This is a genomic window from Methanogenium sp. MK-MG, from assembly GCF_009914725.1.
Lineage (GTDB): Archaea > Halobacteriota > Methanomicrobia > Methanomicrobiales > Methanomicrobiaceae > Methanogenium.
In genome coordinates this window covers 1-44,057 of record NZ_JAAAWJ010000012.1, presented here as the reverse complement: position 1 = coordinate 44,057, position 44,057 = coordinate 1, and the positions used below count along the sequence as shown (strand labels likewise).

52 protein-coding genes are annotated in these 44,057 nt (G+C 46.0%); 16 read left to right on the top strand and 36 right to left on the bottom strand.

The window, feature by feature from the left end; translation table 11 throughout:
* From MKMG_RS03420 to MKMG_RS03370, 11 genes are all read right to left on the bottom strand, one after another.
* On the bottom strand, window positions 1–849 hold an 849-nt coding region (locus tag MKMG_RS03420), incomplete at its 3' end, for a chemotaxis protein CheB (RefSeq protein WP_165075605.1).
* A 10-nt stretch (window positions 850–859) separates the two neighbouring features.
* Window positions 860–1,222 carry a response regulator gene (locus MKMG_RS03415; protein WP_165075602.1) on the bottom strand — a complete coding sequence of 121 codons (363 nt, stop codon included), beginning with the start codon at window positions 1,220–1,222 and terminating at the stop codon, window positions 860–862.
* A gap of 111 nt (window positions 1,223–1,333) precedes the next feature.
* The gene (locus MKMG_RS03410; protein WP_165075599.1) at window positions 1,334–2,134 is read right to left on the bottom strand and encodes a CheF family chemotaxis protein; all 801 of its coding nucleotides are present in this window, start codon (window positions 2,132–2,134) and stop codon (window positions 1,334–1,336) included.
* Window positions 2,131–3,444: a hypothetical protein gene (locus MKMG_RS03405; RefSeq protein ID WP_165075596.1), complete on the bottom strand. Its 1,314-nt coding sequence runs from the start codon at window positions 3,442–3,444 to the stop codon at window positions 2,131–2,133. The genes MKMG_RS03410 and MKMG_RS03405 overlap by 4 nt, the downstream gene beginning before the upstream one ends.
* Window positions 3,444–5,042 (bottom strand): archaellar assembly protein FlaJ, encoded by a 1,599-nt coding sequence (flaJ, locus tag MKMG_RS03400; protein ID WP_165075593.1) that lies wholly within the window; start codon window positions 5,040–5,042, stop codon window positions 3,444–3,446. Before flaJ ends, MKMG_RS03405 begins: the two co-directional genes overlap by 1 nt.
* Window positions 5,043–5,045: 3 nt before the next feature.
* A complete protein-coding gene (locus tag MKMG_RS03395; RefSeq protein WP_165075590.1) occupies window positions 5,046–6,920 on the bottom strand; it encodes a type II/IV secretion system ATPase subunit in 1,875 nt (624 codons plus the stop codon).
* Between the two features lie 3 nt (window positions 6,921–6,923).
* Window positions 6,924–7,664, bottom strand: a complete 741-nt coding sequence (locus MKMG_RS03390; RefSeq protein ID WP_165075587.1) for an ATPase domain-containing protein — start codon at window positions 7,662–7,664, stop codon at window positions 6,924–6,926.
* A gap of 28 nt (window positions 7,665–7,692) precedes the next feature.
* Window positions 7,693–8,178, bottom strand: coding sequence for a hypothetical protein (locus MKMG_RS03385; protein ID WP_165075585.1), 486 nt, complete (start codon window positions 8,176–8,178; stop codon window positions 7,693–7,695).
* A gap of 10 nt (window positions 8,179–8,188) precedes the next feature.
* Window positions 8,189–8,695, bottom strand: a complete 507-nt coding sequence (locus MKMG_RS03380) for a flagellin (RefSeq protein WP_165075583.1) — start codon at window positions 8,693–8,695, stop codon at window positions 8,189–8,191.
* Between the two features lie 3 nt (window positions 8,696–8,698).
* Window positions 8,699–9,529, bottom strand: coding sequence for a FlaD/FlaE family flagellar protein (locus tag MKMG_RS03375; protein WP_165075581.1), 831 nt, complete (start codon window positions 9,527–9,529; stop codon window positions 8,699–8,701).
* A 459-nt stretch (window positions 9,530–9,988) separates the two neighbouring features.
* A complete protein-coding gene (locus tag MKMG_RS03370; RefSeq protein WP_254059072.1) occupies window positions 9,989–10,555 on the bottom strand; it encodes an archaellin/type IV pilin N-terminal domain-containing protein in 567 nt (188 codons plus the stop codon).
* A gap of 581 nt (window positions 10,556–11,136) precedes the next feature.
* On the opposite strand from MKMG_RS03370, the gene MKMG_RS03365 reads away from it, so the two are divergent.
* Window positions 11,137–11,799 carry a hypothetical protein gene (locus MKMG_RS03365; protein ID WP_165075577.1) on the top strand — a complete coding sequence of 221 codons (663 nt, stop codon included), beginning with the start codon at window positions 11,137–11,139 and terminating at the stop codon, window positions 11,797–11,799.
* Between the two features lie 33 nt (window positions 11,800–11,832).
* Here MKMG_RS03365 and speB read toward each other — a convergent pair whose 3' ends face one another.
* Window positions 11,833–12,687, bottom strand: coding sequence for an agmatinase (gene speB / locus MKMG_RS03360; RefSeq protein WP_165075575.1), 855 nt, complete (start codon window positions 12,685–12,687; stop codon window positions 11,833–11,835).
* 2 nt (window positions 12,688–12,689) lie between these two features.
* A complete protein-coding gene (locus MKMG_RS03355) occupies window positions 12,690–13,073 on the bottom strand; it encodes a translation initiation factor IF-5A (RefSeq protein WP_165075573.1) in 384 nt (127 codons plus the stop codon).
* A gap of 78 nt (window positions 13,074–13,151) precedes the next feature.
* Between MKMG_RS03355 and MKMG_RS03350 the strand changes: the two genes are divergently transcribed.
* The 3 genes from MKMG_RS03350 to MKMG_RS03340 all read left to right on the top strand — a co-directional run bounded on the left by MKMG_RS03350 (window position 13,152) and on the right by MKMG_RS03340 (window position 15,565).
* Complete coding sequence (locus MKMG_RS03350; protein WP_165075571.1) at window positions 13,152–13,937, top strand: bifunctional fructose-bisphosphatase/inositol-phosphate phosphatase; 786 nt, start codon at window positions 13,152–13,154, stop codon at window positions 13,935–13,937.
* Entirely contained in the window at window positions 13,934–14,749 is an 816-nt protein-coding gene (locus tag MKMG_RS03345) for an NAD(+)/NADH kinase (RefSeq protein WP_165075569.1), read from the top strand. Before MKMG_RS03350 ends, MKMG_RS03345 begins: the two co-directional genes overlap by 4 nt.
* Before the next feature lie 87 nt (window positions 14,750–14,836).
* A complete protein-coding gene (locus tag MKMG_RS03340; protein ID WP_165075567.1) occupies window positions 14,837–15,565 on the top strand; it encodes a DUF169 domain-containing protein in 729 nt (242 codons plus the stop codon).
* A gap of 1 nt (window position 15,566) precedes the next feature.
* Here the strand turns inward: MKMG_RS03340 and MKMG_RS03335 are convergent, their stop codons facing one another.
* Window positions 15,567–16,019: a hydrogenase maturation protease gene (locus tag MKMG_RS03335; protein WP_165075565.1), complete on the bottom strand. Its 453-nt coding sequence runs from the start codon at window positions 16,017–16,019 to the stop codon at window positions 15,567–15,569.
* 126 nt (window positions 16,020–16,145) lie between these two features.
* On the opposite strand from MKMG_RS03335, the gene MKMG_RS03330 reads away from it, so the two are divergent.
* From MKMG_RS03330 to MKMG_RS03310, 5 genes are read left to right on the top strand one after another with little or no spacing between them, the layout of a single operon-like run.
* Window positions 16,146–16,634, top strand: a complete 489-nt coding sequence (locus MKMG_RS03330; protein ID WP_165075562.1) for an amino acid-binding protein — start codon at window positions 16,146–16,148, stop codon at window positions 16,632–16,634.
* Complete coding sequence (locus MKMG_RS03325) at window positions 16,634–17,620, top strand: homoserine dehydrogenase (RefSeq protein WP_165075560.1); 987 nt, start codon at window positions 16,634–16,636, stop codon at window positions 17,618–17,620. The genes MKMG_RS03330 and MKMG_RS03325 overlap by 1 nt, the downstream gene beginning before the upstream one ends.
* Window positions 17,604–18,719, top strand: coding sequence for a sugar-specific transcriptional regulator TrmB (locus tag MKMG_RS03320; protein ID WP_165075557.1), 1,116 nt, complete (start codon window positions 17,604–17,606; stop codon window positions 18,717–18,719). The genes MKMG_RS03325 and MKMG_RS03320 overlap by 17 nt, the downstream gene beginning before the upstream one ends.
* A 31-nt stretch (window positions 18,720–18,750) precedes the next feature.
* Window positions 18,751–19,314 carry a peptidylprolyl isomerase gene (locus MKMG_RS03315; RefSeq protein ID WP_216842868.1) on the top strand — a complete coding sequence of 188 codons (564 nt, stop codon included), beginning with the start codon at window positions 18,751–18,753 and terminating at the stop codon, window positions 19,312–19,314.
* Entirely contained in the window at window positions 19,314–19,784 is a 471-nt protein-coding gene (locus tag MKMG_RS03310; RefSeq protein ID WP_165075555.1) for a peptidylprolyl isomerase, read from the top strand. Before MKMG_RS03315 ends, MKMG_RS03310 begins: the two co-directional genes overlap by 1 nt.
* A 116-nt stretch (window positions 19,785–19,900) precedes the next feature.
* On the opposite strand, the gene MKMG_RS03305 is transcribed toward MKMG_RS03310, so the two are convergent.
* On the bottom strand, window positions 19,901–20,428 hold the full coding sequence (locus MKMG_RS03305) for a hypothetical protein (protein WP_165075553.1): 528 nt from the start codon (window positions 20,426–20,428) through the stop codon (window positions 19,901–19,903).
* Window positions 20,429–20,452: 24 nt separating this feature from the next.
* On the opposite strand from MKMG_RS03305, the gene MKMG_RS03300 reads away from it, so the two are divergent.
* A complete protein-coding gene (locus MKMG_RS03300; protein ID WP_371415194.1) occupies window positions 20,453–21,133 on the top strand; it encodes a DUF5591 domain-containing protein in 681 nt (226 codons plus the stop codon).
* 54 nt (window positions 21,134–21,187) lie between these two features.
* Here MKMG_RS03300 and uvrB read toward each other — a convergent pair whose 3' ends face one another.
* From uvrB to MKMG_RS11655, 4 genes are all read right to left on the bottom strand, one after another.
* Window positions 21,188–23,122, bottom strand: a complete 1,935-nt coding sequence (gene uvrB / locus MKMG_RS03295; protein WP_165075551.1) for an excinuclease ABC subunit UvrB — start codon at window positions 23,120–23,122, stop codon at window positions 21,188–21,190.
* Complete coding sequence (uvrC, locus tag MKMG_RS03290) at window positions 23,109–24,668, bottom strand: excinuclease ABC subunit UvrC (RefSeq protein WP_165075549.1); 1,560 nt, start codon at window positions 24,666–24,668, stop codon at window positions 23,109–23,111. Before uvrC ends, uvrB begins: the two co-directional genes overlap by 14 nt.
* On the bottom strand, window positions 24,665–27,472 hold the full coding sequence (gene uvrA, locus MKMG_RS03285) for an excinuclease ABC subunit UvrA (protein ID WP_165075547.1): 2,808 nt from the start codon (window positions 27,470–27,472) through the stop codon (window positions 24,665–24,667). The genes uvrC and uvrA overlap by 4 nt, the downstream gene beginning before the upstream one ends.
* Window positions 27,473–27,715: 243 nt before the next feature.
* Entirely contained in the window at window positions 27,716–27,850 is a 135-nt protein-coding gene (locus MKMG_RS11655) for a hypothetical protein (protein WP_256366060.1), read from the bottom strand.
* Window positions 27,851–27,909: 59 nt separating this feature from the next.
* On the opposite strand from MKMG_RS11655, the gene MKMG_RS03280 reads away from it, so the two are divergent.
* Complete coding sequence (locus MKMG_RS03280) at window positions 27,910–28,125, top strand: hypothetical protein (protein ID WP_165075545.1); 216 nt, start codon at window positions 27,910–27,912, stop codon at window positions 28,123–28,125.
* 6 nt (window positions 28,126–28,131) lie between these two features.
* Window positions 28,132–28,731: a DNA-deoxyinosine glycosylase gene (locus tag MKMG_RS11750; protein ID WP_165075543.1), complete on the top strand. Its 600-nt coding sequence runs from the start codon at window positions 28,132–28,134 to the stop codon at window positions 28,729–28,731.
* Window positions 28,732–28,816: 85 nt separating this feature from the next.
* Here MKMG_RS11750 and MKMG_RS03270 read toward each other — a convergent pair whose 3' ends face one another.
* From MKMG_RS03270 to MKMG_RS03240, 7 genes are all read right to left on the bottom strand, one after another.
* Window positions 28,817–29,164, bottom strand: coding sequence for a protease inhibitor I42 family protein (locus MKMG_RS03270; protein WP_165075541.1), 348 nt, complete (start codon window positions 29,162–29,164; stop codon window positions 28,817–28,819).
* Window positions 29,165–29,352: 188 nt separating this feature from the next.
* On the bottom strand, window positions 29,353–29,724 hold the full coding sequence (locus tag MKMG_RS03265) for a hypothetical protein (RefSeq protein WP_165075539.1): 372 nt from the start codon (window positions 29,722–29,724) through the stop codon (window positions 29,353–29,355).
* 217 nt (window positions 29,725–29,941) lie between these two features.
* The gene (locus tag MKMG_RS03260; RefSeq protein WP_165075537.1) at window positions 29,942–30,916 is read right to left on the bottom strand and encodes a hypothetical protein; all 975 of its coding nucleotides are present in this window, start codon (window positions 30,914–30,916) and stop codon (window positions 29,942–29,944) included.
* A gap of 41 nt (window positions 30,917–30,957) precedes the next feature.
* Window positions 30,958–31,200 carry a hypothetical protein gene (locus MKMG_RS03255; RefSeq protein ID WP_165075534.1) on the bottom strand — a complete coding sequence of 81 codons (243 nt, stop codon included), beginning with the start codon at window positions 31,198–31,200 and terminating at the stop codon, window positions 30,958–30,960.
* 269 nt (window positions 31,201–31,469) lie between these two features.
* Window positions 31,470–32,369 (bottom strand): UbiA family prenyltransferase, encoded by a 900-nt coding sequence (locus MKMG_RS03250; protein ID WP_256366059.1) that lies wholly within the window; start codon window positions 32,367–32,369, stop codon window positions 31,470–31,472.
* 52 nt (window positions 32,370–32,421) lie between these two features.
* Window positions 32,422–33,321, bottom strand: coding sequence for a winged helix-turn-helix domain-containing protein (locus MKMG_RS03245; RefSeq protein ID WP_165075529.1), 900 nt, complete (start codon window positions 33,319–33,321; stop codon window positions 32,422–32,424).
* A gap of 236 nt (window positions 33,322–33,557) precedes the next feature.
* Complete coding sequence (locus tag MKMG_RS03240; RefSeq protein ID WP_165075526.1) at window positions 33,558–34,436, bottom strand: Mrp/NBP35 family ATP-binding protein; 879 nt, start codon at window positions 34,434–34,436, stop codon at window positions 33,558–33,560.
* A gap of 311 nt (window positions 34,437–34,747) precedes the next feature.
* On the opposite strand from MKMG_RS03240, the gene MKMG_RS03235 reads away from it, so the two are divergent.
* Window positions 34,748–35,146 carry a tetratricopeptide repeat protein gene (locus MKMG_RS03235; RefSeq protein WP_165075523.1) on the top strand — a complete coding sequence of 133 codons (399 nt, stop codon included), beginning with the start codon at window positions 34,748–34,750 and terminating at the stop codon, window positions 35,144–35,146.
* Between the two features lie 208 nt (window positions 35,147–35,354).
* On the opposite strand, the gene MKMG_RS03230 is transcribed toward MKMG_RS03235, so the two are convergent.
* The 5 genes from MKMG_RS03230 to MKMG_RS03210 all read right to left on the bottom strand — a co-directional run bounded on the left by MKMG_RS03230 (window position 35,355) and on the right by MKMG_RS03210 (window position 38,407).
* Complete coding sequence (locus MKMG_RS03230; RefSeq protein ID WP_165075520.1) at window positions 35,355–35,978, bottom strand: hypothetical protein; 624 nt, start codon at window positions 35,976–35,978, stop codon at window positions 35,355–35,357.
* Between the two features lie 660 nt (window positions 35,979–36,638).
* Window positions 36,639–37,079 carry a YkgJ family cysteine cluster protein gene (locus tag MKMG_RS03225; protein WP_254059070.1) on the bottom strand — a complete coding sequence of 147 codons (441 nt, stop codon included), beginning with the start codon at window positions 37,077–37,079 and terminating at the stop codon, window positions 36,639–36,641.
* Window positions 37,080–37,225: 146 nt separating this feature from the next.
* Complete coding sequence (locus MKMG_RS03220; protein ID WP_165075518.1) at window positions 37,226–37,885, bottom strand: class I SAM-dependent methyltransferase; 660 nt, start codon at window positions 37,883–37,885, stop codon at window positions 37,226–37,228.
* Between the two features lie 94 nt (window positions 37,886–37,979).
* Entirely contained in the window at window positions 37,980–38,207 is a 228-nt protein-coding gene (locus MKMG_RS03215) for a type II toxin-antitoxin system HicA family toxin (protein WP_165075515.1), read from the bottom strand.
* Window positions 38,204–38,407, bottom strand: a complete 204-nt coding sequence (locus MKMG_RS03210) for a type II toxin-antitoxin system HicB family antitoxin (protein ID WP_165075512.1) — start codon at window positions 38,405–38,407, stop codon at window positions 38,204–38,206. Before MKMG_RS03210 ends, MKMG_RS03215 begins: the two co-directional genes overlap by 4 nt.
* Window positions 38,408–39,022: 615 nt before the next feature.
* On the opposite strand from MKMG_RS03210, the gene MKMG_RS03205 reads away from it, so the two are divergent.
* Together MKMG_RS03205 and MKMG_RS03200 are read left to right on the top strand one after the other, a co-directional pair.
* Window positions 39,023–39,298 carry a DUF5661 family protein gene (locus tag MKMG_RS03205; RefSeq protein ID WP_165075509.1) on the top strand — a complete coding sequence of 92 codons (276 nt, stop codon included), beginning with the start codon at window positions 39,023–39,025 and terminating at the stop codon, window positions 39,296–39,298.
* A 255-nt stretch (window positions 39,299–39,553) separates the two neighbouring features.
* Window positions 39,554–39,691: a hypothetical protein gene (locus MKMG_RS03200; protein ID WP_165075506.1), complete on the top strand. Its 138-nt coding sequence runs from the start codon at window positions 39,554–39,556 to the stop codon at window positions 39,689–39,691.
* Window positions 39,692–39,985: 294 nt separating this feature from the next.
* Here MKMG_RS03200 and MKMG_RS03195 read toward each other — a convergent pair whose 3' ends face one another.
* From MKMG_RS03195 to MKMG_RS03185, 3 genes are read right to left on the bottom strand one after another with little or no spacing between them, the layout of a single operon-like run.
* A complete protein-coding gene (locus tag MKMG_RS03195; RefSeq protein WP_254059069.1) occupies window positions 39,986–40,297 on the bottom strand; it encodes an ATP-binding protein in 312 nt (103 codons plus the stop codon).
* A 17-nt stretch (window positions 40,298–40,314) separates the two neighbouring features.
* Window positions 40,315–40,563 carry a hypothetical protein gene (locus MKMG_RS11390; RefSeq protein WP_174235642.1) on the bottom strand — a complete coding sequence of 83 codons (249 nt, stop codon included), beginning with the start codon at window positions 40,561–40,563 and terminating at the stop codon, window positions 40,315–40,317.
* Window positions 40,553–41,191, bottom strand: a complete 639-nt coding sequence (locus MKMG_RS03185) for an MBL fold metallo-hydrolase (RefSeq protein WP_165075504.1) — start codon at window positions 41,189–41,191, stop codon at window positions 40,553–40,555. The genes MKMG_RS11390 and MKMG_RS03185 overlap by 11 nt, the downstream gene beginning before the upstream one ends.
* A 540-nt stretch (window positions 41,192–41,731) precedes the next feature.
* Between MKMG_RS03185 and MKMG_RS03180 the strand changes: the two genes are divergently transcribed.
* Window positions 41,732–41,959, top strand: a complete 228-nt coding sequence (locus MKMG_RS03180) for a hypothetical protein (protein WP_216842867.1) — start codon at window positions 41,732–41,734, stop codon at window positions 41,957–41,959.
* 208 nt (window positions 41,960–42,167) lie between these two features.
* Here MKMG_RS03180 and MKMG_RS11650 read toward each other — a convergent pair whose 3' ends face one another.
* Both MKMG_RS11650 and MKMG_RS03175 read right to left on the bottom strand, forming a co-directional pair.
* Window positions 42,168–42,299, bottom strand: a complete 132-nt coding sequence (locus MKMG_RS11650; protein WP_256366058.1) for a hypothetical protein — start codon at window positions 42,297–42,299, stop codon at window positions 42,168–42,170.
* A gap of 599 nt (window positions 42,300–42,898) precedes the next feature.
* Window positions 42,899–43,282 carry a DUF2283 domain-containing protein gene (locus MKMG_RS03175; protein WP_165075501.1) on the bottom strand — a complete coding sequence of 128 codons (384 nt, stop codon included), beginning with the start codon at window positions 43,280–43,282 and terminating at the stop codon, window positions 42,899–42,901.
* Window positions 43,283–44,057 lie beyond the last annotated feature (775 nt).

Here is a 44,057-nt window from a genome sequence, read left to right as displayed (position 1 = left end):
TCCTGCATCATTCCCCATCCCACTGAGAATGACTGAGAGGCAGTTCTTTCCAAATACCTTTGCGGCCGAAGAGAATGTAATGTCAACAGCAGGACGAACGGCATGGACAGGAGCTGATTTTGTCAGTGTTATCTGTCCACCCTGACGGCCCCTTTCATCAACATGCCGGGAGATGACGGTGTGATACCCCCCCTTTGAGAGGTAGACATTGCCATTGTTAAGGATGTCACCACTTTCTGTTTCTTTCACAGGCATTGGACATATCCTGTTCAGCCGCTCTGCAAGGGCTGCAGTGAATCCTTCCGGCATATGCTGGGTAATTACAAACGCAGCATTCTGTTCTCCTTTAAGATTTGAAAAAACCTGGTCCAGCATCGGAGGCCCTCCTGCAGATGAACCAATTAAAATAATGTTTTCTGCAGGAACATCTGTATTGGGCAGACATTTCTTTGGTTCTGATATACTGATAAGCTGTTTCAGTTTCGCCGTTAATTCATTCTCAATACCCCGCATCTTTGATATATTCCGCGGTTTCAGCATGAAATCATTGGCACCCAGACGCAAAGCCTTGTAGGTCAGTTCAGCATCGCGCGAAGCCAGCGTGCTTAATACCAGGATTTTTGGTCTGTATGACAGGTGTCTGATCTGCCGCAGTGTTTCAATCCCGTCCATCCGGGGCATCTGAATATCAAGCGTCATTACATCCGGCTTAAGCTCTGCAATCATCGGAAGGGCTTCGACACCATTGCATGCAGTTCCAATAACTTCAATATCCGGAGCACGATTAAGCAGGTCTGATAAAACAGTCCGTATGAATACTGAGTCATCGACAATTAGAACCCTGAGCATAATGACCTTTTTACGATTTTAATACGTTATTGATCTCTTCTAACACCTTAGGTGCCTGAAATGGCTTTACAATGTATCCTTTGGCACCAGTTTTGATGGCAAGTTTTACCATCTGTTCCTGTCCGACAGCAGTGCACATAACCACTTTTGCTCCCGGATTAATCGTCATAATTTCTTTTAATGCTTCAATTCCATTTTTTTTCGGCATAACAATATCCATCGTCACAAGATCAGGTTGAAGCGATTGATATTTTTGGATTGCATCTTCTCCGTTCTCAGCTTCACCCACAATATCATGATTCCCGGAAAACAGGATATTTTTAAGAAGTGTTCTCATAAAGAGGGTATCATCAACGATCAGAATCCTTCCCATATATAATCCAATAACATTTTGTTACATACATAATAAACATATTTAATCGTGTATTTTGGAATAAGACCTGTCAAAAAATTATATGAAACAAATGTTATTTAAATGGGGGATTTACTGGGGGGTGGGTGGTTTCACAGCTTCCGTCACAAACCTGACACCTTTTGTAGTCAGTTTTACCTCACGGCGTGTCTGGACCACCTCTACCAGTCCAAGTCCCAGCATTCTGTCATACACGGCATCTATTTCACGCTGGGATTTCTCAAGCATTCCTTCAATAGAATGAGTGTCCATTCCGCTGTACACCAGCATGGCCACCTGACCTGAAAGAGGGTCAAGTTCTCCGTCCAGTGAACTTCCTTTTGTGGCATCAGTCAGGTAATTATAGAGCACCTGCAGGGTTGTTGAGGGGCAGAGCACAAAGCTTGTTGAAACATCTCCGCTCTCCACATGATCAATCTTTACCACTTCTTTGTCCGTTCCCTGTATCTCTCTTTTTGTCTGTTCAATTGCTGAAACATCAGCTATCGGTATACATATCTGATGATTCTGGCTAACAAACCATATACCGGTTTTAAGGACGGTCACTGCACCTTTTTCCCATTCTGCATCATTCACCATCACCCCACCCCTGATGGCAGGAGACATAAAAAATGCCATGAGGCGATAGCCCGAACACCCCATAAGAATGACCCGTTTTAGTATGGCCAGTGCTTTGGGTACGGTGGCAATTCTGTAATCTTTTTCTGCAGCAGAGATGATGAGAAGATTCTTCTTTTGCTGCACATTATCAATTGATTTTATCGGAATCTGCGTATTTATCGGTTCAGGCAGATGGATGGTTGTTTCATCGATTCCGATCTTGGCTGATATCCATTTCCCTTCGGCTTCAAATTTAACTGGAATTGTTTTCATTCTTCACTCCTGTCATTCTGATTATTTATTTGCCGGGATTTACCCCCCATTGAATGAAGCACTTTTTCAAGCTCTTCAACCAGATCTTTCGCTTCGACATGAACATCTTTCATATCACGAAGAAGACTTGGCTCAGGTCCCTTTTTGACCTTTTTAATATCTGATTCAAGAACACTGAGGATATCGTCATATTCATTTTTTCTGGAAAATGAGACTGCTTCATCAAGTTCCAGATCACCGAGATTTGTATTCCCAAGATGGGATATTTCATTTCCTGAGATCTTTTTATCCTGCAAAGAGACGTGATCATCAGGAAGAATATCTCCATCATCAACTTCTTCCTCTTCTTCAATGATGATCTCATCTGTTTCAATTGAGAGATCATCTGTCTCCAGTTCATCCAGATCAATTGCGTCAAAATCAGATAATTCATCTGCACCAAAATTATCTTTATCGAATTCAGTGAGATTTTCCAGTTCGTTCAGCGAATCATTCAGATTAGCATGCTGAATATCTGAGACGGCATCCGGGAGATTAATAAATGACCCTTCATCAAGTCCATCCTCAATGGCCTGCAGAGCAAATTCTCCGTCAGCCCCCTCAGGCGTCTCTCCGGCAGCAAGCAGTATGGAATTAATTTCATTATCCATATTGAATTCATCAGAATCATCATTCTGATGGGATGAAGATGTAGCCGGCAGGTCCATATCGGAATCAAAAGACAACTCCTCACCCTCAATTTCAAGAGAGTCAAGGCTTCCAAAATCTTCATCGTCAAAAGAATCGATTCCATCTGAAGGCTCCTTTGCATCAGATGCTGATGTTATCGGTTCATCAATTGCTGTATTCAAAAGGGAATCAAGTTTTTCGGTATGTTTCTTATCACGGGCCTTTGCTATTGTGGTACTGAATGAACCGATGGCAGCAGCCAGACCCGCTGATATCCGGGTACTTTTTGTTTCCGTTGGTTCTTTTCCCGGACTGTTTTTCTTTTTATCTTTCTGATTTTTCGTATTATTTTTCTTAAATCGTGAAAAAATTCCTTTAGAAAAGAAGTTTTTCCGTTCTTTTTTGGGTTGTGGTTTCTCTGTTTTCGCAGTCTGTGCTGAATTTTCGGTTGTAGTGTTTTTTGGGGCAGTAATTTTTTTGAAGTCCTCGATTTTTAATAAACCAAGGCCCATTGTCATAATAATTCCAAAGGCAACTGATGCAGATATGGTAACTATTAGTGATGCATCAGACAAAATCAGAAAAGTCCCGATGGCAATAATACCAACCATCATCAATAACCGACGTACTACTTCGTTCATTATAATCCCTCAAATGTTGGAATCTGAAACAGCATCTCGACGATAAACGGTGTCACAATTAAAAGGATTCCAGTGAGACTGAATAATATACTTCCAAATGCGTAATACAGATAATTTGCTCCGCCCTTAACAATCTTTCCTGCCATTATATTTGCAACAGTTATTATTAACAGAACAATAGCTATATATGTCCCCATTTTATCTTCCGGAAAATTAACGAAGATGTTCACCATACCAGACATGGAACCCCCCATTGATGCTGTTGAACTGCTCATTGCGCTACTGACCTGATCAAATGAAGCCATCACGGCAGTTACCGCATGTGACATCGTAAGTAATATCTGATACAGGAAGACAAAAATTGCAACCATCGCTATATGCATGGGAATAAGCAGCACAATGAATCCTGTCGCAAGCATTTCCCGTTTTTCGCGTAACAGCGTCTGTTCAAGCATGGATGAACTGACAACCCGTGCGACCTCTGAAGGATTACCGCCCAGTTTTATTGAGTCACGGAAAATATTGAGGTACTTTGATATGAGGTTACTTCCGGATTCGTCAATAAACCGTTCCCACACCATATTTTCATCCAGACCCAGATTCAGTTTGGAATAAACAGACTGAATAAATTCAGACAGCACTTTCAGGGTTTTTATATCAATTTCAGCAAGGGCGTAGGTTACAGTGAGACCCTTCCCCCCCATAATCGTCCCCAGACTTCTGATAAATACGGAAAAGTCAGCATCACGTCCAATAATATTTGTGTCATCAATGATTGCAAATATTCCAAGAGGTGCAAGCAGAATTCCAATGACAAGATAAATCAGGCCTGCGCTGAACCCTCCGATGAGGAGCAGAACAGAGGTAATGAGCACCGTAGGAACAATAAACCGTTCCATTTTACGTATCATCCTTTGTTCATAACTACCCTGACCCGGAAGTTCATGGCATTTCTGATCACCAGGGATTGCATGGTACATTGTTCCAATACCAAAGACGGCAATACCAAGGGTCAGGAGATACGAAGTGTTCAGTGTTGAATCCAGATTATCAGGCGCATAAATGGCAATTGAGACCATAATGATGATACTGACAATTGTCGCTGAAAGCATCAGAGCGATGTATGCATCCCCCCATTTCTTCAGCATCTCTATACCCTGTTCGAAATGGTTTCGGTAGACAATTCTTACGGTAGACAGTTCAAGGACGAGAAATTCATTATCCGGAACTCCTGAACCGATTGAGTTACCGTAGCGTGTCAGCATACTGGAGAGGATGGGGTTTTTAGTTCTTTCAGCCACCATTTCGAGAGCCCGTGCATAGTTATAGTTCCAGCGTTTAACGAATGTTTCAACCTTCGCGATGTACTTTGATGTAATGTACTCTTTTCTTGTTGCAGTGAATGCGAAAATTTCCGGTCGCGATATGTCAGCAGTGATAATTGAAGCCATATACGTTACCGTGAAAAGAATGTCTGAACCCATTCGTTTGTTTTCTGACACCTGGGCAAAGAATGCCTTGAGATTCGCCCAGGAATCTTTAAAAGGTAATTTGCCGCCTGATTTTTCACGGATGTCTTCGGTAAATGACTCAAACATGTCTCAGATCTCAATTTTCAGAAGACCCTGCTTCTTGATCTTGGTCATCATATGATACAGATCCCAGAACCCCGTATATCCTGCTTTATGAAGTCTCTCTAACATCCGGGCCCTCTTTGTCACTTCATCATAGATCTCTGCTTTCCGGTCATCGGGCAGCCCGAGAAGGGTACCTATTTTATTCTCCAGAAGAAAACTGCTTCCGTTCCCCGGGAAATCAAACGTATCGGTAATCGGGTTCCAGACAAACATTGAAACAAAGGAAAAACCACCCGTTTCAGGATCATACCCTACCAGTTCATTGACCGAGATCATTCTGCGCACCATGTCCCCGTTTGGTCTCCTTACTGCACTCTGGATGATCACGATATTCAGGTTATCAACATGGCTGACAGGGATATTAATCGGATCGCTGCAGAGACGCTGAATGAGTTTTTCAACCGAAGCTGCGTGGAATGTACTCATAACCGGGTGGCCGGTCTGCATTGCACCAAATGCCACCGCACCCTCGGAACCTCTGATTTCACCAACAAGAATCTGGTTTGGCCGCTGTCGCAGAGCTGCACGCAGCAGATCAAACATGGTAACCGCCCCGCCTTCTCCTTCCCCGCTTCCTTTTCCTTTGGATACCTCACGTGTCCAGTTTTTATGGGGCACAGTCAGTTCAGGAGTATCTTCAATGGTTACAATCTTATTTTCTGGTGCAAGGAAGGTGGTAATGGCGTTCAGGCTGGTGGTTTTTCCTGATGCCGTTTCGCCACTGACAAACAGTGACATGCCAAACTCCAGACAGATCCAGAGATAGGCGGCCGTCATGTAGTCAGTTGTTTTCCATTCAATCAGCTGAAGAATACTGGCTGGTTCTTCGCTGAATTTACGTATGGTAAAGTTTGAACCATGTTTGCTGATTTCCGTGCCATATACGATATTAATCCTTGATCCATCAGGTAAGGTCGCATCAACGATTGGATCACGATAGGTAAGCGGTCGTTTGATACGTTCTGCCATACGGATGACAAAATCATCAATTTCTTTGGAATACTTAAATTCAACGGCAGATTTCATTCCTTTAAAAATTTTATGCTCAATAAAGATCGGACCTACACCATCACAGGTAATATCTTCGATATAGGGATCATTCAGGAATGGTTCGAGAATACCCATCTGGACTTTATCGCGAATAAGCAGGTATTGTATCGAATTAAATTCCATCCGGGTGAGAATGAGTTTTCCTTCCGGGGTGGTGGGGACATCGGGGAGTTTTCCTTTTTTCTGCTCTTTCTTCAGTTCTTTTTTCTCAGAAAAATCAGTATTCAGAAACCCAATGATCTTATCTTTCAGGCCCTGTTCGGTGTCATCCCCTGCTGTGAGTGCCTTGATATCTTCATCAGGCCCGACAACATGTGTGATTTCCTTCAGCACCCGGTGCAGAACTTCAATGCGTTCTTCATCAGTTACCGGGTCTTCTTCAAAACTGTCAATGAAGTCTACGAGTTTTTTTTCAACATGACTCATCAGTTCTGTGACGCTATGAAGGAATGAGGGTTCAATTGGAATATAGAAATTTCTGACATCATTTTCATCCGGAAATATGTGAATAAATGTCATATCGCTCACCGGATAGATGATATTCGGGTTCTCCATTCTTTTCACGTCACGTGTCAGTTCAGAGAAGAACAGAGGAATACCAAATGTATTCACCGGAAAGATATGGAGGTATTCAAGGAGATGCGGTGCCTGTTTTACATATTCCTTGGCGTTAGCAGGAAGCATCCGGTATAATGCACTGGCTTCAATGGACTTTTCATCATAGGATATTGATTCATCCGTCTCTTCTGGTGTGAATGGAAGATTGACTGAAGCACTTAATGTTCCCATTATTTAGACCCGTGCCATTGATATCGGAATAATCTTCATGCCAAAACCAGGATGCACTTCAAATGAGACGATATTTCCGGTTGTCTTTCGTGCTCCACGAATTTTAACAACCTCCATGACCATGATATATTTTTGACCGACAAGTGCCCGTTTCATCATCAGATGGGCATCACAGATGGAACGGATTCTGACGAGGGTATCCTCCTGAAATGCGTATGTGTGGAGGGTGATGAGTATTGTTTTTCCGGTATCAACGAGGGTTTTGCAGTTGGTAAGAAATGCAAGCAGATCTGCTGAGCTTGTGGATTCCGTCAGCAGAGTCAGAGAGTCAATGATGATCACATCAGCATCTGAATTATTCATGTGCATAATAATTCTCTTTAAAATGCCCTGCATCTCTTTTTCGCCCCACTCAAACCCGATGGTATGCATGGGAAAAACCTTGAGATATCCCCATGCAAAGTAATCAGAAATATCAAGGCTCATGGAGTCCATCTGACCCAAAAAACTTTTTGAGGTATTTTCTGAAGTGTAGAGAGCCACATTCATACTGCCTTTTAGTCCGCCCCAGATGATCTGTTGGGTAATGACACTCTTTCCACTGTCATTTTCCCCTTCAATAAGCGTCAGGGATCCCAGAGGCAGACCGTCAGCCAGTTTCTTATCAATATCAGGATATCCCGTTGAAAGAATCTTCCTATCCTCTCCTCCGAGCAGATCCCCTAATCCATTGTCGTTACTCATTGATGTGTCCCTCGTAATTGATTATGAATTATATGTATGCTGAATCATATACCCCGTTTGGAGTGGTGACCTTTATCCAGAACGGGGGAATTCCTGCAGCGTATGTGACTGTCATTGTCACAGATTCACCCGGATCAAGTTCATTTGGATGTATAATGTCAGGTGCTATCTGAGACACATTCCAGGTATTTTCAGTTCCTGGTGTTGTTGTGTATGGGATTAGTATTGGCTGAGCACCTGAGTGAATAATATATATATCCATATACTTAAACTGAGAGATCTGTTCATTCCCGCTATTATTAACAATCATATTGAGGTGATGTGTCTCATTTGAAACAGTAATATCAAAGATATCAATTGATGTGCGCATCCTTGATTCCTGAAAACTAAATCGTTCTGTCTGTGACATTGTCACGACATCTGATGTAGCAAGTATTGCCCCTACAACGACATATGCAGTAATGATCAGGAGCACCAGAGCAATCGCGGTTGTAATCAGGCTTGCGCTTCCCATAACTTACACCTTATGATACGGTATACTGGGTTGAGACAGAGACGCCATTTGGCAATACAAACTGGAAATATGCATAATTCCCGGTTGATAATTGTGAAGAATCTCCGGTAAGTGTTATCTCAAGAGTTTCACCTGAATCCCAGTATTCATTTGGTGTTCCGGCATCTTCACGTATGGTAAATGTCCATTGCCCGGAGAGAGGTGTCTCTTCGGTGGTATAAACCATATATTCAAAATCCGCCGGAATTCCAAAGTATACATCTGAAGAAGAGATTTCAGTGTCGGCAATCCGTATTGAACCGATATTTTTTATCCATATCTTTGAAGCACCGTCTGAAAGAGAGTGCGCATTTACAATTTTGATATCTGTTCGCAGACGTTCATCGGCATTTTGTGATGATTCAGTGAATGTACTGGTTGCAGAATAGATGACCGGGAAAAATGCATTCACCAATATTGCTGCAGCTACAATCGCAGTAATAAGAAATATTGCGGTGGTGAATGTTTCACTTGACATTAATTATATCCTGTCAAGCATGTCAATCCATTCATCTTTTGCCAGTTTATTTCTGGTTTTATCGGATGATTCTTCTGTTGGCTGCTGTCCGGTTCTCATATCCATGAGGACCTCTATCATATCACGATCAAGCGATGAATCGTTGGGCGAGAGTATTCTGTTGAGCACGTAGAGTTCTGAAACAAATTCATCAGAACTGATTTCATGAGATTCTCCAAGTGTTTCAGGCATCAGGCGGGCAATATCATTGACCTGCTGGTATGCATCATCAGTGATATATCCCATGGTCCGATATGATTCAATCATGATCTCAAGTCTGTCAGGTCCATATTTTTTCACCATTTTATTGGTCCATTCAAACAGACGGTGAAGTTTCTGAAGACGCAGTTTTTCTGATGGCACATCTTTGTTATCAGGGGATAATTCTTCCATCTTCTGCTGCATTGAAAGAAGAAGGGCTTTATCCTTTGACATCCGGACAAAATCTGCATATGATTTTCCTTCAAAACCCGGAATGTCGGGATACTGATCAGATGCCTGCATTTGAGGATCACAGGCATCGGAAAGTTCTGGTTTTGTATTTTGTGATGTCTCTTCGGCAGATTCGTCCGGCAACTCATTTGGGGGGGTGGCTGTCTCCTGGGACGCCTGAAGTGCAGTGATGATGAATGGATTTTCCATTTCATTCATGCGTTCCCGGATGTCAATCAGCAGTTTTTTTATGGATTTTTTAATAAAATCAACCTCATCCTGGAGGTTCTGCAGTTTGACCTCTGGTTCGTCAACAGAGGCCGAACTGATTATTTGATCCACCTGCGATTGATTTATTGCCATAACGTTAGTTATTTTAATAGGATAGTATATATGCGTTTATAATATGGACAGACGGAGATAAACCCGATATTCCTTTTTTATGAAGTCTTACCGGCGGATATTCCTTGGTTACACTGGGTTGGGTTTGTAATCACACATATAATACTTTAGATCAGATGTGCATAGCATTAAAGATGATCAATTATTAGCAGAGCAGGCTGACCCGATCAATCTTTGAAGGTGTGCTTCTTTTCAGGCTGAATGCTGCACATGTGGACGGGCAGACTTCAGGATTGGATGGTGCCGTTTTTCAACACTGGTATAAAGAACTTCCGGGGGTTCCTGTGTGGCGAAGAACCTGGCATCAGACACAGCACATGAGAACACTGCTGCAACGACAACAAAAACGATCGGCACAATTGCCTGCTTCAGGGCAGGTGATATCCCCGCAATGGTTCCTTTGCGATAATAAAAAAAAGATTAGTAGAGTAGGTTTACTTTGTTGATCTTTGCAGGAATGGTTCTCTTCAGACCAAATGCTGCACCGACGGACGGGCGGATTTCAAGATTGAATAGCTGGTTTGCAGACAGATTATTTGCTGGCATAGCCACAATGGTGAACATATCATTTCCTTCCAGAAGAACATCGGTATCCGATGCACCTTCAAAGATAGACCAGTTTCCTGCACCTGGATCAGATACACTTACCAGAGTCGGGGATTTATTAAGAATATCAACATGCTCACTGGTAGCAAATACCATCTGGACAGTGCTAAAGTCAACAGGCGATCCACCAGCAGCAAGACCAAGGGTAAAGCGGATGGTATCAAGGCTTGTACCAGCAGTATCATTCAGTCCATACACATCGCCAATAATTTCCATACTGGATGATGCCATGTCAACACTGGTATAGACAACTTCCTGAGATTTCTGTGTGGTGAAGAAACCGGCGCCCAGCACCACGTATGAGAATACCGCGGCGACCACAACAAATGCGATAAGCACAATTGCGGCCTCAAGACCGGTAAATCCTTCCTCTTTATTCATGAATTGTTTCATTTGTATGCCTCTTTATCGTGATCATCCGTTTGATGATAACAATGTACACCTTGCCCAGCCAGCATATAAATATTGTGTATGGTGCCGGGCAATCTGCCGTTCATTCATGGTTATATTTAAATTAACGCAAGATTTGCAAAACTTATTTGCATATCAGTTCGATAATGTCTGCCCAAATTTAACAAACAGCAAATTATGTATGCAGATTTCCGGACTGAACATATCCATCATATGACGTTACAGAATCTATCAGAAACTCTCTGTGTGTTCTTTTGGAGAATACAGAGGAATATACAGAGGAATATACAGAGGAATATACAGAGGAATATACAGGGAGATTCCTGATGCCTTCAGTGCATCCTGAGTCGAATCAAAGAAACGAATCTCTCTATCCATTGACTCCGGGTAATGTGACTCTTTGTCTGATATGCCCATATTGAATCAGGTAGCCCTCGTAGCTTTGATGGTGTGTTTGATGGTGCGGTTGAATCATAATTTTGACTTCAGACAGCTGTTCTCCGCATTCCAAAATACAATATTTTTAATCTACAGATGTCAATACTTTTAACATGGACAGGAAGGATCTCGCATTTTTCGGAGCAGCAATTGTCATTGTCATTGTTGTTGCCCTTATTGGAAAACCGCTAATCATGGGGGAACCAATATCGTTTCTGCCCACATCAGAACCTTCTGTCGACCCAAATGCACCTTTGCCGATTCCTTCCATTCTGCCCACACCATTACCCCGGGCAACAGAGACACCAGTGCCAACGCCCACACCGGTGTGGGACGGGGAGGTAAAGACGGTAAGCTATGTTGATCCATCGACATACAATATTGAAACACCCAAACAGCCCGTCATCGGTGCGCAACCGGTTCCATACCAACAGAACCGTGAAATGGTACCATATGCAGTCATTCAGGGCGAAGCAAGCGGTGTAACAGAAGTTCTCGCAATTCCATCCGGATACTGGGAGATGCATATCACTTTTGATACGTGGACTGACAGCCCAATCCAGTCATTCCTCAAATTTCAGATAAGAAATGCAGAGGACAGGTCTGATTATCAGGTATTCAATTCAGCCAATGAAGCACCCATTACAACCCGGGATTCAGATAAAGATATCTGGGTCATTGAACGATATGATGCAGGCAGCTTTTATTTTGTCATCAAAGAAGAACTGCTGAAATCGTATACGATTAAAATAATGGTTCCAAAAAGTGATTCCTGAAGATTCCCCATTATTTTTTTTGATTAATCGGGATTATTCCTGATTTTTTATCCGGTGTACTGCAATAAATTCCCGGATGAGTTTTGCTGCAACAGCCGCTGTCTGGCCTGCGTCAATGGGACAGACTTCCATGTAATCAAACGCCTCTGCGAGGGGTCCGATTCTTCGGATTACATCCCGTATATCAAAATGAGTAATACCAAAGGGTTCCGGGGTGCCAAGACCGGGGGTAAGACAGCAGTCTATTGCGTCGGCATCGATGGAAAGATACACACTTCGTCCTGCAATCTTTTCAACAATTTCATCAAGAATTGATCTAATTCCCCGTTCTCTGACGCAATCAGCAGAATACAGATTCAGATTTTCTGCGAATGCATACTCCTCTTCTGTCCCGCTGCGTGCACCAATAATGAATATCTCCTTTGCCCCTGCTTCTGAAATTCTGCGCGTGATGCATGCATGGTTATACGGGGTATCGCCAAATTCATCTCTCAGGTCAAGATGAGCATCACAGACCACAAAACATTCAGACGTAAATGGCCGGTAGGAACCAAGGGTTGTACTATGTTCTCCTCCCAGAACAACCGGAATTTTCCCGTCTGCTGCAATCTGAGCAGTTATCTCTTCAACTGCAGCAATGACATCCTCAGGAAGCGACGGGACTTCCAGGTTTCCGAGATCATGAATTCCTGCTTCACTAAGGGTATACTGATATTCAGGGAGATACTGTTCAAAATTATAACTCACTTTACGTATTGCATCAGGGCCGTGGCGCGTACCTGCCACATATGATGTTGTGCCATCATATGGCACCCCAAAGATGACATACCTGGCATCATCATAGGAGGTGTCGGCATCCGCAAAAAGATTGTTATTAAAATATTGCATCCTTATAGGTCAAGTTTGCGCTTTCCAAGTGATGCGATGTACGAAACCTCGGCTCCTGCTTCAATACTTCCCAGCTGAACATCCGTAACATCAAGATCAAACATTTCATAATCCTTAATATCCATGAACTGGACCGTATTGCCTGCAATAGAGATTACCTGCGCGCTTCTCCGTTCAACAATTGGCACATAGGTTTTTGCAGATACAGGCTGAACAATCGAACGCTTAATTCCGTCAAAGATGCCGACGACATCAATTCTGGATTTTGCAGCGCCGTGTTTTCCGGGTTTTGATGTTGAAATTGAAAGAATCTTGCAGGGTTCATCATCAACAACTACATATCTGCCTTCTTTCAGTTTTCCTATTTCCGTCTGTTGTTTACTCATGATGATCAATCTCGCAATACATATCTCGGTAAAATTAAATAAATACAATGGTAATGTGCACGCATTGCAGGTTCAGATATGAGTTTTTTTTCACTATTCGATGAGATCACTTCAGCAGTGTCAGATGCAATCGGAGATATGGCAGGGACACCGGATGCCGGAGTAACTGTTGATATGGGAGCAGACGGTACTCCGACAAAAGCAATTGACAAAAAAGCAGAGGATGTCATTCTTTCATATCTGCGTGACTCTGAGGCATGTGGCGAGGTGATAAGTGAAGAGGCGGGCAGATGCCGCATCTCTGATGCAGATGGTCTCATCATCCTTGACCCGATAGACGGCACGTATAATGCAATTCATGGAATCCCCTATTATGCAATCTCTGCAGCATACATGCAGGACGGAGAGGTAATGGCCGCCTATATCAGTAATCTTGGGCATCATGAAGTCTTTACCGCAAAAAAAGATCACGGTGCCTTTCTGAACGGCAAGCCGATACGGGTGTCTGATGTTGATACACTTGATACGGCAACGCTAAGTCTGTATGGAAAAAGGGATGACACCAGGCAATTTATGCGTATTACGAGTAAGATCAGACGATGGCGCCATCTGGGTGCATCCGCCCTCGAACTTGCATATATCGGATGCGGAAGAATCGATGGTTTTGTCGATATGCGCGGAACTCTCAGATATACGGATGCAGCCGCAGGCATTCTGATATGCGAAGAGGCAGGCGGCAGGGCAACATCTGTTTCGGGAGAACAGATAGAATTCTCTGAAGATGTCAGGGAGGGAAGAGCATTGATTGCAACGAACGGATTATTACAGGACGAAATTATCAGCTGTCTGGAGCACTCTGAATGAAGATTAAAATCATTCCCCGTCCTGATGACACCCGTGCGGTCGATTATGCACGGGAAATAGGGGTGAAATTTCTTGATGACGGGCATACCATCTGGTTTGAAGAGGGAAACCCTCTGAATGAATCGTTTCACATCTCTCCCCTGAATGATTCGGATGCCGATATTGCTGTTGTTATTGGTGGAGATGGGTCTGTTCTTCATGCGGTGCAGTCGATGAAACCCCAGGTAGCTCTTGTCGGCATCAACTTTGGCAGAGTTGGTTTTCTTGCGGACCTTGAATCCGATGAAGCGTATTCATTTATTTCACAGTTGAAACCGGATACCATTGAGACGGAATCACGGATGCGGATCCAGATTTCAGTGGATGGTAAAATATATAATTGTGCACTGAATGAAGCGGTGATTGTCACAGAACGTCCGGCAAAAATGCTTCAGTTCTCCGTCATTGTCGATGGCATTCCGGTAGAGGAATTCCGTTCAGACGGACTTATCATCAGTACACCCACCGGGTCAACTGCGTATGCCATGAGTGCCGGGGGACCGATTGTTGATCCAAAAATAAAAGGAATTCTGCTGGTTCCCCTGGCCCCGTTTATGCTCTCTTCCCGGCCTCATATCATTTCAAGCGAACGCAATCTGTCTGTTCAGCTGGACAGTGACAAACCTGCCAGCCTTGTAATAGACGGCCAGTATGCAGGAGAATTGCATGAAAAATCCCTGATTACGGTTACAGAATCTCCTGAACCGGCGCTCTTTATCGATGTGAACAAAAATTTTTTCACCAAAGTTGACCGGAAACTCAGGACATTATGATAATTTATTCTCTTTTTTTGTCAGTGGCATAATATTTATCTGTCTCCCGGTGTATGTGAGACTGTATCGGAATGCATGGTGAATTTAATGATAGACGAAAACAAAATGGACCTTAATTATAAGGAGATTGCAGATGCGTTTAAAAATGCAGGCATCTCCGGTTCGCCTGTTGCGGTGAAATTTGCAAAAAACGAAAAGGGAATTCCGGATGGCGTTGAGGAAATATCTGATGCCGCCCGTCACTGTAAGATGGTGACGATGGCACGGACTGACGGGGACATCCTATATGCCCGCCCGGATAAACACCAGTGTATGGGCGGTGCATGGGCCCTTGGTCTGATTGAACTGACGCCTTCCCTGAAGTCAGGCGAATTTTACTTTAAACTGGGTAAATTCTCATCATGGGCCGGCTGTATGCGGACAATTGACTCAGTGCCTCACGTGCATCCGCCTGGCAGTGAAGAAGTCAGCACCTATGCGACGGTCTATGCCCCTCTGGAAAAGACACCCTTTGATCCTCATGTAGTCATCATCATGGCACAGCCTCTTGTCATGCTGAAGATTGCTCAGGCAATCCTCTACAAAATGGGCGGTCGCATCAACACAAATATGTCCGGTATACAGTCGGTATGCGCAGACACCTGTGCCTATCCGTACATGTCCGGTGAAGTAAACTTTTCACTCGGGTGTGATGGTTCACGTAAGTTTTCCGGCATTGCAGACGACCTGATGGTAATGGGCTTTCCCGCTGAAATGCTGCAGGATGTGGCAGATGCATTACCGGTGGTTATGGGAGCCGCAGGTTCTAAAAAATAAATTATTCTTTTTTTATCGTGTTCAGAATTAATTCGCACACGTTTTCTACTGCACTCTCCATTTCCTGACTCATCAATTCTGAGAACTCTGCAATTTCCCCCGCTTCTATACCAATAATAGTTATCTGTGGACATATTCCCAGTTCTTCAGCAATATTTACTGCATCAAGCACTCCGATATCAGATAAGGAAAGAGGGAAAAATTCATTGGACGGAGGTTTTGTAAAGACCAGAATCTCCCCGATATGGTTGCCGTATCCCGTTGTTGCATCAACAAGGATGACATGGTCATATCCTTCCATCATGGGAATCAGTCCCAGTCCTCCCACACCACCCTCAATGATATCAATCTCAGGATGTGTTTCATGCAGCGTTTCAATGACACGGACACCCACGGCATCATTTCCCATCAGTGGATTGCCACAGCCAATAACCCGCACACGTTCATTGCTCATCTGCACCTCTCCTGATAATTCCAGTATACCGGAATCTCTGAAGACAAGTCTCCATCCAATAGTATAATGCTTATCCCTTTTGGCGTTCAACAAAAGAGCAGGAGGGAGATATAGTTGCAGGTTTCAATGAAACTGGAAATGAAAGATTCACCCGGACAGCTGGTCTCTGTTATACAGCCAATTTCAGATATTGGTGGCAATATACTCTCAGTTATTCACGAACGTGACCCTGAAACCGGTGGGGATCTGCTTGATTTACAGATTATGTGTGAGATCCCGGAAGGTTCGCTTGACGCCTTGCTTTCAGAATTTCGCAGACGGGAAATCAACGTTCTGCGTGTTGGTGAAGAACGCCTGCTTGTACGCAGATCGATAATTCTTATCGGCCACCTGATTCACACCAATATCAGTGACACCATCGACAGGATTGATTCGACAGGATATGCGGAAGTACATGAACTTTCGATGGTGATGCCTGCAATCAATGAACCTTCATCAACCAGGATGACCATCAAATCCGATTGCCTTAAGGATATCAACCGGGCACTGGCAATTCTTCGTGATGTGGCAAGAGACAAGGGATTTTTAATTATTGAATCGCTGGAGGGAAACTGATGCGAATTGCAATCATTGGATTTGGATCTGTTGGCAGAGGGGTTGCAGAGGTGATCGCTGCAAAGACTACCGGTCTGATTATCACTGCGGTGGCAGATTCCCGGAGTGGTATTATCGATGGTTCCGGGCTTGATATTGCAGCGATTCTCAGGAATAAACAGGCGACCGGCATGTGTGGCACTCCTGATATAACAGTCTCTGATATCATTTCCTCAGATGCGTATGACGTACTTGTCGAGGTTTCTCCCACCAATGCTGAAACGGGTGAACCGGCATTAGGGTATATCAGACAGGCACTTGCAGGCGGCAAACATGTTGTTACGTCAAATAAGGGGCCTGTTGCTCTGAAATTCGAAGAACTCCATGCGCTTGCAGCAGACAATAATGTCAGTCTGCGCTACGAGGCAACGGTATGCGGGGCAATACCTCTCATGCACACCATTAAGCATGGCATTGCAGGAAATGAGATCACCCGCCTTTATGGTGTATTTAACGGAACCTGCAATTATATCCTGACCCGGATGGCAGAAGAAGGTCTTACCTACCAGCAGGCACTTCTTGAAGCACGCGAACTGGGGTATGCTGAAGCAGATCCCACATATGATGTCCAGGGAATTGATGCCGCAATAAAGCTGGTCATTCTTGCAAATGCGGTGTGGGGCATGAAGAAAAGCCTCAGTGATGTGGATATCATCGGCATTGACAGAGTTACAACAGCTGCTATCGCACTTGCTGAAAGAGAAGATCAGACCATCCGGCTGATCGGAGAGATTGATCCGGCCAATGAGATCATCCGTGTCTCCCCCAGTATTATACCAAAATCCCACCCTCTTGTTGTCCGCGATACACTCAATGCGGTAACCATCGAGACACTACTGGCAGGGGAAATAACACTGATTGGAAAGGGTGCGGGTTCATCTGAGACAGCAAGCGCGGTTATCGCAGACCTGCTCTTTATTCGTGATTGTTATGGCAGGCGTGATTGAAAAACGCCGTGAACTTCTTGGCATCATGAGGGAGTATACCCTCGAAAATGGCTTTTTTACCATCAATGATATCGCCGACGCAACAGAGATTGCACGAAGTACGATTCAGGACTGGATAAACCGTCTGGTAACAGAACGCTGTGTTGCAGTTAAAGAAGAAAAAAAAGGGCGTGCACCGGCAAAGTATGTGACAACCAATGTCGTGATGACCAGTTCATGCAGAAGAATTTTTACGACAACAGACGGGAACCAGGTCGCAATCCATCACCAGTGCATGAGTACAGGCTGCGCTGCATTCTGTGAATATCATCATCGCCTTGCGGGGGGTGTTATCCATAATATCAGAAGAGACGGCAGAGTACTGGTCGAATATGCACATCTGGGGACAGCTGTTTCAGATATCGGTCTCTACCCGAAACCGGCGGTCGGCGTTACCGGAGTGAGGAGGGAAGGGGAATTTATCATCCAGACCATCCAATGCGTGGGAGGACCTGCTTATTCCCTGACCGATATGATGGCAATGGCCGTCGGTGTCTGTGAGGTGCGCCTGACTGATAGTGGTATCATCACCGAGGGAGAAGTCGTATCACAGGCACTTACTCACCTGATAATCGGCCTTGATGATACCGATACAACAGAGGGCGGCGCCACATTCGCCCTTGCCCTCGGCCTGCTCCAGTATCTGGGCAAGATGCGTGATGTGATTCCGGTTGGTCATACTGTTGCAATGCTCTACCCCTGCCTGCACGCATGTACAGCCGGAAATTCCTGCAGCTTTATTGAGATTGCGGTGAACCCGGATGCAGTCGATCATGTGATCGAACGTGCGGTGCGGTTTATTGAGGCAGAATCATTATCGAAGGAGTGGGGCATTGCGGTGAAGAAGGGGTTTATTATTTCAGAACCTCTCCGCCGTTTTGGTCTTGCAGCGCGTGCACATGTTGTAACAGCAGATATGGCAGAGACGGTGGCAGATGCAGAGCAGATCTCTCTGTTTGGGGGAAACGGAAGAATCGGTGCGGTTGCAGCAATCGGTCTCTCCCGTGAAGATAATAATATACTGTTAAATCCCGGGGATGTGCCGGATTCAGATACCTGATCCGTTCACACACCCATTTTCAGGCAAAATATTGAACTATCAGTATCGTGACTTCTATTACTATATGAAGAAACTTTTACTGAAACATATGGCAGGGGTGCTCTGTCTTCTTCTGTTATGTATCTTTGCTGCAGGATGTACGCAGTCGCAAACGCCAGCAGTTGCAACTGCCGGCGACACCGTAGAGGTGGATTATACCGGAACGTATGACGATGGAGAGGTCTTTGACTCATCCTATGAACGGGGACAACCACTTGAATTTGTTGTCGGAGCGGGCCAGATGATCCCCGGATTTGATGCCGCAGTTGTGGGAATGGCCGTTGGTGATAAAAAAACAGTGAAATTGTCTCCTGAAGAAGCATATGGAGAATGGAATGAAGACCTCGTTATGACGGTGAACAGAACGATATTTGCTGAAAATACCACCCCGGTAATTGGCGAGACCTATTCCTCATTAACAGACCAGGGATTTATCCGGTTTACGGTCATTGCAGTCAATACATCTGAAGTAACAGTTGATACAAATCATGCCATGGCAGGAAAAACGCTGAATTTTGACATTGAACTTGTTTCAATTAATCCTGCAGATGCCTGATGTCTGAGAATCTGTTGCCGCAAATATCAGTGGGTGACACCGTCACCCTGCATTTTTCCTCTGCTGACGCACAGACCGGTGAGATGCTGGAATATACGTATGATGAAGAGCCAAAGGCGTACACCATTGGTGCGGGAGAGATCAATCCTAAATTTGAGGAGGCACTGCTCGGATGCAGGGCTGATGATGAGATCTCGGTAGATTTAACGGCAAAGGAGGCCTATGGCGCGTATAATAAGAAACTGGTCTTAAAGATCAGTCGGAAAAAGCTGCCGATGAATACGATCCCGGAACCGGGAACAGTCCTTCCCATGAAACTGCCCAGAGGTCGTGAAGCAAATGTGACGATTCTGTCGGTCTCCAGAACAACGGTGGTTGTTGATGCAAACCATCCGTTTGCAGGAAGGGATATCCACTACAAAATCTGGGTATGTTCGGTTACTCCCTTCGGGTCAGCCACCCACGATTAACGTCGCGGGCCTGTTCTTCACATTCTCTTCTTTTCTTTACTTCTCAATTTAGTCCAAGCACCAACTGCTGAACGGTGGTGGATGCATTCAGGCTACTTACCGGATAGGTGATTTCCTCACACTATATTCACCGTGAGGTTAAACCGGCGCGAATACTCAGTGTCGCATACATTGTGGCTAAACACCCCTTCAAACACCGAAGTCCCGGTACTCACCGCCCGGTAACAAAACCGGTATTTTCCGGAAGGAAAAAACGGACTGCCATTAGACCAGTTCGCGTTATTGGGAATTTCAGTTGTAGTGCTGGCATTCATCAGTTCAGGTCCTGATCCGGTGACAGGCATGATCCATCGGTAGGCGAGTCCGGGAGTGGTTGGCAGGGTTATATCAAGAGAATCTCCCTTTTGCAGTGTAATGGTTCTCCCCGAATCAATTTCATTTAAAAAATATCTGATGCCGGACATCGGTTCATTTTCGGTAAGGTTGCTGGCCGGGTTGCCAGTACAGCCAGCCGATGCGAGACACAGACCGATGAGGAGAAACATGGCAACAGCATAATATCCGGATATATTGGATTTCATGAATGACTCAATCCGGTTATCGATGATCCATTCCGGATAATCCTTCAGAACTGAGGTTTGCACATATCAAAATACATTTTGCAGTCCGTGAATAATGATTATGTCGGCTTTACCAAGGTGAGATATATTTCAGGAAACAATGCATCTTCGAAACAACATAATTCCAGACAGCTTCTGGACCCCCCGTTTTACCTCAGGCCTTTTGAGGAAGCATTTCGGTATATCATAGACGATTACCATGTAGCATCACATGACATCGGGGTATTTATTCCCTGTGCGGTCAGAAAACCCTACAGCACGTCACCCAGCCACCGCCTGTTCCATAAAATATTCGATTCCGTGTATACGACCGACACGTCATATCATGTGGTCATCTTCGGCACATGCGGCACTGTACCGGCTGAACTGGAATGCATGTACCCCTACGCCCAGTATCATTATATGCTGGGCAAATGCACGGACCAGCGGGTGAAGGACGATTTCCTCAGAATAGAGACCTATCGCCTGACAGAATTTCTTGAAAAAACCTCCGACACATACCAGCTGCGAATTGCATACTGCATCGGACTTTTCCGGGAGGCAATGGTCCGGGCAGCAGCAAAGACTGATACCGAGGTTCTGATCTATCCCACCGATCCGATGATTCAGCAGATGTATAATGACGACTGCCCGTTTCCGGAAGGCAGCCTTTCCATGCAGGAGTATATCGATGAGTTCACGATGGGTCTTCAGAGGGCGAAGGCGATGGTTGACGAATCTCAGATATAGGGGAATTCAGGATTTTTTGCAATTCTGCATTCACTTTTTTCCAGATGATGGTATTCAGGATTTTTGTAGTTCCGCATTCAGTTTCTTCAGCTTCTCCCGCAGAAAGATGGCACGTTCAAAATCCAGCCGTTCTGCCGCTTCCTGCATATCGGCTTCGACCTGAATAATGAGATTGGGCAGTTCAGAACGGGGAATATGTCTGGTATCCTGAATCTCAACCTCTTTTTCCCGTATGGGTTTATGAATGGTGGCGGGTGTGATGCCATGTTCCCGGTTGTATTCCATCTGTATCGCCCGCCGCCGGTCGGTCTCTTCAACGGCGGTTTTTATGGAATCGGTGATCCTGTCTGCGTACAACACGACATGGGAGTGATCATTTCGTGCCGCCCGCCCGATGGTCTGGATGAGGCTTCTGGCATCCCTGAGAAAGCCTTCTTTATCAGCATCAAGAATACCGATGAAACTCACTTCAGGGATATCAAGGCCTTCCCTCAGGAGATTGATGCCGACAAGCACATCAAACATCCCCAGCCGGAGTTCACGAATAATCTCGGTGCGCTCGATGGTGTTTATCTCTGAATGAAGATAGCGGGTCTTTATCCCCTTCTCTGCAAGGAATTCTGTCAGCTCTTCTGCCAGTTTTTTTGTCAGGGTGGTGATAAGGACACGGTCTCCGGCAGCGATGGTCTTCTGCATCTCTGCGCATACGTCGGTAATCTGGGTCTTCACCGGCCGGATACTGACTTCAGGGTCAATCAGCCCTGTCGGACGGATTATTTGTTCAATGATATCTGAGGAGTGTTCTTTTTCATACGGGCCGGGTGTCGCTGATACGAATATGGCTGTCTTCATGTACTCTTCAAACTCATCAAACTTCAGAGGACGGTTATCAAACGCGGAAGGCAGCCTGAAGCCATACTCAACAAGGGACTTTTTCCGGGAATAGTCCCCCTTATACATGCCCCTAACCTGTGGGAGGGTCTGGTGACTTTCATCAACCACCATCAGAAAATCATCCGGGAAATAATCCAGCAGGCAGAAGGGTTTTTCTCCTGTATTTCGGTGGTCAAAAAACCGGGAATAGTTTTCGATGCCTTTGCAGTAGCCGGTCTCTTCAATCATCTCGATATCATAGAGTGTCCGCTGGCGGAGCCGGTGTGCTTCAATGAGGCCCAAGGTTGGAAGCGTCTCTTCCAGCTCTTTTTTTATATCAATAATTGCCCCGGCCTTCTCCTCTTCCGGTATCACGTAATGGCGGGCGGGATACACAAAATAATATGGAAGAATCTGGATGGGCTGATGGGTGATGTTGTCAATCTCGGTGATCCGCTCGATCTTATTCCCAAAGAATTCAATCCTGATGATGTCCGACCCCGATCCGGGTATGAGGTCGATAGTATCCCCTTTTACCCGGAACCGGCCCGGCTGCAGTTCCATATCATTGCGCTCGTACTGGATATCGATCAGGCGGGAGAGGATGTCATTTCGCTTTATCTGTTCTCCCTGCGCTACTTCAAACCCCAGCCCTTCGAAGTTCTCCGGGTTTCCCAGACCATATATGGCTGATACCGATGCGATAACGATGACATCATCACGGGAGAGAAGAGAGGCGGTGGCTGCAAGACGCATCTGTTCGATTTTTGGGTTGATTGCCGCATCCTTCTCGATATACTGGTCTCTTTTGGGGATGTATGATTCCGGCTGATAGTAATCATAATACGAGACAAAGTATTCGACACGGTTCTCCGGGAAAAAGTCCCTGAATTCATTGTACAACTGTGCTGCAAGGGTTTTGTTATGGGCCAGCACAAGCGTCGGTTTCTCTGTTCTGGCAATCACATTTGCTATCGTAAACGTTTTTCCCGAACCGGTGACGCCCATTAACGTCTGAAACCGGTTCTTGTCACCGATACCCTCTACAAGGGCATGTATGGCATCGGGTTGTGACCCCTGGGGAGAAAAATCGGATATCAGATTAAACCTCGTCATGCCTGATCCTCTTTTTCATGAGGGTGCGGTTATAGGTTACTGCAAACCGGTGTGCCTCGTCACGGATTTCCTGAATGAACAGTGACACTTTTTCATTCTTTTTTATGGGAAGCGGGTGCGGGAAATGAGGCACAAAGATCTCCTCCTCACGTTTTGCAACTGATATCAACGGGATGCTGATATTCAGGTCTTTGAGGGCATCTCCTGCTGCATGAAGCTGCCCCTTTCCGCCGTCAATAATCACCAGATCCGGGAACTCCCCGTTTTCTTTTGCTATTCTTGAATACCTGCGGTGCACGACTTCCCTGATTGCGGCAACATCATCAATCCCTTCAACACTGCGTATTCTAAAACGGCGATAATTTCTCTTGTCAGGCATCCCGTATCTGAACTGGACCAAGGACCCGACCATCGCACTTCCTGCATAGTGGGAGATATCAATGCATTCAATGACCTGCGGAGGTTCCGGCAGCCGCAGGCGTCTCTGGAGGAAATTCACCTTCTCCTCTCCGCCAAAGAACGTGGTCTCAATATTCCGGGACACAATCTCAAGCAGGTCTTTTTTGTCTCCCCGCCGGGGAACGGTTATTCTGACTTTCTTCCCTTTCTGAACGGAGAGATACTCCGGTATGGCATCGTCCGGTGCCTCCGGGAGTATCAGTTCAGAAGGGGGTTCATTCTCTCCGTAGTACTGCACCATAAACTCTTCAATGGCATGTGGATGATACGAAAAAATGAATTCCTGTTTTTCAGCCAGGACTCCCTTATAGACTGAAAAGAGCATCAGATACACCGTCTCTTTCCTGATCTGATAATTGATGATATCTTCATCGGTCTCTTTTAACCGTTCCACGGCCTGTCTCTCGGAGAGTTTCTGAACGGACTCTATCTGATCACGCAGTTCAAGGGCTTTTTCAAAGTTCTGTGCCTGTGATGCGGATGCCATCTCCGCTTTCATGTGCTGTATGAGAGCAGCGGAATTCCCCTTCAGTATCTCACGGACACGGGCAGTCTGTTCTGCATAGTCTGTTTCAGATATATCTCCCGTGCATGGCGCGAGACATGTACCGATATGATACCGCAGGCAGGGACGTTTGGGGAGTTTTTTACAGGACCGGATGCGGAACGTCTTTTTTAGTACGTGAAGAATCAGGTCCCGGTCCTTTGCCGATACAAACGGGCCGAAATATTCCCCGCCATCCGATCTTTCCCGCACATAGTGAATACGTGGGTACGCTTCGTCTGTCAGGTGGATGTAGGCATAGCGTCCGGAGTCTTTGAGGTCAATATTGTATTTGGGCTGAAGACGTTTGATGAGAGAATTTTCAAGGATTAACGCCTCAACCTCTTTTTTTGTGACGATGAAATCGAGGCTGACGGCAGCAGAGACCATTGCCTCTGTCTTTGGATCTTTTAGCGTATGGGAAAAATAACTGCCCACCCGTTTCTTCAGATGCTTTGCCTTTCCCACATAGATTACGGTGCCATTGCCATCCTTAAACAGGTAACAGCCCGGGTCTGAGGGAAGGGAGAGGTGATCGATCATGTCTGCAGCAGGGGACGAAGGTATGCTCCGGTATAACTTCTCTCTTCAGCAGCCACCTCTTCAGGGGTGCCGGATATGATAATTTCACCGCCGTATTCACCGCCGTCCGGGCCGAGGTCAATAAGATGATCGGCTGACTTTATGACATCCAGATTATGTTCAATGACGATGACCGTGTTCCCCTTTGAAACGAGTTCATTCAGGACAGCGATCAGTTTTTTTACATCGTGGAAGTGCAGGCCGGTGGTGGGTTCGTCCAGGAGATATATGGTATTCCCCGTCCCTTTCTTTGAGAGTTCACGGGTGAGTTTGATGCGCTGTGCCTCTCCTCCCGATAGTGTGGTTGAACTCTGGCCCAGTCTGATGTAGCCAAGCCCCACTTTCTGCAGGGTTTTGAGTTTCTGCATAATGTTGGAATGGTTTTCAAAGAGGTTTACCGCTTCATCGATGGTCATCCCCAGGACGTCAGCAATGCTGTGATCTTTGAACTTCACGTCAAGCGTCTCTGCATTGTAGCGCCTGCCTTTGCATTCCTCACATTCCACATACACGTCGGGAAGGAAATTCATCTCGATTTTAATGAGACCGTCCCCGCTGCATGCCTCGCACCGTCCGCCTTTGACATTAAAGGAGAACCGGCCCGGCTTATATCCCCGTATCTTTGCCTCTTTGGTGTTGGCAAAGACCTTCCGGATTTCATCAAACACCTTGGTGTAGGTGGCAGGATTTGACCGCGGTGTTCTCCCGATGGGGCTTTGGTCAATGACAATGACCTTGTCCGGTGGTGCATCAAACGAGAGCGACCGGTATTTCCCGGGTGTGACATTCGATTGGTAGATGGTCTGCATCAGTGCCCGGTAGAGGGTGTCGTATATAAGCGTCGATTTGCCGCTCCCTGACATGCCGGTGACGACGGTGAATATACCCTGTGGAATGTGGGCATCCACATTCTTCAGGTTGTTTTCCGTGCAGCCCAGCAGGTGGATGAATTGTTCTGCACTCCGGCGGGTTTCAGGCACGGGAATTGATTCCGCACCGGAGAGATATCTGCCGGTGAGGGATGCAGCGTTCTGTTCAATCTCAGCAGGTGTGCCTGCCGCAACGACTCTGCCGCCATCGATGCCCGCACCGGGGCCCATATCCACGACATGGTCGGCCTGCCGGATGGTATCTTCATCATGCTCAACCACAATGAGGGTATTGCCCAGATCACGCAGGTGCTGCAGGGTCTCTATGAGGCGGTGGTTGTCTCTCTGGTGCAGGCCGATGGACGGCTCGTCGAGGACGTATAATACGCCCATGAGATTTGATCCGATCTGTGTGGCAAGACGGATGCGCTGTGCTTCCCCGCCGGAGAGGGTGCCCGCCGCACGGGAGAGCGTGATATAGCCAAGGCCGACCTCTTCCAGAAACCCGAGGCGTGAGTGTATCTCTTTTAAGACCTGCCTTGCGATCTCTGCTTCTTTTTCGGTGAGCGTGAGTGCGTTGAAAAACTCTCTGCATTTGCTGATGGAAAGGTCGGTGACATCGATGATGGATTTGCCATCAATATGAATCGCAAGCACCTTCTCTTTGAGCCGCTGTCCGTGGCAGCCGGGGCAAACTGATATACGCATGAATTTTTCCAGTTCCCTGCGGCGGTAATCAGACTTTGTCTGTCCGTAGAGGCGTTCTGCCTGGGGTAAGAGACCCTCCCATTTCCCATTATGGGCCCAGTGCCCCTCACCGTCTTTCATATTCATCCGGAATGCTATCTTCTCATCAGAACCGTACATCAGGGCCCGGTACTGCTCTTCGGTGAGGTCTGCTATTGGCGTGAAGATACTGAATCCATAATGTTTGGCCACGGCTGCGAGGTACTGTATTCTGTAGCCGTCCAGGAAATTCCGATAGAGGGCAACCGCCCCGTCGGAAATGGATTTTTCTTTATCCGGGATGATGAGTGCAGGGTCAAGTTCCATACGGATGCCCAGTCCCTTGCACTCTTCACAGGCACCGAACGGGCTGTTGAATGAGAACATCCGTGGCTGAAGTTCTTCAAATGATATGCCACAGACGGGACATGCCATGCGGGAGGAGTAGATGCGTTCTTTTTCTCCATCCGTTCCTGCAACAATGACGAGGCCATCGGATTTGTGCACCGCATTTTCCACCGCTTCGACCAGCCGGGAGCGTTCATCATTCATGCAGCGGTCAAGAACGATCTCAATATTGTGTTTGACATACCGTTCCAGCTGAATCTCTTCATCGGTCCGGATTATAGTGCCATCCACTCTGGCACGGACATATCCCTCCTGGTTCAGGTCTTTTATCAGTTGCTGATAGGTGCCCTTCTTCTGGCGGATGATGGGGGAGAGAACCGTGACTTCACCGGAGAAATCAGATTCGATTGCATCTGCTATTCGTTCCGGAGATTGTGATTCTATCCTGATGCCATGTTCCGGACAGTAGGCGGTACCGATTCGTGCATACAGTAAACGGAGATAGTCATAGATTTCGGTGACCGTCCCGACGGTACTACGCGGATTTTTTGACGTGGTCTTCTGTTCAATGGATATCGCAGGTGAGAGGCCTTCGATGGAGTCCACATCAGGCTTATTCATGAGGCCGAGAAACTGGCGGGCATATGCGGAGAGCGACTCCACGTAGCGCCGCTGACCTTCCGCATATATGGTGTCAAAGGCGAGTGTTGATTTTCCGGAGCCGGAAACACCGGTGATAACAATAAACCGATCCCGTGGCAGGTCCAGTGTTACGTTCTGCAGGTTGTGTTCCCGTGCTCCGCGTATGGTGATGTGATCCATAATCCCGTGCAGATATATATGTATACACATTAAATAGACCTACAGGTAGGGATATATTAATGGACACACTGCCCGGCAGCCAAAAGTGTCAACTACCCACGACTAAAGTCGTGGGCTTCCTGCCTGCTTTCTTCGTGATGCCATGTGTTCCGGCAGCAGGGTGTGCCGACGCGTGCAAAGAGCAGCCGGAGAAAGAGTCATCGATCTCGTTGACTATGTGGCTATCGTAGTGCTCGGATTTTATTAGTTGGTCTCCTGTTCGATTGAATTACCGGAACCGGAGACTCCCGTGATGACGATAAACTGATCCCGGGGGAGGTCCGGTGTTATATCCTGCAGGTTGTGTTCCCGTGCTCTGCGTATGGTGATATTATACATAATTCAGTTCACAAATACATGTATACCAATTAAATAGTCCCAACTGTAAAGGTATAGAGATGAACACCCCAACTACGAATTCAAGGTGTGATTTTTGTGCGAAGGAAGCCATCGGTATGCAGATACTGGGATGCACCACACAGGAAGTATGCGAAGACCATGCAGAACAGATGCTGGTTGCAATGGAACCCGGTGAGAGAAAGGACTGGGGAGAATGCTATTATGTGCGCTATGGCGGAGAACCAAACGGCGGAGAAACAGATTCGGGCAAATAATAATAGATGACTCATCATCAGGCGAATAAGTATTCCGGGGCAGGACTCAAACCTGTTTCCGGTTCACAACCGTCCGTTTTGATTCTGGGCAGTTATCCGAGTGAACTGTCTCTGAAAAGGAATGAATACTATGGCAATCCCCAAAACCAGTTCTGGAAGATTATGGGGGTGGTATTCTCATTCAGCTCTGCATTTTCTCAATTTTCTGATGGTTCCGGTTTATCTAATGGTTCTGATTTTTCGGATTTGCCCTATCAGGACCGACTGAACTTTCTGACAGACCATGGTATCGCCATCTGGGATGTGCTTGAATCATGTTCACGGAAGGGCAGTAGTGACAGCTCGATAGGTGATACCACACCCAATGATATCCGTCGATTTTTAGCGGAACATCCTTCCATCCGCTGCATTGCCTTAAACGGGAAGACGGGTGCAGGACACTGGTTTAAACGGTATTATTCTGACCTGACGGAACCAAAAAACGAAGAGACGGATTTGGTTATTTTACAGCTTCCCTCCACATCTCCTGCATATGCAGGGATGAGTCTCGAAGAGAAGGCAGAGATGTGGCGGGAGATACTTCCGTTTTGCGCGATGGAACAATGAGCGGATGCATAGCGATTTTCTGACGATCACTCACATTCCCGTTGCAATATAATATTCTGCTCAATGGCAGGGAGAGGTAATTTCCTCACACTACATTCACCGTGAGGTTAAACCGGCGCGAATACTTAGTGTCACATACATTGTGGCAAAACACACCTTCAAACACCGAAGTCCCGGTACTCACCACCCAGTAACGAAACCGGTATTCTCCGGGAGAGAAAAACGGACTGCCATTTGACCAGTTCGCGTTATCGGGAATTTCAGTAATAGTGCTGGCATTCATCAGTTCAGGTCCTGATCCGGTGACAGGCATGATCCATCGGTAGGCGAGTCCGGGAGTGGTTGGCAGGGTTATATCAAGAGAATCTCCCTTTTGCAGTGTAATGGTTCTCCCTGAATCACTTTCATTTAAATAATATCTGATTCCGGACATAGGTTCATTTTTGGTAAGGTTGCCGGCAGGGTTGCCAGTACAGCCGGCCGATGCAAGACACAGACCGATGAGGAGAACATGGCAACAGCATAATATCCGGACATATTGGATTTCATGAATGACTCCTTCGTGATAATATGATAACAGTAATTATTCTGACCGGATGTGAGACGGATCAACGATTCTTTTTAGTGTTTGTATGACCGGTTACGCTGGTGATATACAGGAACCCTGATAGGTATCCACATCAGAAGGCCGCCAAAGAGTATTCCTACCGAGTAAATCAGGGGAATGAAGAGCGCTTTTGCATCCGGAGCGTAGAGACGAATGGGATAGATCATTACCACGGTAATGACAATCAGGATGAGAGCAAGAATCGGCCGTTTTGAGAGGTCCAAACTATTATCTAATGCTGATTCTTCCACATTCCCATCATTCGTTTCTCTCATCCGGTTTCGGTTTGATCTGCGTGACATCCAGATGGCTATCAGCATAATAATCATGCCTGCAAAAAGCCCTGCAATGTAGACGATGGTTGCAAGATCTGCATCTACGCCCACCTCCCGTGCATATGCATAGAGAGGTTTGCTCGAGAACGATGCAACAAATAAGAATGAATAGTACGATGAATTCCTCTATCTGTCTGGTTTTCATGATTCTCTCCAAAAAGCGAGGGATACCAGACTTTTAACTTCACTTTATTAATGGATTGTGGCCACATCATCCGACTGTTAGTTGAATCTAATCACGTGGCCTGTACTGAGTAATCATCTTTGATTATATCCAGGAGTTATACGCAGGCTCCGGCAGTCTCTGATTGGTATAGCTTATGACCTCAAGATGAATCGAACCATTGTCCAAACGGAGGTCATTGCCAGTCAATACTATCAAAGAGCCCTTTTTATACCCCAGTCCATCCGGCGGATCAATAGTCACCGATAGCCCACTATGCCGGATGGCATCGCTATCCGACACATCCCTCCCATTGATCAGGATCTTAAACGGGAAGTAATTGTCAGCAAGCCATCCCAGATCAGGGCCGGCATCCTCCAGATTCTTAACGATGATGAACTCTTCACCCAGTCGTTCCACACTGACCTGAGGCACATAGCAGCAGACTGGGATTCTCTCAATGAAACCAGATTTCACTTCGAAAATCACCACCGCCGGGGGAAGAAAAGCCGTAATACATAGGATCAGAGCAAGAATGATAATGACGGTGGGAATCTGTTTTTTCTCACTGCCGGAAATTTTCTTTGTAACCGGGCATTTCATCTTTTTCGTTTCACTATAGAAATGCAGGAGTGCCCCAATTGCCGATAGTGCTATGAATTGAAGCACAACGATTATCATCAAAGCCAGAGAACGACTAAAAAGTGCATGCGTATCCCAGTAACTGAGATTCAGGGGCATTAATGTTGAAGTATACAGGGGGATAAGTAGAAATACGGCAGAAGCCCCAACACCGGCAATGAAACCTGCCGCCCCTGCGTCTATCTCCTTCTCAATCCTTGAAGCGTTACATTCGGCAGAAAGAGCACCGTTCAATACGAGAACCAATAGCAGGAGTACCATCCATTGCATCTCCATGATGCCGGAAAGGTTCCAGTTGAAGATGGTCAGCCCTTCCCAAACCATGGACCACGCACAGCTTATAATAAAAAGGAGGAATCCGCTCCCCAGCCCAACGAGGAGTGATCTTCCGATAAAAATCACATCTTTCCTGAAAATGCTCTCACATTCGCTTAGCATGTACAACCTCTCTGAATATTTATGAATAAAAATTTGAAAATTTATTGGTATGGGTAGAATGATAAAATATCACCAGAGATCGCATCTACGAGTAATTCTCCACCCTGAACAAGATCATCCTTTACATCTCCCTGAACTTCAATTATCCAAGCAAGTTTTTGTACGTCTTTATTGAGGCAAACGACAGCCAATCTGGTCTGTGTTTTCACCACATATATATCTCTAAAGCAATCAAGCGCAATTTCTGTTGCGTCATGTTCACTGGTTTTCGGTTCTAGTGCCACGTCGTCCAATTCACTGTAACTATAGGGTGAGATTTAAGATGGTGCCTCCACTTGCATAAATGTAATCGCCCGGATCAGAAAATCATATTTTTTTATGGTATACATTATTACGTTCGGCGAATATTCAGCGTTCAGATGAAGATGGCGTGTGCTGATGAACAGATACTGACATGAAGAGCCACGCTCTTTTTGTCGCTTACACTGTGTTTATTTTAAAAAAGACAACGGTATCCTGTGAAAAATAAGAGGTGGGATGAAACCCCGGCCTCTTATGCAATACATACGGTGGAGAGGTACATCAGTCCCCCGAGCAGCAGATACTGCCCGTCGGCAAGGAGATCATACATGCCCTGCTCCCGTTCAGCTCCATTGAACAAAAGAATGTAGCCCTGTACATACATCGCGATACCAACGATGATTGCCGTTTCGGCGATCGAAAGACATCCGTTGCAAAGTACGAGGATAATCGCAATACCAATACCGTTCATCACCGACAACAGGCATCTGGTTCTCTGTATACCAAGGATAACAGGAATCGTCTGCACGCCTGACTCGGCATCGCCCTTTACATCCCGTATATCAAATACCGTCGAATTGACAAATGACAACAAAAAGAAGAAGAGCCCCGTTGCAATTGTCATCCTCCCTGCAGAATATTCTGTGCATACCACCGGCAGAAGTGCAACCGGAACTGCCCATGCAAGTCCCACAATGAAGTTTTTCACAAATGGGATATCCTTCAGACGATGGTACCTGAACCCGGAGGGCAAAAACGGTATGCTGTAAAGAATTCCGTTCACCAGTGGAATGGCGGTGATCACCGCCGCCACAATCCCATGCATCCCGGCGATCAAAAACGCAATCGCGTAGGCGGCAAGGGATAAATTCATGAGAACCGTTGCATACTTTTTCGTGAACGCATAGCGTCTGGAATGGTTGATTGCATCTTCACATTCGTCGGTTTTTCGGTTCAGGTTGTAGACCGAAAAGGTAACAAGGAACATGATCCCACATGCCGCCAGAGATACCGGCATGTCCTGTAGCACAGAAGACAAATAAACCATTGAAATGGCGGCAATGCAGAGATACAACGAGCTGTACAAAATAGTATCAAACAATGACCGAAGATTCAGATCACTGTTTCCGGGTGTATGCTCAAATTTGAACATACATCACCGTGGATTGCGGTGTTTGACATTAGTTCGTTCGACGAATATTCAGTTATCCGATGAATATAAAGGAACCCTGACGGGATTCAGGAGAAGTCAATCCGGAGCAAAGGGAGGGATCAGATGATAGTTCTTCTGATATATCCTTATAGTACGAAAAGAGGCGCTCACCCCATGCAAGGGCCAGATTGTCAGTGCCGATGAGGTCGCTGGAGATATCATATCTTAAATCATCATTCCTGCATAATCCGAAGGAAAGGGTCGAATCGGTCACCGTCAACCCGATTAAAAGGGGCGTGGGTGCTACATAGATTCTGAAGTGATTATACCCTGCAATTTCCTCGATTTTACTCAGGAACGGTTCTTTCCTGAGTTCTTCAGCGATCTCGGTGTTCACCACCATCTCCACGGGCACCCCTTCTTTCACCTTTGCAATGAGGGCATCTGCATGCAAGTGACTCATGAAAGAGGAGACGACGCGTATCTGTTCAGCATTCTCCAGCATATCAAAAAAACATTCAAGAACAGAGAAAATATTCGTATTTAACGTTTCAACGATCCCGGAATGATAGAGGTCGCCGATGTCACGCAGGAACATGGCAGGAAGTGCTTCAAGATAGTGTGACGACCAGAATTTTGGATTTTTACTGAAAAGATAAGCTGTTCTGACGTGATCCTGTATCTGTGATGAAATGACGTTTCCCTGGGGGGTCAGATGATAGGCATCGTCATCGTATCGTATGTAATGCACTTCCTCCAGAAACCGGATCTTCGGGAGGATCGTCTGCGACGTCGTGTCTGTCACCCCGCGAAGTTCTGCAAGGGTTTTGTTTCCGTCATCCAGTGAAATCATGATCTGCAGCAGCAGTCTTGACCGGAACAGCTTCTGGATACCATCCTGGTATGTATTAAAAATCTCAAGTGTATCCAGTGTATCCAAAGTATCCCTCAATATAATTCATCATTTCCCAGGCATATATAATGGGAATATTTTAATTTTGTATTCAAAACCTGTTTATATGTTTTTAATAGAGTAAAATCCGCCACAACAGGTCTCAATTCGGTTCTCACATTTTTCGCTGCAGGAATTGTCAGGATATCTGTATCGATGTGTCTGCCTGCCGTCCGGGTATCTCTTTTCCAGCCTCAGACCAAACCTGCACTAAAAACATGTCAGAGCACAGGCCCTCATGTAGAATGCAGGGGCACTTCTTTGCGATGTACGCCCGGAGCATTCTTCTCTTCGATGACCCGGACAAGGTTCTCCATGATCCAATCGACCTGCTTCCAGGTGGGGTTGTCTGCATCGATACCGGGGCCGCGGATGAGAAACGGCCGTCCCTCATCGGCCGCTTTGCGCACTTCGGGGTCCAGAGGAATAGCGCCGAGGAAAGGGACATCGAGGTCCTGTGCAGCACGCTCCCCGCCACCTGAACCGAAGAGGTCAATATCTTTGCCGCAATGGGGACAGACCATGCCGCTCATGTTCTCAATGATGCCGATGACCGGCAGCCCGATTGTCTGGACGAATTTCACCGCCTTTTTGATGTCAAGTATGGCCACGTCCTGGGGGGTGGTGACGATCACCGCACCGGCGATGTTCGGGGCAATCTGGGCGATGGTCAGGGCTTCGTCACCTGTACCCGGCGGGAGGTCGACGATCAGGTAATCGAGTTTCCCCCAGTGGACGTCTTCGAGGAACTGCCGGATGACCCCGGTCTTCATCGGCCCGCGCCAGATGACGGGGGAACTCTCTTCAGGGAGGAGAAAGGCCATTGAGACAACAGAGAGAGTGCCGGTGACCGCTACCGGTTCCATGTGCTTCTTGTCATACGAAACCATCCGGTGCTCTTCAATTCCCAGAATCTTGGGAATGTCGGGGCCGTGGATATCGAGATCCAACAGTCCTGTTTTGAAGCCGTGGCTGGAAAATGCGAATGCGAGATTTGCTGCCACCGTCGTTTTGCCCACACCCCCTTTGCCGGAGAGTATCAAAACCACGTGCCGGACTGATATGTTGGCCCGTTCCAGAACACCCCGCCGTGGTGCGGACGTATCTTTTGCCATATGCCCCTTACTCAGGGTGGAAATGGATAAAGGTTTGTGCGGGATCTGCCCACATCGGTTGGAATGGTTTGGTATCCTTCGTGAAATTACCTGATTACGAGAACCCCAAGTAATCATTTCACCTTCGGAACGAGGGGAAGGGACGGTGGACTGGTGGAGAATACTTCGGGGAATGAAGCAGGAAGCCACTAAGTCTTTAGCTTCGTAGTAGTTCACGATACCAACTGTTCCCGTTCAGCTGAACATCTTTTGGCATAAATGGTAAATAGCATCTTATTTACACATACTGCTATGGTATCCGGAGTCACTGAATGCTGAAAAACGTGGGAATTGTTGCGGCGGTATTCCTGTGCTGCGTATCTGTCGGCTGTATTGCCGATACTGAAAATCCGGATACGATGCCGACGAAAGAATTTCTGGAAAAAGTGAATGCAAGTCAGGAATATTATGATGCATTAGTCGTATCAGACCCGGATAACGCCGAGGCGTGGTGCTATCGGGGCATGTATTACAATGATCATTTCGGTCAATACGATGAAGCGATGGAAAGCTCCGAAAAAGCGCTTGAACTGAACCCGGAATATGGGCTCGCCTGGTATCTGAAGGGTATTATCCTGATGAATACGGGTAAGAATGACGAGGCAAAACTGAGCTTTCAGAATGCAACAAAATACGATATTGGGTTGACGACATATATCCCGTCCATTTAAATGATGGGATCATAGAGATTTCACTCCATTATTTTTGAGATTTCAGAGATCTCCTTTCAATCAGGATATTTTTCATACTCCCAACCAAATTTATTGTGGATGGTGGAATCAGTAGGATTCTTCATAATACAACTCTTTAAAAATAGGCAGACCTCTCTCCAGAATCGAATGTTGAAAAAAATAATGATGAAATGAGATCAATCCTGTCTTACTCCTTCTTCAGAACACTGGCCGCAACCAGTACACTGCCGACAAGGAAGACTGGAATCATCATTGTTGGGAATTCTGGAACGGGTGGGCAGGGATCCAGTGGTAATTCGATGATAAGTGTCTGTCCCTCATAGCATGGCTGACATGCTTCAACAAGGACTGCTCCGACATCGCCGCATCCGGGCACATAATCAGGGTGCTCAGAAGCCTCAGCAGCAAGGGCCACCGAAAGCATATTATCCCATTCAGCATACTTCGTCGGGATTTCCTGACCCATTACCATCCAGATGGCTGCCTGGGTTTCTCCAAATGGTATATCTCCCCTGTTGTTAAGAATCCAGTTTACCATGTTCCACTGTTCGGATACTCCGATGGTGGAAGAAAGGCAGGCGTCATACCATTCGTCCTTGATTGAACTGGTCACTGTATCGACACACCATCCGGGATAGACACCGTCATCACACAGATACACGTCAAAGTAGGTTCCACACAGTTCACCAGGTGGATAATCGCCGTCGACCATCACCATGTCGCCGGTGGGAAGATCGTCCCAATCCAGTGCAATGGCCGGTGCCACCATACAGAGGGCAGCAACCAGCAATGCTACAATTAGTTTTTTCATTTTTTCATACCTCCACTCAATTACATGCAAAACCGGTGAAATCATGTTTTAGGACTTTTGAACACCGTCTTACATATGCACCCCCTGTTAACCAATTCAGATATATACAGATATGCCAGACACAGATGTGAGCAAAGGGAAAGGGGAGGAGTTCCGGTGCCATAAATGGCATACCTCCCCGGGAGAGGAATGATTCCTGATTATGTTTCAGCAGATGTGTAGTGAATTTGTCCATTTCGCACTTACTGACTGTTCAGCCGGAACATCTATGTGCATTACCCCGATAATATCCAGAGAATTTTTGCTACAACCCTTCCACTCCACGGTATATTTTCCTCCGTAACCTACCTGACATTCATCCGGTTTGGGACTGAGATCCCAACCCAAAAGCCCCTGATCCGTGTGTTGCCTGAAAGGTGTGACGGAGAAAAGGGCCACGAGTGAATGGGAACGTCAGGAAAGAGGATCAGACGTTCACATATACCAGATTTCTGAACAGATGGGCCGAGTGCACTCTTTTCAATCAGGTTCACCTTTCTTTCAGGAATTTCACGATCAAAACAGGCAGGAAAACCACGACTTTAGTCGTGAGTAGTTGACACATTCTCTGTAGCTCTGCGGGATGTGCAGGTGAATCGGTTCCTTTCGTCTTTTTTGCAGCTACTCCCGCACACGGTAGCCGGCTTTCGTGAGAATACTGATGACGGCATCATCCCATTCCCTGTCATCAAGCCCGAACAGTTTCGGTTTCATCTGCTCCCAGAGCTCGCCGAGTGCGGCATTGTCCGTGAGAAAGGTACGCTGATACAACACACGCCCGGCCCGCCGTCCCTGTGCATCACAAATGAGCAGTCGCCAGCAGCAGTAATCGCGGCATATGTCCGGGCGGGTCTGATGAACTGTGCACCACGCCTTTCCGGTTTCTGTGTCAAACCTCAGAAAGGGGCATGCTTCCGGGAGTCTCTCAAGACTGCTTCTGTCTTCAAAGAGGGCAGTCTTGTCCGCATCAACCCGGACTTCCTTCACGTCTCCGGAATAGTAGTTGTAGACGATAAATGTGTAGTTGCCGCGGTCTTCCGTGATGGTATGGACGAGCTGCATGTGGCTGCAGCAGTTGCCGCACTGACAGCACTCACAGGCGATGGCGACATACCCCCTGAAGAACGGACGGTTCGTGCATTATCATGATCTGATCATTTCACATTCACGCTGATAAGATACATGCCTGTTTTCCCCCTTCCTGTGTCTCATCGCTCTGCAACGAAGACGGTATACAATCCACGGTGGTACGGGCACCGGATCCGGGTGAAGCCCGCTTCTCTGAGCATCTCCCGGAACCCGTCGGGAGTGGGTATTCTTGCCCGTGCCCCGTCCCATGATGCACGCTGCCGCCGGACTTCTTCCGGGTCGAGGCCCGCATCCTGCATGAACGTCTCCCAGCGGGCCAGCTGGCACTTTTCCTCCTCTGCGGTCGCGGGCCTCACGACGCATCCCGTGATGCAGACGCCTCCGGGGCGAAGCGTACGGTATGCCCGTTTGAGCACCGTCCGCTGCCCGTCGGGTTCAAGTGCGAGGAGACAGAAAGTGCTCACCACGGCGTCAAAGGGACCGGTGGGCCAGGGATCCCTGATATCCCCCTGCATCCAGGTGACGTCCTCCAGCTCCGGTTTTTGCCGGGCGACCGCGAGCATCGCTGGCGAACTATCGATGCAGATGACAGCGGCCTCCGGGTGTGCTTTTCGTATTCGTGCGGTGAGAAGGCCGGTGCCACAACCGAGTTCGAGCACCCTCATGCTCTGCTCCGGGAGTGCGTCTGTGACGGTTGCATAGAAATGTTTCATGTCGGGGACTGTCCGGGCGGCCAGATCATCGTATTGTGCGGCCCGTTTTTCTGTGTCCCACTTCATGTCTGTTCTCCCCCGGGTTTCGATCATGGTCACCTTCACTACATGGTCATATTTATGTGTGTTACAATACATTACCGCCAGGCAGAATTCTGTATTATATAAGCTCATTCAGCTCTTCAATAGTCATATGAGCCTGCTTTAGTATGTGTGACAGGGTAGATCGTTTGATTGGTTTATGGGCAGGAACCGTCAGCTTCAGAGTTTCTGTTTGCGTGTGTTTTTGCATACGGATATGGCTGCCCCGCTGACGGACAACGACCCATCCGTCCCTTTGAAGAGCGATGATGAGTTTGTCATAATTCAGACTGGGCATATAGTTCATACCGCAATCTCAATCTGCTCGGCAGTATCACTGAAAATCGCATCGTCTTCTATGGGTTCCAGATAAAGTGCGATAGCTTCCCTGATATTGTGTAATGCTTCTTCCCGTGTATCCCCTTCACTGATACAGCCGGGAAGTCCCGGTACAAACACCGTATATCCCCCCTCTTCACTGGGTTCAAGAATGACACGTAATTTCATAAGGTAATCTTCCTGTCTGATTACTTTACATTAATGGTGATGAAGCCCCTGTCGATCATGAGCCCGGCTCTCCAGGGAATGGTTTAATCGATAGTATCTCATGAATGGAGGAAAGATGAGTCCCCGGATAGGACATCGGTTTGCGTACCCAAACTATTCGTATCATTACTTTTCCCAGAGCAGAATGCCGTTCCGATATACACAAGGCAGACCCCACCGCAGTATAACTCTGATTTGCAAATGATTCCGATTCTCATTCTTGTTTTCGTCGTCGGCGTGATTCTCTGCACACGGCATAACCGGTGCTGTCATAATGTCGGGTTGGCCTGTATTGTGTCGGGGATATTGCTCATACTATTCAAGATCGTGGGTTTGTTTCTCTAAAAGAGATACGGGCCGGGGTCTGATGGTAGCCGTATGGCCGCCAAACTGATTCTCCAATAATCCTCTGGTCAATGGTCTTCCTTTACTATGACAACAGAAGCCAGATATTACTGAACCCTGCGAGCGGAGTGTTCCTCTGTTCAAAAACGACCTCGTTCATTTCATCGGGGGATTTGGAGGCAACAGGTATATCACCCAATAACCACATCCTTAAAAAAACGGAGTGGTTTTATGAGCGGTAAAAAGATATTCACAACAACCGAAGGTAAGGAGATCGGGGGAAAACTCGGAATCAGATGGGACAAATTTTCCGTCGATGAATTTACGGCGGGAATGAACGTGGAGCTTGAACACGGGCTGATAAACTCCAGCACAAACGTGACGGATGACGATCCCCTGATGACAGGGAAAATCGCCCTCGCTCATCTGAACGAATTCCCCGACTACTACGAAAGGCTCGAAAAAATGGAGACCGAGGCTGAAGAATTCTGGGATAAACAATCCTGAAAAAACGATTCCTCTTTTTTTGTATTTGGTGTCAGAACCGGAGAGTGCCGGGAAATAATCCCGTTCTCAGATTATGTTTTCCCGTATACCGGATGGTAATGGGTTGTTTTATCGGAGAACAAAAAATGGTAAAACAACAGTTGAATCGGTCAGCATTTCGTTTATTCGAAGCTTTTTCAGGTTCCTACAACAATACAGGTTTATATGAAGAAAAGAAATGGATAAAACACGGCTAAGGCTAGGAGATTAAACTGTATGGCATTGAGTAAGAAAGATTTAGGGAAGAAAAACAAAGCGAAAGCGGCCAAAGCAGAAGTACTCTCAAAGCAGGCGGCTGGAGGCAGCCAGGCAGCCGCGAAGAAACTTAAGAAACTCAACAAAAAGCTCAAGTGAGTCGCCTGAAATATCGAACTATTTTTTCTTTTTCATTTAAGGGCTGATAAAACGAATATAGCTATGCGAGTCGCAAAATGCTCGTATCCGGAGGGTAGCGGAAGCTTCACTTATAATAGCATTAAGGCCACTTCTGATAGAGATGCTTCACATATAAGAACGGCAGGGGTCTGGTCTTGTAATAACTCGTATGGTATTTTTGTCCTTTGCCTTCTTGTTCCAAATCAATGTTGAATACAGGGCGTCTTCGGTTTTTTTCAGAACCTTCGTCACATTACCCGGTAGTTCCAATTATCATATGTCTTTCAGGGACAGTGATTGAAAGAGTTCATAAAAAGATGAGGGATTAATATCCCTGAAATAATTTTTTCCGGTGAGACTGGCAAATTTATCCTTCATCTCTTTGACATTCTCTTGTACGCTGTCATTTGTGCAGAGGATATATACCCCCTCTTTGTCTTCCATGAATTTTTTTATGAGTTCAGTCTTCCCAATCTTTCTTTTTCCATAGAGGACGATCATCTGAGGCGAATTTTCAGCATATTTGCGATTGAGAAAATCAAGTTCCTGTTCACGGTTGACAAATTGTTGTATGACAAGTATCATACTTTGCATACAACTAATTAAAATGTGCCCGGCAGAAGATCACACCATTCAACATCAGTCCTGCCATCACTCTCCATGGGAGATATGTCAACGGATGAATTCATGGAGTCCGCTATCGAAGAAGCCAAAAAGGACTGACCGAAGGCGGCATCCCCATCGGCGCTGTGCTGGTGATCGACGAAAGGATTGTTGGCAGGGGTCATAATCACAGAGTGCAGCAGGGCAGCCCCGGAGTGGATCTTATTGGAGGAATATCTAAATCTCAATTACCTTTCCGGCTCCGCCTGTAATATATTTTTCAGGATAAAGTCTTTTAAGTTCGGCTATGTGTTGGGTGCAATGAACGGGACAAAGTAATTCCAAATCCCAAAATAATTCATAGTCACTGAACCCATGGAGTCCTCCAATGATTCCATAGATTTTGCCAAATTGCCTCGCTGTATCCAGAATCGTACCCATATAAGGGTGAGAACAACCGACAATAATTACAATTCCCTTGTCGGTTTTAACCCCCAGACTTTGTTCAATTCCTTCTAATTGACCGGTAGAAAATATATTTTCATGAATTTTGGCTGGTTGAGGTATGGGAATCACATCTCTTCCTGTTACTCCATGAAAGGATGGCGGAACATAGATTTTTGCTCTTTTATTTTTGGCCAAAAAATCAGTTAGCCCTCCTGTATGGTCAAAATGGGCATGGGAAATGAAAACTTCGTCGATAGATGAGGGATCAATTCCCAGTTTTTCCATATTACTGAGCAAAATTTTCCCATTTCCCCCAGTATCAAACAATATACTGGGAACATTTTCAACTTCCACCAATGCGGAAAAACCCCAGTCTGCCTGAAGATCTTTCCGAAAAACAGTATTGTCATAGATGATAGTAATTTTCATATTTCAACTGCTTATTCCTCGAAATCTTATTTATGTCCTTCTCTCAAAGGGTGAAGTGTCGATCTCGCCACCAACTTCCCGTTCAGGCAGCGAGAAGGGTATAATTCGAACCTTTTTCAGAGGTTCAATAATCACGAGATAACGATAATCCTTATCTTGTGTTCGGGGTTATACCGTTAATGGCGAAAAATATCACATTCCTTGCTCTCACTCATCCTTCATCCGAGAATTCATTTTATGCATAATGTAAAAATGCATATGACATGCAGGAGTTGTTCCGGTTTCTTGTTGACCTGGCAGTTATCAACCTTGTTGAACGGGACACGACCGCGAAGGATGTTGTCAGGACTGGGACTATGCACTGAGGCTTGAGACCCACCGGGTGCACGGAAGAAGGTGAACGCATGGTTCAACAAGACGGTAAGGGTATCAGGGCAACGAGCTGATGGGGAGTTATGTGATGGCGCTGAAGGGCGATATTGAACACTGGCAGGATTTACATTTTTTGCCACCCTGCCTTTCATTAACACCTCTATTGAAGTGTTGATCCTGAAAAATATCGACAACAGAAAACAGGGGCGGGTGTGGTCAATTATTTCAATGGTTACCTATCCCGGCTCCATCATAGCCTTTGCAGTCACCGGTTTTTTAGCTGATACTATTTTTTCAATCCACTTCCGGAACCTGACGGGCTTCTGGCTGAAACAGCCGGTGTTATTGTTGGCGCAGGGGATGGCGAGACGATGGGGGCGAACACCTCCCGACTGATGGCAGGGGTGACGTTGGCGGAATGGCGGCATCTTGCAGCAGCATGGCGGCACTTTCCGCCAGGATAAAATCGGGCATTCCAACCGAATGATACAGATCTAAGAGAGTATAGAGAGACGCTTCTTCAAGAGAAGAGGATATTGCGGAAGAATGAGACCCCACAGCATCAGGACATCTCCCATGCTAATGCGGGTTCGGGTGCCTGAGCTCAGGGATTTTCCACCACCCAGATTGCTTCCGGCGCAATTTTGGCCGAAGAGAGCGAACAAAGCAATATCGTCGCTTTGTATGATGGCGGAAGCTGCCGCCATCTGCTGCATTCTGCTGCACTTGCCGCCATATGCCGCCACCTGTTCTCCATGCCGCAAACGGGGGTGCACCCGTTGGAGAACAGGAACAGTTGGGATTGGCTGGCACAGGGGGTGTATTCGTTCCATATTTTTGGGAATTAGGGGGTAAAATACACGTTTTCCTGCTCATTTCCGGCCTCTTTTGGTCACGTATTTAATGCCGGGAAAAGATGCATGTAATGGCTGTTATTTGCGAAATATCCAAAGGATTACAGACGAATACGGGGGTGCTATTCGCGGATATTTTGAGAGGATGTATGGGTTGTCTTTGGGAGAGAAAGGCCCGCTCCGGCCGTCTGTGTGGATGCGTTTTTCCGGGGTTCGGGCCTGTTTTGGGGGTTATTTATGCGTTGCTTAAACGTTACTTAAACTGAGTGATGAGTTTGTCTTATCGGGAAAGAGGGAGGCACACCGGCCCGGTTCTCAATACTCAATACTACATGCCTGACAAATATACCGGATACCGTGTGACACTCATCCTGACCCTAAAAATATGCAGAGACCTCTTCTGATGGTATTGAACCCGTGTTGCCGGAGTGATGTTCTCAGCAACAAAAATTATCAGCAACAAAAAAATGATTGTTCGTTTTCAACACATTCCGGACGACATGGCCATTGTTCCGGATGGAATATTGAATTCGTTGATATCTGCTGCAGTGATGGCTTTCGGGAGATTTTTATTTCGTATTTCAAGAATGAGTGTTATATTCAGCTCTAATTTTTCACTTGAGACATTCAGGTTGACGTTAATTTGACGAAATTTAGTGAGTGCATATTTTGAGACACCAAATCTTTTAGAGGCGTTCTGTATCTCCACGCCCTTGATATAATTTCCTTCACCGAAATCAATGATGATATTGTCTATAACCAGCGAGTGCTTATGTTCGGCCCCTTTGGTAAAGAGAAAAAGACTGTCATTTTCATAATCATAGTCAATAGTATCTGCATCCGTGTGAATTTGATTTATAGCCATGTTATTTCACCCTCCTCTTCCTTTCTTTCGTATCGATTGCGATAAAATATGCTATCATCAGATTAACTGCATGTTAACCATTGTATCTGCACTACTAAAGCTGAGTGTCTGCGAGTCATCAACAGTGTAGGGCTTGATGCACATGTGGGATTCCTTCATGATATGCAGGCAGGAAAAATTAATTCTATCTTGAAAATTCACTTAGGAAAGAGGGGAAGGATGGGGTGGGTAATATAATTGATAAGCTGAATGATTTCGCAATGAATAATGCATAGCAAATATGTTATGTTCAATTATAAATACAAAATCAATAATCCATTTTGTCTTATCATCTAAATGAAAAATATTCGATAACCAAAAACCAAATCGGAATTTGGAGTTTCACAATACTAGGTGCCGAATACATCCCCTATGCATTTTAAGATTACCAATTCAATAACCCTAAAAATTATTCCCTTTACCATTTCTAAGGCATTTTCTTTCGGTTCTTCATCATCTATTTCTGAAAGATTGAAGACTATTAGATTCATTTTATGCATTCATTTCACCAAACATCTCTTGAACTGCATACCTGAAATACATCTTTAACACCAATATCGATACCAAATATGATACATTAATTGCCCTTAATGACACTAAAAATAATATGGGAGATACAATAAGTGATACAATTATTCTAGTGCCGGGTCAAACATAAACCGACGTAACAATAATGTAATATGAGCGATTTATATCTTCATCAATGAGGAAATATGTTGTAACGCTTACTCGCGAT

Bases quoted from the DNA above. Each gene is read 5' to 3' on its own strand.
- MKMG_RS03370 (WP_254059072.1), bottom strand. From the start codon at position 10,555: ATGAATAAAGAGGAAGGATTTACCGGTCTTGAGGCCGCAATTGTGCTT.
- MKMG_RS03185 (WP_165075504.1), bottom strand. From the start codon at position 41,191: ATGAAAATTACTATCATCTATGACAATACTGTTTTTCGGAAAGATCTT.
- MKMG_RS03355 (WP_165075573.1), bottom strand. From the start codon at position 13,073: ATGAGTAAACAACAGACGGAAATAGGAAAACTGAAAGAAGGCAGATAT.
- MKMG_RS03365 (WP_165075577.1), top strand. From the start codon at position 11,137: ATGGACAGGAAGGATCTCGCATTTTTCGGAGCAGCAATTGTCATTGTC.
- speB (WP_165075575.1), bottom strand. From the start codon at position 12,687: ATGCAATATTTTAATAACAATCTTTTTGCGGATGCCGACACCTCCTAT.
- MKMG_RS03260 (WP_165075537.1), bottom strand. From the start codon at position 30,916: ATGCTAAGCGAATGTGAGAGCATTTTCAGGAAAGATGTGATTTTTATC.
- MKMG_RS11650 (WP_256366058.1), bottom strand. From the start codon at position 42,299: ATGGCGGCAAGTGCAGCAGAATGCAGCAGATGGCGGCAGCTTCCGCCA.
- MKMG_RS03280 (WP_165075545.1), top strand. From the start codon at position 27,910: ATGAACACCCCAACTACGAATTCAAGGTGTGATTTTTGTGCGAAGGAA.
- MKMG_RS03175 (WP_165075501.1), bottom strand. From the start codon at position 43,282: ATGGCTATAAATCAAATTCACACGGATGCAGATACTATTGACTATGAT.
- MKMG_RS03195 (WP_254059069.1), bottom strand. From the start codon at position 40,297: ATGATACTTGTCATACAACAATTTGTCAACCGTGAACAGGAACTTGAT.
- MKMG_RS03395 (WP_165075590.1), bottom strand. From the start codon at position 6,920: ATGGGAACATTAAGTGCTTCAGTCAATCTTCCATTCACACCAGAAGAG.
- MKMG_RS03405 (WP_165075596.1), bottom strand. From the start codon at position 3,444: ATGAACGAAGTAGTACGTCGGTTATTGATGATGGTTGGTATTATTGCC.
- MKMG_RS03310 (WP_165075555.1), top strand. From the start codon at position 19,314: ATGTCTGAGAATCTGTTGCCGCAAATATCAGTGGGTGACACCGTCACC.
- MKMG_RS03215 (WP_165075515.1), bottom strand. From the start codon at position 38,207: ATGAACTATATGCCCAGTCTGAATTATGACAAACTCATCATCGCTCTT.
- MKMG_RS03375 (WP_165075581.1), bottom strand. From the start codon at position 9,529: ATGGCAATAAATCAATCGCAGGTGGATCAAATAATCAGTTCGGCCTCT.
- MKMG_RS11750 (WP_165075543.1), top strand. From the start codon at position 28,132: ATGACTCATCATCAGGCGAATAAGTATTCCGGGGCAGGACTCAAACCT.
- MKMG_RS03220 (WP_165075518.1), bottom strand. From the start codon at position 37,885: ATGAAGTGGGACACAGAAAAACGGGCCGCACAATACGATGATCTGGCC.
- MKMG_RS03235 (WP_165075523.1), top strand. From the start codon at position 34,748: ATGCTGAAAAACGTGGGAATTGTTGCGGCGGTATTCCTGTGCTGCGTA.
- flaJ (WP_165075593.1), bottom strand. From the start codon at position 5,042: ATGTTTGAGTCATTTACCGAAGACATCCGTGAAAAATCAGGCGGCAAA.
- MKMG_RS03385 (WP_165075585.1), bottom strand. From the start codon at position 8,178: ATGGGAAGCGCAAGCCTGATTACAACCGCGATTGCTCTGGTGCTCCTG.
- MKMG_RS03205 (WP_165075509.1), top strand. From the start codon at position 39,023: ATGAGCGGTAAAAAGATATTCACAACAACCGAAGGTAAGGAGATCGGG.
- uvrA (WP_165075547.1), bottom strand. From the start codon at position 27,472: ATGGATCACATCACCATACGCGGAGCACGGGAACACAACCTGCAGAAC.
- uvrB (WP_165075551.1), bottom strand. From the start codon at position 23,122: ATGACGAGGTTTAATCTGATATCCGATTTTTCTCCCCAGGGGTCACAA.
- MKMG_RS03230 (WP_165075520.1), bottom strand. From the start codon at position 35,978: ATGAAAAAACTAATTGTAGCATTGCTGGTTGCTGCCCTCTGTATGGTG.
- MKMG_RS03270 (WP_165075541.1), bottom strand. From the start codon at position 29,164: ATGTCCGGAATCAGATATTATTTAAATGAAAGTGATTCAGGGAGAACC.
- MKMG_RS03210 (WP_165075512.1), bottom strand. From the start codon at position 38,407: ATGAAATTACGTGTCATTCTTGAACCCAGTGAAGAGGGGGGATATACG.
- uvrC (WP_165075549.1), bottom strand. From the start codon at position 24,668: ATGATCGATCACCTCTCCCTTCCCTCAGACCCGGGCTGTTACCTGTTT.
- MKMG_RS03250 (WP_256366059.1), bottom strand. From the start codon at position 32,369: ATGTTCAAATTTGAGCATACACCCGGAAACAGTGATCTGAATCTTCGG.
- MKMG_RS11655 (WP_256366060.1), bottom strand. From the start codon at position 27,850: ATGTATAATATCACCATACGCAGAGCACGGGAACACAACCTGCAGGAT.
- MKMG_RS03350 (WP_165075571.1), top strand. From the start codon at position 13,152: ATGAGTTTTTTTTCACTATTCGATGAGATCACTTCAGCAGTGTCAGAT.
- MKMG_RS03380 (WP_165075583.1), bottom strand. From the start codon at position 8,695: ATGTCAAGTGAAACATTCACCACCGCAATATTTCTTATTACTGCGATT.
- MKMG_RS03320 (WP_165075557.1), top strand. From the start codon at position 17,604: ATGGCAGGCGTGATTGAAAAACGCCGTGAACTTCTTGGCATCATGAGG.
- MKMG_RS03390 (WP_165075587.1), bottom strand. From the start codon at position 7,664: ATGAGTAACGACAATGGATTAGGGGATCTGCTCGGAGGAGAGGATAGG.
- MKMG_RS03330 (WP_165075562.1), top strand. From the start codon at position 16,146: ATGAAACTGGAAATGAAAGATTCACCCGGACAGCTGGTCTCTGTTATA.
- MKMG_RS03225 (WP_254059070.1), bottom strand. From the start codon at position 37,079: ATGCAGCTCGTCCATACCATCACGGAAGACCGCGGCAACTACACATTT.
- MKMG_RS03410 (WP_165075599.1), bottom strand. From the start codon at position 2,134: ATGAAAACAATTCCAGTTAAATTTGAAGCCGAAGGGAAATGGATATCA.
- MKMG_RS03325 (WP_165075560.1), top strand. From the start codon at position 16,634: ATGCGAATTGCAATCATTGGATTTGGATCTGTTGGCAGAGGGGTTGCA.
- MKMG_RS03240 (WP_165075526.1), bottom strand. From the start codon at position 34,436: ATGGCAAAAGATACGTCCGCACCACGGCGGGGTGTTCTGGAACGGGCC.
- MKMG_RS03200 (WP_165075506.1), top strand. From the start codon at position 39,554: ATGGCATTGAGTAAGAAAGATTTAGGGAAGAAAAACAAAGCGAAAGCG.
- MKMG_RS03340 (WP_165075567.1), top strand. From the start codon at position 14,837: ATGATAGACGAAAACAAAATGGACCTTAATTATAAGGAGATTGCAGAT.
- MKMG_RS03415 (WP_165075602.1), bottom strand. From the start codon at position 1,222: ATGGGAAGGATTCTGATCGTTGATGATACCCTCTTTATGAGAACACTT.
- MKMG_RS03345 (WP_165075569.1), top strand. From the start codon at position 13,934: ATGAAGATTAAAATCATTCCCCGTCCTGATGACACCCGTGCGGTCGAT.
- MKMG_RS03335 (WP_165075565.1), bottom strand. From the start codon at position 16,019: ATGAGCAATGAACGTGTGCGGGTTATTGGCTGTGGCAATCCACTGATG.